This window comes from Streptomyces hyderabadensis (assembly GCF_020404845.1).
Lineage (GTDB): Bacteria > Actinomycetota > Actinomycetes > Streptomycetales > Streptomycetaceae > Streptomyces > Streptomyces hyderabadensis.
In genome coordinates, this window is record NZ_JAIOJZ010000051.1 from 1 (window position 1) to 55,663 (window position 55,663).

At 73.2% G+C, this 55,663-nt stretch carries 49 protein-coding genes; 28 read left to right on the top strand and 21 right to left on the bottom strand.

The window, feature by feature from the left end:
• Nucleotides 1-257, bottom strand: a 257-nt coding sequence (locus K7854_RS29790) for a Type 1 glutamine amidotransferase-like domain-containing protein (RefSeq protein WP_226029662.1), incomplete at its 3' end; no start/stop codon positions are given.
• 34 nt (nt 258-291) lie between these two features.
• Nucleotides 292-1,134 carry an IclR family transcriptional regulator gene (locus tag K7854_RS29795; protein ID WP_226029663.1) on the bottom strand — a complete coding sequence of 281 codons (843 nt, stop codon included), beginning with the start codon at nt 1,132-1,134 and terminating at the stop codon, nt 292-294.
• A 144-nt stretch (nt 1,135-1,278) separates the two neighbouring features.
• Between K7854_RS29795 and K7854_RS29800 the strand changes: the two genes are divergently transcribed.
• The 10 genes from K7854_RS29800 (at nt 1,279) to K7854_RS29845 (ending at nt 10,746) form a co-directional block, all read left to right on the top strand.
• Nucleotides 1,279-2,232 (top strand): DUF1177 domain-containing protein, encoded by a 954-nt coding sequence (locus K7854_RS29800; RefSeq protein WP_226029664.1) that lies wholly within the window; start codon nt 1,279-1,281, stop codon nt 2,230-2,232.
• 2 nt (nt 2,233-2,234) lie between these two features.
• Nucleotides 2,235-3,629: a cytosine permease gene (locus tag K7854_RS29805; RefSeq protein WP_226029665.1), complete on the top strand. Its 1,395-nt coding sequence runs from the start codon at nt 2,235-2,237 to the stop codon at nt 3,627-3,629.
• On the top strand, nt 3,626-4,954 hold the full coding sequence (locus K7854_RS29810) for a M20/M25/M40 family metallo-hydrolase (RefSeq protein ID WP_226029666.1): 1,329 nt from the start codon (nt 3,626-3,628) through the stop codon (nt 4,952-4,954). The genes K7854_RS29805 and K7854_RS29810 overlap by 4 nt, the downstream gene beginning before the upstream one ends.
• 105 nt (nt 4,955-5,059) lie before the next feature.
• Nucleotides 5,060-5,224, top strand: a complete 165-nt coding sequence (gene rpmG, locus K7854_RS29815) for a 50S ribosomal protein L33 (RefSeq protein WP_007389579.1) — start codon at nt 5,060-5,062, stop codon at nt 5,222-5,224.
• A 29-nt stretch (nt 5,225-5,253) separates the two neighbouring features.
• Nucleotides 5,254-5,376, top strand: coding sequence for a type B 50S ribosomal protein L36 (ykgO, locus tag K7854_RS29820; protein WP_003978293.1), 123 nt, complete (start codon nt 5,254-5,256; stop codon nt 5,374-5,376).
• Nucleotides 5,377-5,492: 116 nt separating this feature from the next.
• A complete protein-coding gene (locus tag K7854_RS29825; RefSeq protein WP_226029667.1) occupies nt 5,493-6,566 on the top strand; it encodes a polyprenyl synthetase family protein in 1,074 nt (357 codons plus the stop codon).
• Between the two features lie 126 nt (nt 6,567-6,692).
• Complete coding sequence (locus K7854_RS29830) at nt 6,693-6,977, top strand: polyprenyl synthetase (RefSeq protein ID WP_226029668.1); 285 nt, start codon at nt 6,693-6,695, stop codon at nt 6,975-6,977.
• On the top strand, nt 6,970-8,028 hold the full coding sequence (locus K7854_RS29835; RefSeq protein WP_226029669.1) for a polyprenyl synthetase family protein: 1,059 nt from the start codon (nt 6,970-6,972) through the stop codon (nt 8,026-8,028). Before K7854_RS29830 ends, K7854_RS29835 begins: the two co-directional genes overlap by 8 nt.
• A gap of 13 nt (nt 8,029-8,041) precedes the next feature.
• On the top strand, nt 8,042-9,202 hold the full coding sequence (locus tag K7854_RS29840) for an oxygenase MpaB family protein (RefSeq protein ID WP_226029670.1): 1,161 nt from the start codon (nt 8,042-8,044) through the stop codon (nt 9,200-9,202).
• A gap of 110 nt (nt 9,203-9,312) precedes the next feature.
• Nucleotides 9,313-10,746 (top strand): WGR domain-containing protein, encoded by a 1,434-nt coding sequence (locus K7854_RS29845; RefSeq protein WP_226029671.1) that lies wholly within the window; start codon nt 9,313-9,315, stop codon nt 10,744-10,746.
• 15 nt (nt 10,747-10,761) lie between these two features.
• Here the strand turns inward: K7854_RS29845 and K7854_RS29850 are convergent, their stop codons facing one another.
• Both K7854_RS29850 and K7854_RS29855 read right to left on the bottom strand, forming a co-directional pair.
• Nucleotides 10,762-11,184, bottom strand: a complete 423-nt coding sequence (locus K7854_RS29850) for a DUF350 domain-containing protein (protein WP_226029672.1) — start codon at nt 11,182-11,184, stop codon at nt 10,762-10,764.
• 61 nt (nt 11,185-11,245) lie between these two features.
• Nucleotides 11,246-12,370, bottom strand: coding sequence for a DUF475 domain-containing protein (locus K7854_RS29855; RefSeq protein WP_226029673.1), 1,125 nt, complete (start codon nt 12,368-12,370; stop codon nt 11,246-11,248).
• Between the two features lie 132 nt (nt 12,371-12,502).
• Here K7854_RS29855 and K7854_RS29860 point away from each other — a divergent pair, with 132 nt between their 5' ends.
• The 4 genes from K7854_RS29860 (at nt 12,503) to K7854_RS29875 (ending at nt 16,636) form a co-directional block, all read left to right on the top strand.
• A complete protein-coding gene (locus tag K7854_RS29860) occupies nt 12,503-12,958 on the top strand; it encodes a Fur family transcriptional regulator (protein ID WP_226029674.1) in 456 nt (151 codons plus the stop codon).
• 24 nt (nt 12,959-12,982) lie between these two features.
• Complete coding sequence (katG, locus tag K7854_RS29865; RefSeq protein ID WP_226029675.1) at nt 12,983-15,205, top strand: catalase/peroxidase HPI; 2,223 nt, start codon at nt 12,983-12,985, stop codon at nt 15,203-15,205.
• Nucleotides 15,206-15,297: 92 nt separating this feature from the next.
• Nucleotides 15,298-16,299 carry an aminoglycoside phosphotransferase family protein gene (locus K7854_RS29870; RefSeq protein ID WP_226029703.1) on the top strand — a complete coding sequence of 334 codons (1,002 nt, stop codon included), beginning with the start codon at nt 15,298-15,300 and terminating at the stop codon, nt 16,297-16,299.
• Between the two features lie 70 nt (nt 16,300-16,369).
• Nucleotides 16,370-16,636, top strand: coding sequence for a hypothetical protein (locus K7854_RS29875; RefSeq protein ID WP_102927352.1), 267 nt, complete (start codon nt 16,370-16,372; stop codon nt 16,634-16,636).
• Here K7854_RS29875 and K7854_RS29880 read toward each other — a convergent pair.
• Nucleotides 16,579-17,607 carry a helix-turn-helix domain-containing protein gene (locus K7854_RS29880; protein WP_226029676.1) on the bottom strand — a complete coding sequence of 343 codons (1,029 nt, stop codon included), beginning with the start codon at nt 17,605-17,607 and terminating at the stop codon, nt 16,579-16,581. The genes K7854_RS29875 and K7854_RS29880 overlap by 58 nt on opposite strands.
• 93 nt (nt 17,608-17,700) lie before the next feature.
• Between K7854_RS29880 and K7854_RS29885 the strand changes: the two genes are divergently transcribed.
• The 3 genes from K7854_RS29885 to K7854_RS29895 all read left to right on the top strand — a co-directional run bounded on the left by K7854_RS29885 (nt 17,701) and on the right by K7854_RS29895 (nt 22,573).
• Nucleotides 17,701-19,236: an alpha/beta hydrolase gene (locus K7854_RS29885; protein WP_226029677.1), complete on the top strand. Its 1,536-nt coding sequence runs from the start codon at nt 17,701-17,703 to the stop codon at nt 19,234-19,236.
• A gap of 129 nt (nt 19,237-19,365) precedes the next feature.
• Nucleotides 19,366-20,964: a sulfite oxidase gene (locus K7854_RS29890; protein ID WP_226029678.1), complete on the top strand. Its 1,599-nt coding sequence runs from the start codon at nt 19,366-19,368 to the stop codon at nt 20,962-20,964.
• A gap of 205 nt (nt 20,965-21,169) precedes the next feature.
• Nucleotides 21,170-22,573 carry a cellulase family glycosylhydrolase gene (locus K7854_RS29895; protein WP_226029679.1) on the top strand — a complete coding sequence of 468 codons (1,404 nt, stop codon included), beginning with the start codon at nt 21,170-21,172 and terminating at the stop codon, nt 22,571-22,573.
• A 27-nt stretch (nt 22,574-22,600) separates the two neighbouring features.
• Here the strand turns inward: K7854_RS29895 and K7854_RS29900 are convergent, their stop codons facing one another.
• Complete coding sequence (locus K7854_RS29900; RefSeq protein ID WP_108932931.1) at nt 22,601-22,822, bottom strand: hypothetical protein; 222 nt, start codon at nt 22,820-22,822, stop codon at nt 22,601-22,603.
• On the opposite strand from K7854_RS29900, the gene K7854_RS37590 reads away from it, so the two are divergent.
• From K7854_RS37590 to K7854_RS29915, 3 genes are read left to right on the top strand one after another with little or no spacing between them, the layout of a single operon-like run.
• Nucleotides 22,815-23,159, top strand: coding sequence for a hypothetical protein (locus tag K7854_RS37590; RefSeq protein ID WP_264087906.1), 345 nt, complete (start codon nt 22,815-22,817; stop codon nt 23,157-23,159). The genes K7854_RS29900 and K7854_RS37590 overlap by 8 nt on opposite strands.
• 53 nt (nt 23,160-23,212) lie before the next feature.
• On the top strand, nt 23,213-23,902 hold the full coding sequence (locus tag K7854_RS29910; protein WP_226029680.1) for a response regulator transcription factor: 690 nt from the start codon (nt 23,213-23,215) through the stop codon (nt 23,900-23,902).
• Nucleotides 23,899-25,227, top strand: coding sequence for a sensor histidine kinase (locus K7854_RS29915; RefSeq protein WP_226029681.1), 1,329 nt, complete (start codon nt 23,899-23,901; stop codon nt 25,225-25,227). Before K7854_RS29910 ends, K7854_RS29915 begins: the two co-directional genes overlap by 4 nt.
• Before the next feature lie 75 nt (nt 25,228-25,302).
• Here K7854_RS29915 and K7854_RS29920 read toward each other — a convergent pair whose 3' ends face one another.
• Entirely contained in the window at nt 25,303-26,184 is an 882-nt protein-coding gene (locus K7854_RS29920) for a CAP domain-containing protein (protein ID WP_226029682.1), read from the bottom strand.
• Between the two features lie 476 nt (nt 26,185-26,660).
• Between K7854_RS29920 and K7854_RS29925 the strand changes: the two genes are divergently transcribed.
• The 4 genes from K7854_RS29925 (at nt 26,661) to K7854_RS29940 (ending at nt 32,727) form a co-directional block, all read left to right on the top strand.
• Nucleotides 26,661-26,939 carry an acyl carrier protein gene (locus tag K7854_RS29925; protein WP_226029683.1) on the top strand — a complete coding sequence of 93 codons (279 nt, stop codon included), beginning with the start codon at nt 26,661-26,663 and terminating at the stop codon, nt 26,937-26,939.
• Nucleotides 26,936-28,225 carry a beta-ketoacyl-[acyl-carrier-protein] synthase family protein gene (locus K7854_RS29930; protein ID WP_226029684.1) on the top strand — a complete coding sequence of 430 codons (1,290 nt, stop codon included), beginning with the start codon at nt 26,936-26,938 and terminating at the stop codon, nt 28,223-28,225. The genes K7854_RS29925 and K7854_RS29930 overlap by 4 nt, the downstream gene beginning before the upstream one ends.
• Entirely contained in the window at nt 28,222-29,223 is a 1,002-nt protein-coding gene (locus K7854_RS29935; protein WP_226029685.1) for an ACP S-malonyltransferase, read from the top strand. Before K7854_RS29930 ends, K7854_RS29935 begins: the two co-directional genes overlap by 4 nt.
• A 129-nt stretch (nt 29,224-29,352) precedes the next feature.
• Nucleotides 29,353-32,727, top strand: coding sequence for a pyruvate carboxylase (locus K7854_RS29940; RefSeq protein WP_226029704.1), 3,375 nt, complete (start codon nt 29,353-29,355; stop codon nt 32,725-32,727).
• A 77-nt stretch (nt 32,728-32,804) separates the two neighbouring features.
• Here K7854_RS29940 and K7854_RS29945 read toward each other — a convergent pair whose 3' ends face one another.
• The 9 genes from K7854_RS29945 to K7854_RS29985 form a co-directional block, all read right to left on the bottom strand.
• Nucleotides 32,805-35,351 carry a discoidin domain-containing protein gene (locus K7854_RS29945; RefSeq protein WP_226029686.1) on the bottom strand — a complete coding sequence of 849 codons (2,547 nt, stop codon included), beginning with the start codon at nt 35,349-35,351 and terminating at the stop codon, nt 32,805-32,807.
• 123 nt (nt 35,352-35,474) lie between these two features.
• Entirely contained in the window at nt 35,475-37,007 is a 1,533-nt protein-coding gene (locus tag K7854_RS29950; RefSeq protein ID WP_226029687.1) for a CYTH and CHAD domain-containing protein, read from the bottom strand.
• A gap of 36 nt (nt 37,008-37,043) precedes the next feature.
• A complete protein-coding gene (locus K7854_RS29955; protein ID WP_226029688.1) occupies nt 37,044-38,168 on the bottom strand; it encodes a M23 family metallopeptidase in 1,125 nt (374 codons plus the stop codon).
• 128 nt (nt 38,169-38,296) lie between these two features.
• On the bottom strand, nt 38,297-40,963 hold the full coding sequence (locus K7854_RS29960) for a SpoIIE family protein phosphatase (RefSeq protein ID WP_226029689.1): 2,667 nt from the start codon (nt 40,961-40,963) through the stop codon (nt 38,297-38,299).
• Nucleotides 40,964-41,236: 273 nt separating this feature from the next.
• Nucleotides 41,237-42,562 (bottom strand): alpha-glucosidase/alpha-galactosidase, encoded by a 1,326-nt coding sequence (locus tag K7854_RS29965; protein WP_226029690.1) that lies wholly within the window; start codon nt 42,560-42,562, stop codon nt 41,237-41,239.
• Nucleotides 42,563-42,609: 47 nt separating this feature from the next.
• Nucleotides 42,610-43,509 carry a carbohydrate ABC transporter permease gene (locus tag K7854_RS29970; RefSeq protein WP_226029691.1) on the bottom strand — a complete coding sequence of 300 codons (900 nt, stop codon included), beginning with the start codon at nt 43,507-43,509 and terminating at the stop codon, nt 42,610-42,612.
• Nucleotides 43,506-44,456 (bottom strand): carbohydrate ABC transporter permease, encoded by a 951-nt coding sequence (locus K7854_RS29975; RefSeq protein WP_226029692.1) that lies wholly within the window; start codon nt 44,454-44,456, stop codon nt 43,506-43,508. The genes K7854_RS29970 and K7854_RS29975 overlap by 4 nt, the downstream gene beginning before the upstream one ends.
• Nucleotides 44,457-44,470: 14 nt before the next feature.
• Nucleotides 44,471-45,799: an ABC transporter substrate-binding protein gene (locus tag K7854_RS29980; protein WP_226029693.1), complete on the bottom strand. Its 1,329-nt coding sequence runs from the start codon at nt 45,797-45,799 to the stop codon at nt 44,471-44,473.
• A gap of 37 nt (nt 45,800-45,836) precedes the next feature.
• Complete coding sequence (locus K7854_RS29985; RefSeq protein ID WP_226029694.1) at nt 45,837-46,664, bottom strand: endo alpha-1,4 polygalactosaminidase; 828 nt, start codon at nt 46,662-46,664, stop codon at nt 45,837-45,839.
• 373 nt (nt 46,665-47,037) lie between these two features.
• Between K7854_RS29985 and K7854_RS29990 the strand changes: the two genes are divergently transcribed.
• A complete protein-coding gene (locus K7854_RS29990) occupies nt 47,038-47,259 on the top strand; it encodes a hypothetical protein (protein WP_226029695.1) in 222 nt (73 codons plus the stop codon).
• A gap of 16 nt (nt 47,260-47,275) precedes the next feature.
• Here the strand turns inward: K7854_RS29990 and K7854_RS29995 are convergent, their stop codons facing one another.
• The gene (locus tag K7854_RS29995) at nt 47,276-48,706 is read right to left on the bottom strand and encodes a cellulose binding domain-containing protein (RefSeq protein WP_226029696.1); all 1,431 of its coding nucleotides are present in this window, start codon (nt 48,704-48,706) and stop codon (nt 47,276-47,278) included.
• Between the two features lie 438 nt (nt 48,707-49,144).
• Between K7854_RS29995 and K7854_RS30000 the strand changes: the two genes are divergently transcribed.
• Together K7854_RS30000 and K7854_RS30005 are read left to right on the top strand one after the other, a co-directional pair.
• Nucleotides 49,145-49,990: a GntR family transcriptional regulator gene (locus K7854_RS30000; protein ID WP_226029697.1), complete on the top strand. Its 846-nt coding sequence runs from the start codon at nt 49,145-49,147 to the stop codon at nt 49,988-49,990.
• Nucleotides 49,991-50,158: 168 nt separating this feature from the next.
• Entirely contained in the window at nt 50,159-51,583 is a 1,425-nt protein-coding gene (locus K7854_RS30005; RefSeq protein WP_226029698.1) for a Gfo/Idh/MocA family protein, read from the top strand.
• A 35-nt stretch (nt 51,584-51,618) separates the two neighbouring features.
• On the opposite strand, the gene K7854_RS30010 is transcribed toward K7854_RS30005, so the two are convergent.
• Complete coding sequence (locus K7854_RS30010) at nt 51,619-52,371, bottom strand: hypothetical protein (protein ID WP_226029699.1); 753 nt, start codon at nt 52,369-52,371, stop codon at nt 51,619-51,621.
• 330 nt (nt 52,372-52,701) lie between these two features.
• On the opposite strand from K7854_RS30010, the gene K7854_RS30015 reads away from it, so the two are divergent.
• The gene (locus K7854_RS30015; RefSeq protein WP_061440616.1) at nt 52,702-52,905 is read left to right on the top strand and encodes a cold-shock protein; all 204 of its coding nucleotides are present in this window, start codon (nt 52,702-52,704) and stop codon (nt 52,903-52,905) included.
• A gap of 100 nt (nt 52,906-53,005) precedes the next feature.
• Here the strand turns inward: K7854_RS30015 and K7854_RS30020 are convergent, their stop codons facing one another.
• The 3 genes from K7854_RS30020 to K7854_RS30030 form a co-directional block, all read right to left on the bottom strand.
• A complete protein-coding gene (locus tag K7854_RS30020; protein ID WP_226029700.1) occupies nt 53,006-53,821 on the bottom strand; it encodes an SAM-dependent methyltransferase in 816 nt (271 codons plus the stop codon).
• Nucleotides 53,822-53,922: 101 nt separating this feature from the next.
• The gene (locus K7854_RS30025; RefSeq protein WP_226029701.1) at nt 53,923-54,504 is read right to left on the bottom strand and encodes a TetR/AcrR family transcriptional regulator; all 582 of its coding nucleotides are present in this window, start codon (nt 54,502-54,504) and stop codon (nt 53,923-53,925) included.
• A gap of 76 nt (nt 54,505-54,580) precedes the next feature.
• The coding region (locus K7854_RS30030) for a YncE family protein (RefSeq protein ID WP_226029702.1) at nt 54,581-55,663 on the bottom strand (1,083 nt) is incomplete at its 5' end.

Genomic DNA, 55,663 nt, shown 5'->3' on the forward strand with positions numbered 1-55,663 from the left:
GTGATCCCGACCATGCCGCGCAGTTCCTCGCCCAGCCGGGCGAGCGGATCGCCGCCCTCGTGCACGCCCCGCACCTCGATCCCGGCACCGGTGAGCGCGCCGCGCACCCGGGCCGTGTAGGCGTCGTGGTCGGCGAGCGCGTACGGGACGAAGGCCAGCCGGGCCCCGGCGGGCAGAAAGCCGGTCACGGTGTCGAGGGCGTGTTCCAGGTAGCCGCGGCCGTGCTGGGTGGAGTTGGACAGGAGCAGGAGGTTCACGGGGTCGGTCCTCGCAGACGGGTGGATCGGTGGGTCAGGCGGTGGGGGACGTACGGGGGGCGCGCGGGCGCCGGTGGTGCTGGGGCGGGTGGGTCAGACGCTGCTCCAGCAGCCGGGCGGCGCGGCGCAGCACGTCGAGGCGGTCCTCGGGCCCCTCGGGGAAGCGCTCCTTGGCGGCACCGAGACTGAGGCTGCCGTAGGGCTCCGAGCCGAGGAACACCGGCATGGCGACCGTGCCGATGCCGGCGTCGTACTCGCCGACCGTCCAGGCGTAGCCCTGCGCGCGGACGGTACGGAACTCGCGCTCCAGCTGGTCCGGGTCGGTGACCGTGCGCTCGGTGAAGCGGGCCATCGGGCGTCCGCGGAAGAGCCGGTGGCGCTGCTCGTCGGGCAGGAAGGCGTAGAACGACTTGCTGGTGGCGCCGGCGTGCGCCGGGTACAGCTCGCCGACCAGCGGGTAGTAGCGCAGCGGCCCCTCCTCGCCCTCGACGGCCGCGACACAGCGCATGTGGAAGCTGTCGGGCAGGCAGAAGAGCACCGTGTCGCCGGTGGCCGCCCGCAGCTCCTGGAGGACCGGTTCGGCGAGCAGCTCCAGGGAGCCCGAGCGCTCCCACAGGCGGCCCAGGCGCAGGGCGGCCGGGCCGATCCGGTAGCGGCGGGTCGCGGGGTCGGAGACCAGGAAGCCGCGGCCCGCGAGGGTGGACAGCAGACGCTGGGCGACCGAGGTGTCCCAGCCGAACTCGGCGGCGATCTCGGTGACGCCCCAGTCCGGGCGGGTGCGCTCGAACGCCAGCAGCACCAGCAGGGCGCGGTCGACGGTCTGCAGCGCCCCGGCCGGCGTCCTGCGGTCCACGGGCTCAACGGGGCGACCGGCCATCACGGCTCCTCTCAGTCACAACTCACCAGCGCATCTCACCATGCAGACCCGTATTGCAGATAACGGGAAACAGTTGCGGACAACGCTAGTCCATCCCGAACCTGCTGTGAGCACCGCCCCCGGTGCGGATCAGGAGAACTGCCCATGTTGAAGTACGTCCTGGACCTCGTGGATCTGCTCGACGATCCCGACGTCGACGGCAAGCGCGTCGCCGCCCACCTCGACTCCGTGGCCGGGCCCGAGGGCTGCGGCGCCGAGGTCACCACCGTCACCGGCGAGCGCGGCTCGACGGACTTCGTGCTCGTGCGCATCCCGGGCCGGGCCGGTCGCACCAGGGGCGGATCGGCGCGCACCCTCGGCGTGGTGGGGCGCCTCGGCGGCGTCGGGGCGCGCCCGGAGGCCGTCGGCCTGGTCTCCGACGCGGACGGCGCGGTCGCGGCGCTCGCCACCGCCGCCAAGCTGCTCGACATGCGGCGCCGGGGCGACGTGCTCGACGGCGACGTGATCGTGGCCACCCACATCTGCCCGAACGCCCCGACCGCACCGCACGACCCGGTGCCCTTCATGGACTCGCCCGTCGACATCGCGACCATGAACCGGCACGAGGTCACCGGCGAGATGGAGGCGGTGCTCTCGATCGACACCACCAAGGGCAACCGGATCATCAACCACAAGGGCCTCGCCCTGTCACCCACCGTCAAGGAGGGCTGGGTGCTCAAGGTGAGCGAGCGGCTCGGCGAGCTGCTCGCCGTGGTGACCGGTGAGCCGTTGGTCACGTACCCGGTGACCACCCAGGACATCACCCCGTACGGTAACGGTGTACATCACATCAATTCGATCCTGCAGCCGGCCACGGCGACCGCCGCACCGGTGGTCGGCCTCGCGATCACCTCCGCGGCCGCGGTGCCCGGCTGTCAGACGGGTGCGAGCCACGAGACCGACATCGCGGCCGCCGCCCGGTTCGCCGTCGAGACCGCGAAGGCCTACGGCGGCGGACAGCTCGACTTCCACGACGACCAGGAGTTCGACGCCCTCGTGTCCCGCTACGGCTCGCTGACCCGGCTGCAGACCCTCGGCCGCGAACCCGGGGGGTCGTGATCATGACCACGGACAAGAGCACCGCCGCGGAATCGGCGCAAGCGGCGACGGGAGCCGTGGGCAGCGACGACTACGCCCTCTCCCGCGTCCCGCGCGACAAGCGGCTCGGCTTCTGGACCATGCTGCTGCAGTGGCTCGCGCAGTCCGGCTCCATCTCGCAGTTCACCCTCGGCGCCACCATCGGCGTCGGCATGACCTTCGGCGACGCGTTCCTCGCGTTCACCCTCGGCGCGGTGATCCTGGAAGTCGTGATCTTCGCGATCGGCCTCGCGGGCATGCGCGAGGGCCTGGCGACCCCGCTGCTCACCCGCTGGGCGGGCTTCGGCCGCAACGGCTCCGCGCTGGTCAGCCTGGTCATCTCGGTCAGCCTCGTCGGCTGGTTCGGCGTACAGAACACGATCTTCGGCGACAGCGTGTCCGCGCTCGTCGGCGGCCCGTCCTGGCTGTGGTGCACGGCCGCCGGCGTCGGCATCACGGTGCTGGTCATCTTCGGCTTCAAGTACATGGCCGTCTTCGCGAAGATCGTCACCCCGCTGTTCTTCGCCATGGTCGCCTGGTCGGTCACCGACGCACTGAGCGACCACTCGTTCTCCGAGCTGATCCACTCCCCGGCACCCGGCGAGAGCATCCCGCTGGCCGTCGCCGCGACCGCCATCGCGGGCGGCTTCATGACCGGCGCGATCGTCTCCCCGGAGATGACCCGCTACAACCGCAAGGGCAGCCACGTCTTCCTGCAGAGCGCCTCGTCGATGATCCTCTCCGAGTACATCGTCGGCCTGACCGGCGTCCTGCTCGGCCACCTGGTCGGCAGCGGCCAGGTCTCCCAGATCGTGCTCTCCACCTCCGGCGTCTTCGGCGTCCTGGTGGTCCTGATGTCCACCGCGAAGATCAACGACTGGAACCTGTACGGCTCCTCGCTCGGCGTCGTCAACTTCTTCCAGGTCGTCTTCGGCAAGCGCGTGCACCGCGGCGCGGTCACCATCGTCCTGGGCATCGCGGGCACCCTGCTCTCCGCCGTCGGCATGATGACCCACTTCACCGACTTCCTGTCCGTGCTGGGCGTCGCCATCCCACCGGTGGGCGGCATCATCGTCGCCGAGTACTGGGTGGTGCGCCGCATGCGGGCACCCCTGGACGCCACCCGCGACGCCGAGACCCTGCCCGCCACCTCGCCGACCTGGGTGCCCATGTCCCTGGTGATCTGGGCCGTCGCCTTCTGCGTCGGCAAGTTCTACGACGGCGGCATCCCCGCCCTGAACTCCCTGCTGACCGCCTTCGTCCTCTACTGCGTCCTCGGCCTCGCCGGCTGGATCAAGACCTACGGCACCACGGCCCTGGACGACAGCACCGAACCCGCCCCGGCCGCCACCGGCACGGCCACCGTAGGAGCACCGTGAGCACCACCGTCCCCGCCCTCGTCCCGGCCTCCGAAGAGGCGCAGCGGGACGTGATCGACCTCTGCGCGGAGCTGATCCGCTTCGACACCTCCAACCCCACCAGCGACGAGCGGGCCTGCGCCGACTGGGTCGTGGCCCGCCTCGCCGAGGCCGGCATCGCCGCCGAGCTGGTGGAGAGCGCCCCGGGCCGCGCCAACGTCGTCGCCCGCATCCCCGGCGCCGACCCCTCCCGGGGCGCGCTGCTGGTCCACGGACACCTGGACGTCGTACCGGCCGACGCGGCCGAGTGGCAGGTGCCGCCGTTCTCCGGCGAGATCCGCGACGGGTACCTGTGGGGCCGCGGCGCCATCGACATGAAGGACACGGTGGCCGTGATGCTCGCCACCGCCCGCCACTTCGCCCGCACCGGCACCCGCCCCGCCCGCGAGATCGTCCTCGCCTTCCTCGCCGACGAGGAGGCGGGCGGCAAGTTCGGTGCCCACTGGCTGGTGGAGCACCGGCCCGAGCTGTTCGCCGGCGTCACCGAGGCCATCGGCGAGGGCGGCGGCTTCAGCTACGCCCTGGACGACACCCGGCGCCTCTACCCGATCGAGAACGCCCAGCGCGGCATGGCGTGGATGGAGCTGACGGCGTCGGGCCGCGCCGGGCACGGCTCCTCCCCGAACGACGAGAACGCCGTCACCGACCTCGCCGAGTCCCTCACCCGCATCGGCCGCCACACCTTCCCGGTCCGGCTGATCGAACCGGTGCGGGCCCTGCTCACCGAGGCCGCCCGCCTCCAGGGCGTGGACCTGGACCTCGACGCGGACGACCTGGACGCGGAACTGGCCAAGCTCGGGCACGTCGCCGACTTCATGCAGGTCGTGCTGCGCAACTCGGCCAACCCCACCATGTTCACGGCCGGCTACCAGACCAACGTCATCCCCGGAAAGGCCACCGCCCGCGTGGACGGCCGCTTCCTGCCGGGCCACGAGCAGGAGCTGATCGACACCATCGACGCCCTGCTCCTGCCCTCGGTGTCCCGCGAGTGGGTCAACCACGACATCGCCATGGAGACCTCCTTCGACGGCCCGCTCGTCGACGCCATGTGCGCCGCGGTCCGCGCCGAGGACCCCGACGGCCACCCCGTGCCGTACTGCAACCCCGGCGGCACCGACGCCAAGGCCTTCACCAAGCTGGACATCCGCTGCTTCGGCTTCAAGGGGCTCAAGCTGCCGCACGACCTGGACTACGGCCGGCTCTTCCACGGCGTGGACGAGCGGGTGCCGCTGGAGGGGCTGCGCTTCGGCGTACGGGTGATGACCCGGCTGTGGCAGGACTGCTGACCCGCCCGGCCGGCGGGGAATGCCCCGGCGGCCGCCCGCGTTGTGCTGCGTGACTGACATGCGCGGGACAGAACGGCAGCCCGCGCCGCGGTCGGAAGGAGCACCATGGCACGCAGCACCGCACGCCCGGTCGTCAGGCTGAAGTCGTCCGCCGGGACCGGCGTCACCTACGTCACCCGCAAGAACCGCCTCAACGACCCCGACCGCCTCGTCCTGCGCAAGTACGACCCGGTGGCCGGCGAGCACGTGCCGTTCCGCGAGGAACGCTGAACGGCACCCAGGAGCAGGAGGAGACAGTCGTGAAGGTCCGCAATTCCCTGCGCGCCCTCAAGGCCAGGCCCGGCGCCCAGGTGGTGCGCCGCCGTGGCGTGACCTATGTGATCAACAAGAAGGACCCGCGCTTCAAGGCCCGCCAGGGCTGAACAGCCGCGCGCTCGACGGCCCGGCCCCCGTTGTCGGCAGGGGGGCCGGGCCGAGGCTTCCGGCCTCCTGACACACTGCTGGGCGCCACCCGCCCAGCCACCAGGAGGACTTCGTCATGACCGAGCAGCCGCTGGACCGTGCCGCCCGGACCGAGCGCCGGTTCAACGCGCTCTTCGCGGAGTACTTCGACACGCTGGGCACGACCCTCGACGCCCCGTCCTTCAGCCGCTTCACCCCGGACTGCGTCGGGCTGCTGCGCGACCTGTCGCTGCGCGGCGGCAAGCGGATGCGGGTCGTGCTGCTGCACGAGGCCGCGCGGCTGGTGACCGCCGAGCCGGTCGACGGGCTGGACGCCGCGGCGCTGAGCGTCGAACTCCTGCAGACCCACGGCCTGGTGCACGACGACCTCATCGACGACAGCGCCACGCGCCGGGGCGGTCCCACCACGTACTACGCCTACCGGGAACGCTTCCCCGAGCACCCGCGGGCGGCGCTCGGCCTCACCGTGCTCGCGGGCGACCTCGCGCTGGCCCTCTCGCTGCGCGTGCTCCTGGAGGCCCCGCTTCCCGGCGAGGTGCGCCAGGCCATGGTCGAGGTGCAGACCCGGGCCGCGGCCGACACGTTCGTGGGCCAGATCATCGACCTGGAACGGGACTTCACCACCACCGCCCTGGACGACGACGCCCTGCACGCCGTCGCCGACCACAAGTCCGCCCGGTACTCCGTCCTGGCCCCCCTGCGCCTCGGACTCCTGGCCGCCGGTGCACAACCCATCGCCCACGAAGCGGAGTTGAGCGCCTACGCCCGTCTGCTCGGTATCTGCGGACAGATGCGCGACGACTACCTGGACCTGTTCGGCGACGCGGAGGCGATGGGAAAGCCGACCGGCACCGACATCCGGGAGGGCCGGCGCACGTACACCGTGGCCCGCCTGCTGTCCGCCGTGAGCGGCGCCGAGCGGGACTACGTGAACGGGGCCCTGGGCGACCCAGGCTGCACGCCGGAGACCGTCGCCGAGATCCGCGCCATCGGCGAGCGCGCCGGTGTCGCCGACCGGATGCGTGCCGACATGCGGCAGTACGCCGAGCGTGCCCGGCTGGTGGCGGCGGGCTGGCGACCCCGGTGGCGCGAGGACGCCGTCGCCTTCTTCGAGCTGCTGCCGCGGTGGAGCGTCGAGCGGACCGCCTGACACCTGTTCCCCACATCGCTCAAAGGGGTATTCGGGATCTTCCGCCCGCCGCGCCCGGTCATGCTCTGATCGGACGCGCCGTCGACCAGGCACGTCCGTGACCACGTGACCCCCTGGGGGAGAAGCATGACTGGTGCGACACGACGGCAGCCGGACGGGGGCGACCGGGCCGTGCTGCTGGTCGCCGGGCTGGCCGAGCTGGCGGTGAGCACGATCGGCTCGGCGGTGGGCGGACTGCGCGGGCTCCTCGGCCGTTCGGACACCGCCGACCTGGTGCGGGAGGCGGAAGCGGACCTCCGGGCGCGCGGCAGGCTGGCCCTGGACCGCTGCGCGCACGTACCGCCCGCCCACCTGGAAGTGCTCGCCCAGCACGTGAAGGCGCGCCGGGCCGCGGCCGACGGTGATGTCTGACCTCTGGGACCCGGCCGCCTTCAGGGACCGCGTCGACGGTGTCCTGCGGGACTTCCTGGCCGAGCAGGCCGGCCTGCTCGTCGCCGTCGACGAAGCCCTCGCACCCGTGGCCGAGCAGGTGCGCAGCTCGGCCGGGCACGGCAAACGACTGCGGGCGGCCTTCTGCTACTGGGGCTGGCGGGCCGCCGGGCAGCCCGAGAGCGACGCACTCCTGCGGGCGGCGGCCGCCATGGAACTGGTGCACGCCGCCGCGGTCGTCCACGACGACCTCATCGACGACAGCGCCCTGCGCCACGGCCTGCCCACCGTCCACGTGGCCCTGGAAGCCGTACTCGCCCGGCACGGCCGTACCGGGGCACGGAGGGCGGCGCGCTCCCTGGCCATGCTGGTGGGCGACCACCTGATGGTCCTCGCGGGCCGCATGTTCACCGACAGCGGCCTGCCGGCCGCCTACCTCGCCCGCGCCCGGGACCTGTGGGCCGCGCTCGCCCGTGAACTCGTGGCCGGCGAGTGCCTGGAGATCCTGCACACCGGCGGGCCGCCCGACACCGAGACCTCCCTGAAGGTCGTCCGCTACAAGACCGCCAAGTACACCGTCGAGCACCCCCTGCTCATCGGCGGCCTGCTCGCCGGCGCCGCCCCCGCACTGTGCGACACCTACCGGGCCTACGGGCTGCCGCTCGGCGAGGCCTTCCAACTCCGCGACGACCTGCTCGGACTCTTCGGCGACCAGGAACGCACCGGGAAGGCGGCCCTGGACGACCTGCGCGCCGGCCGGCCCACCGCACTGCTGGCCGAGACCTGGAAGGCCGCCGACACGTCCCAGCGGGAGCGGCTGCGGCACCTGCTGGGCCGCGACGACCTGGACGCGACCGACCTGCGCGACGTGCGCCGGCTCATGCTGCGGCTGAAGGCGCCCCAGCGGGTGGAGCAGATGATCGCGACCCGCGTGGAGAGGGCCACCCGGGCCCTGGACACCGCCGGGACGCCACCGCACGCGCGCCGGGCGCTGCGCGAACTCGCCCTGCGGGCCACCGACCGCACGTACTGACGAGGAGACCGGGATGACCCCCACCGAGACGTCGATGGACGCCCTGCGCCGCAGCGGTGACGAACTGGCCGACGCGGTCGTCGCCACCCTGTTCGAGCGCGGCGAGGTCGGCAAGTTCAACGCCCTGATGCGGCACGTCTCCACCACCGGCCAGGAACTCCCGGACGGCCTCCCCGGCGTCGCACGGGAGTACCTCCGGGTGACCGGCACCCCGCCGGACTGGGTGGACTGGGACGAGATGGAGCGGGCCCGCCTGTTCTTCATCGACAACAACGTGCACATCTCGACCGCGCTGTCGTTCGCCTCCATGCCCGCCTGCTACGTCGTGCCGCACGTGGCCCGGCTGCTGTCGGCGACCCACGGCCTGAACTACCCCTCCAAACGGATGGCGGAGACCGGCCAGTTCACCGTCTACCTCATGCGGCCCGACGCGTTCGAGGCCGACGGCCGCTTCCTCCCGGCCGCCCAGAAGGTACGCCTGCTGCACGCCGCCATCCGGCACCATCTGAAGCGGGAGGACCGCTGGGACACCGACACCCTCGGCGTACCGATCTGCCAGGAGGACATGATCGGCGGGCAGATGTTCTTCTCCCTGCTCGTCCTGGACAGCCTGCACCGACTCGGCATCCACATGTCCGCCGAGGGCGCGGAAGCCTACTACTACGCCTGGCGCGTCGTCGGTGCCATCCTGGGCGTCGACCAGGCGGCCGTCCCCAGGACGCTCGACGAGGCACGCGGTTTCCTCGACCTGTACATGCTCCGCCACATGGGCCCCTCCGAGGAGGGCGCCCACCTCACCCGGCAACTGATCGACCTGTACGAGGAAGTCGTCCCCGGAACCCTCTTCGACCCGGTCGTCTCCGCGCTGATCCGCCACCTCGTCGGCGACACCTGCGCCGACTGGCTGGAGGTGCCCCGCTCCGCCTGGGACACCGTGGTCAAGGCCGCCCCGCACCTGCTCGGCGTCCTGGAGACGATCGAGGACCGCTCACCCCTGGGCGCCTGGGCCCTGGACCGGCTCGGCCACCTCACCACGGCCCTCGAACTCTCCTCCCTCACCCGAGGGCGCGTCATGCACTACGCCATCCCCGAGCAGCTGAGGAAGGAGTACGGCGTCTCCGGCGCCGCCGCCCGCGCCGGCCGCTGGACCCCGCCGCCCGCGACCGTGTCCTGAGCCACCGGACTCCCGTCCGCCGCCGGGCCGGATTGTCAGTGGGACCTCATACGGTGTGGTCAGTGGAGTCCGCGGAACACGCCGCGGGACCGACCGGGGAGAGGTCTGCCATGTCGAGGACGTACCTGGAGCTGTCGCAGGACGACGGGAGCGCGCACAAGTTCTACGAAGTCACCGTCCAGGGACAGTCCGTGACGGTGCGCTACGGCCGGATCGGAGCCGCCGGACAGACCCAGACGTCCACCTTCCCCACCGCGCAGAAGGCCGAGGCCGCGGCCGCCAAGAAGATAGGCGAGAAGGTGCGCAAGGGCTACGAGCCCGCCGTGCCGGGACAGCGCGCGCCCCGCGCGGTCACCCGCAGGCAGGTGGCCTCCGCGCCGTCCACCGCCCGCGCCGTCGCCCCGGTCCTGTGGCGGTTCCGCACCGGCTCCGCGGCGTTCGGCATCCACATCGACGAGGACAAGTGCTGGGTGGGCAACCAGGCGGGCGATGTCTACACCCTCGCCCACGGCGGTGAGGTCCTGGCCCGCTACCAACTGCCGGACGGCGTCAAGTGCCTGGTCGCCGACGACTTCTGGATCTACGCCGGCTGCGACGACGGCCGGGTCTACGACCTGTCGTCCAAACTGCCCTTCGCCGCCTACGACATCGCCGCCGACGTGGACATCTTCTGGCTCGACATCCACGAGGGCGTGCTGAACGTCGCGGACCGCGCCGGACGGCTCACGGTGATCGACCACGAGGACGAGCACCAGTGGTCGCGCGGCGGACGCGGCGAGCACGCCTGGATGGTGCGCGCCGACGACCGCGCCGTCTACCACGGACACACCCGGGGCGTGACCGCCCACTCCCCGGACGGCGGCGCCGAGTTGTGGCACACCCCCACCCAGGGGGCGGTGCTCTTCGGCTGGCAGGAGACCGACGCGGTCTACGCGGGCACCGCGCGGCACACCGTCCAGCGGCTGTCCAAGGCCACCGGCGCCATCGAGGCCACGTACCACTGCGACAGCCCGGTGTACTCGTGCGCCACCTCTCCCGGCGGCCGGTTCGTCTTCGCCGGGGACTCCGCCTCCTCGGTGTACTGCTTCGACCGGGACGGCACCCGGCTGTGGAAGCTGGGCACGGGCGGTGGCTCCGCCCTGTCCATGCAGTACCGCGACGAGCGGCTGTTCCTCGTCACCACCGACGGTTCCCTGGTGTGCGTGGACGCCGGCGAGGCGGCGGTCACGGCCGCGCAGCAGGGCTCGGTGCCCGTCGCCCGCGACGTGAAGCTCGCCGCCACCCTGCCGACGTACGCGCCCGCCACCGCCGCCACCGCGGTGACGACCGTGACCGCGGCGCCCGCGGGCTCCGTCGTCGTCGAATGCGTCCAGGAGAACGGCCGCACCCGGATCCACGTGGTGTCGGAAGGGTACGACCGGTCGTGGAACGTCCAGTTCCCGCGGGCGATCCGGGAGCCGGGCGCGCGCTACGTGGTGGACTCGCTGCACGCCGCGTCGGGCGGCTTCTACCGGGTGCGCGGCGACATCAGGCGCCTGCGCTGACGGTGCCGGGCGGCGTCAGGCGATCGAGGCCGCGATGACGGCGGAGACCGCCAGGTTGCAGGACGCCGTCACCCACACGGCCGGGTGCGGCTCCGGCTCGACCAGCGTCGCGCCCAGCCGCCCCGGGGTGATCAGGTCGACCACCAGGAAAGCCACCGCCATCATCACCAGGCCCAGCACTCCGAACACGGCCGTGGACACCAGGCCCTTGCCGAAGTCCTCGTACGTCGTCCATATGGAGGTGAAGACGATGCCGCCGATGCCGAGCAGCGCGGAGCTGAGCACCAGGGCGGCGTTGCGGTTGCGCTGCTCCCAGATCTGCCGGCCGAGCTTTCCGGGTGTCAGCACGTCCACGAGGACGATGCCGAGGACCAGGAGGACCAGACCCAGGCCGCCGTAGGCGGCGGCCCGGCCGAGTCCGTTGACGATGTCGCTCATGGCGTTGCCGGCTCCGTAGCGTGAGGGATCACGAGTGATCGTGGTCAAGGCGACGCAAAATCTAGCGCACCGGCGGGGCCGCTCGATCGGCGGTCCGCAGCGCGCGGTTGCGGCGCACGGAGGACCAGAAGGACGCGCCGATCAGCACGACGCCGACGAGGCCGGTGACGATCTCGTTGATCTCGTACTCGATGGTGACCAGCAGGATCAGCGACAGGGCGCCGATGGCGTAGTGGGCGCCGTGCTCCAGGTAGACGTAGTCGTCGAGGGTGCCCTGGCGGACCAGGTAGACCGTGAGCGACCGGACGTACATGGCGCCGATGCCGAGGCCCAGGGCCATCAGCACGATGTCGTTGGTGATGGCGAAGGCGCCGATGACACCGTCGAAGGAGAAGGACGCGTCCAGGACCTCCAGGTAGAGGAACATGAAGAACGCCGCCTTGCCCGCCAGCTTGACGGCCGACCCGGACGCCCCGCCCGTCCGCCGCGCGTCCTGCTCCGCCTCCTGTTCCCGCTCCTCCTCGTCCTCCAGGCGCTGCTCGAAGAAGCCGGACAGACCGCCGACCACCAGGTAGGTGATCAGACCGCCGATGCCCGCCAGCAGGACCGTCTCCGCCTTGTCCGCGTGGGTGCCGCCGTGCTGGTGGGCGTGGGCGCCGAAGGTGGTCGCGGAGATGAGCAGCACGATCAGGGCGATGCAGACCGACAGCATGTCGATCCTGCCGAGCCTGGCCAGCGGACGCTCCAGCCACCCCAGCCACTTGATCTCCCGGTCCTCGAACACGAAGTCCAGGAAGATCATCATCAGGAACATGCCGCCGAAGGCCGCGATCGACGGATGGGCGTCCGTCACCAGCTCCTGGTAGCGGTCCTTGTCGGTGAGCGCGAGGTGCACCGCGCTCCAGGGACTCAGCCGGGCGCTGACCGCCACGATCACCACCGGGAAGACCAGCCGCATCCCGAACACCGCGATCACGATGCCGACGGTGAGGAAGATCTTCTGCCAGAAGGCGCTCATCTTCTTCAGGATCCCGGCGTTGATCACCGCGTTGTCGAAGGAGAGCGAGACCTCCAGGACGGACAGGATCGCCACGATGCCGAGGGCGGTCCAGCCGTCGTAGAGCACGCCCGCGGCCAGGCCGAGGGCCGTGACGGCGAAGGCCCAGCGGAACGTCTTCACAAGCACCGGCCACTCATTCCTGTCGTCGCGCCGTACGGGGTGGCATCCCATGCCAGTGCCCGCCACGCACGTTGTTTACCACGCTGGAGTCGTTCGTTTCCTTGAGTGGTTCGTGTCCCAGGGAGTAGGTTCGCCGCCATGACGGCATCCCGGAACTCCCGGAATCCGGCCACCGCCGACGAACTGCGCACGGCGGGCCTGCGGGTGACCGCCGCCCGCGTAGCGCTGCTCGAGACCGTTCGGGCGGGGGACCACCTCGACGCCGAGGCCCTCACCTCGGGGGTGCGCCGACGCGTGGGCCACGTCTCCCTCCAGGCCGTGTACGACGCCCTGCACGCCCTCACCGCGGCCGGGCTCGTGCGCCGTATCGAACCGCCCGGCGGCGCGGCGCGGTTCGAGGGACGGGTCGGTGACAACCACCACCACGTCCTGTGCCGGTCCTGCGGTGCCCTCGCCGACGTCGACTGCGCCGTCGGCGACGCGCCGTGCCTGACCGCCTCCGACGACCGCGGCTTCGTGATAGACGAGGCCGAGGTCATCTACCGGGGCCTGTGCCCCGACTGCTCCACCCCCGGCAGTTCCCCAGCACCCTGATCCGCCCCGTCCGGAAGGATTCCCATGTCCGAGAACCACGACGCCATCGTGACCGACGCGAAGGCCGAGGAGACGGGCGGCTGCCCGGTCGCCCACGGACGCGCCCCGCACCCCACGCAGGGCGGCGGGAACCGTCAGTGGTGGCCGGAGCGGCTCAACCTGAAGATCCTCGCCAAGAACCCCGCCGTCGCCAACCCGCTGGGTGAGGAGTTCGACTACGCCGAGGCTTTCAACGCCCTCGACCTGGCCGCCGTGAAACGCGACATCGCCGAGGTGCTCACCACCTCGCAGGACTGGTGGCCCGCCGACTTCGGCAACTACGGCCCGCTGATGATCCGGATGGCCTGGCACAGCGCCGGCACCTACCGCATCAGCGACGGCCGAGGCGGCGCCGGTGCCGGTCAGCAGCGCTTCGCCCCGCTCAACAGCTGGCCGGACAACGGCAACCTCGACAAGGCCCGCCGCCTGCTGTGGCCGGTCAAGAAGAAGTACGGCCAGAACCTCTCCTGGGCCGACCTGCTGGTCCTCACCGGCAACGTCGCCCTGGAGACGATGGGCCTGGAGACCTTCGGCTTCGCCGGGGGCCGCGCCGACGTCTGGGAGGCCGAGGAGGACGTCTACTGGGGCCCCGAGACCACCTGGCTCGACGACCGCCGCTACACCGGCGACCGCGAGCTGGAGAACCCGCTCGGCGCCGTCCAGATGGGCCTGATCTACGTCAACCCGGAGGGCCCCAACGGCAACCCGGACCCGATCGCCGCCGCCCGCGACATCCGCGAGACGTTCCGCCGCATGGCGATGAACGACGAGGAGACCGTCGCGCTGATCGCCGGCGGACACACCTTCGGCAAGACCCACGGCGCCGGCCCGGCCGACGCGGTCGGCGACGACCCCGAGGCCGCCCCCATGGAGCAGATGGGTCTCGGCTGGAAGAACGCCCACGGCACCGGCAAGGGCGGCGACGCGATCACCTCCGGCCTGGAGGTCACCTGGACCAGCACACCCACCCAGTGGGGCAACGGCTTCTTCAAGAACCTCTTCGAGTACGAGTACGAGCTGGAGCAGAGCCCCGCCGGAGCCAACCAGTGGGTGGCCAAGGACGCCCCGGAGATCATCCCCGACGCGCACGACCCGGCGAAGAAGCACCGCCCCCGGATGCTCACCACCGACCTGTCGCTGCGCCTCGACCCGGTCTACGGGCCGATCTCGCGCCGGTTCTACGAGAACCCGGAGGAGTTCGCGGACGCCTTCGCCCGCGCCTGGTTCAAGCTGACCCACCGTGACATGGGCCCGAAGTCCCTGTACCTCGGCCCGGAGGTCCCCGAGGAGACCCTGCTCTGGCAGGACCCGCTGCCCGAGCCCGAGGGCGAGACGATCGACGCCGAGGACATCGCGACCCTCAAGACCAAGCTCCTGGAATCCGGCCTGTCGGTGTCGCAGCTGGTCACCACCGCCTGGGCCTCCGCGTCCACCTTCCGCGGCAGCGACAAGCGCGGCGGTGCCAACGGCGCCCGCATCCGCCTGGAGCCCCAGCGCGGCTGGGAGGTCAACGAGCCCGACGAGCTGGCGCAGGTGCTGCGCGTCCTGGAAGGCGTCCAGCAGGAGTTCAACTCCGGCTCCGGTGCCAAGAAGGTCTCCCTGGCCGACCTGATCGTCCTCGGCGGCTCGGCCGCGGTCGAGAAGGCCGCCAAGGAAGCCGGCTTCCAGGTGGAGGTCCCCTTCGCCGCGGGCCGCGTGGACGCGACGGAGGAGCACACCGACGCCGAGTCGTTCGAGGCGCTGGAGCCGACCGCCGACGGCTTCCGCAACTACCTCGGCAAGGGCAACCGGCTGCCGGCCGAGTACCTGCTCCTCGACCGGGCGAACCTGCTCACCCTGAGCGCGCCCGAGATGACCGTCCTGGTCGGCGGCCTGCGCGTGCTGGGCGCGGGCCACCAGCAGTCCCAGCTCGGCGTGTTCACCCGGACGCCCGGCTCGCTCACCAACGACTTCTTCGTCAACCTGCTCGACCTGGGCACCACGTGGACGTCGACGTCGGAGGACCAGACCACCTTCGAGGGGCGCGACGCGGCCACGGGCGAGGTCAAGTGGGCCGGCAGCCGCGCCGACCTGGTGTTCGGCTCCAACTCCGAGCTGCGCGCGCTCGCCGAGGTCTACGCGAGCGACGACGCCAAGGAGAAGTTCGTGCACGACTTCGTCGCCGCCTGGGTCAAGGTCATGAACCTCGACCGCTTCGACCTGGCCTGATCCACCCACCCGTCCCGGGGGCCCGCTCCAGGGCTCCCGGGAGCGGGGGAAACCCGGTGGCCGGGCGCGGCGCAGGGTGCTGGGATGGCGTGATGCTCAGTGACGCGCCGGAGACCGTGGACCGGGGCCGGTACCCGGACACCGTCACCCCCTGGGAGGACCCGGCCTGGCGCACCGAGGCTGTCGGCTGGATCGAGGCCCGGCTGGCCGCCCGCGGCCTGCGGCTGACGGGACGGTGGCGGGTGCGGCTGCGGCCCTGGTCCGTCCTGCTGCGGCTGTGCGTCGCGGGAGGCGACGCCGTCTGGTTCAAGGCGAACCCGCCGGCCAGTGCCTTCGAGGGCGCGCTGACCGCGGCACTGGCCCGCTGGGTCCCCGGGCACGTACTGGAGCCGCTGGCGGTGGACCCCGGCCGGGGCTGGACGCTGCTGCCCGACGGGGGGCCGCTGTTCCGGGAGGTCCTGGCGCGGGAGACGGTCACTCCCGGCGCGTGGGAGGACCTCCTGCGCCAGTACGCGGTCATGCAGCACGCCCTGACCCCGCGCGCGGGCGAGATCGCACGCCTGGGCGTGCCCGCCGTGCCCACCGGCGCGCTGCCCGGCGCCCTCGACCGGCTCGACGAGACGCCGCTGCCGCCCCGGGACCGGACCGCGCTGCGGGACCTGCGCCCCCGCCTGCTGGACTGGTGCGCGGAACTCGCGGACCTGGGCGTCCCCGACTCCCTCGACCACGCCGACCTGCACGACGGCCAGCTCTTCCATCCCGGGCCGGGCAGGTTCACCTTCTTCGACTGGGGCGACGCCGTCGTCGCCCATCCCTTCGCCAGCCTTGCCGTACCCGCCCGCCGGGCAGCCGAGCACCACGGCAGACGGATACTGCCGCGCCTGCGCGACGCCTACCTCGAACCCTGGACGGGCGCCGGCCGCACGCCCGCACGGCTGCGGCGCGCGGTGCGCCTCGCCTGGCGGCTCAGCGCCGTGAACCGAGCCGCCGCCTACGGAAGAATCTTCCCCACCGCGGCCGGCGACGCCGCTGCCGCGACGGCCGCGGCGGGCGCACACTGCCTGCTCGAACTGCTGGACGAACCCCCCTTGTGACAGCGTCTGGTTCCCACGGCTGCTCGCCGCGCGGGGGCCGTTGTCAGTGCCGGATGCGAGGCTTCACCCCATGGATGAGGTGGAGTTCATGCGCGGCAGGGTCTACGGCGCCGACCACGACAACCCCGGACCGCGCGCCGGACGCGTCTACGCGCACCTGGTGGGCGGCCCGCTGGACGGCCTGCTGCTGGACGTCACGGACCTCACGGAGCAGGAGCGCGGCCGCGCGGTCGCACTGGCGACGGAGATAGGCCGCTACGGCCCGGGCGGCCGCTCCGCCTACGCCCCGAGGCCGGGCGACGCCCGCCGCTTCGACTGGCGGGGCGACGTGCCCTGATCCGGCACCGCCCCGGTCTGGGCGGTCAGCGCCGCCAGCAGCCAGTCGTGCGCGGTGCCGGGGGTCGGCTCCGGGCGCCCGCCCGGCGGGGTGTTCACCTCGGCCACCAGCTCCCAGTAGCCGTCCAGACGGGGATCCGCGGCGAGCTGCCCGGCCAGCCGGTGACGGAAGCCGGGGGTGTCCCGCACCCCGTACGCGCTCGTGTACGCGGCGACGAAGCCGTCCAGCGCCTCACCCGGGTGCGGCTGCCGGCCCCGGCGCAGCTGCGCCCCGGCCAGCTCGTACGCCTCCGCGAGCCCCGCGTACAGCACGGCGGCCCCGCGCGCCCCGGCGGCCCGGTGCGCCTCCGGCTGGGGCTGCGCGGTGCCCGGACACGGGGCGAGGGTGAGGGCGTTGAGACGGGCGAAGGCCAGGACCTGGGCCGGGGCTGGGTCGTCGGGCGGCTGCGGCACCGCCACGTCCAGGAAGGCCCCGGCCGACCGGGCCGGCATCCGGGCCGGCAGCCACCCGCGCCAGAAGCGGACCAGGGGCGCCGTGCTGGGCGGGACGGACACGGCACCGATCAACCGCAGCCGGTCGGCCTGCTCACCGGGCGGCGACTCCTGCACCAGCCGCAGCGCGGCCTCCCGCCAGCGCAGGGCCCGCAGCTCCGAGCCGACCTCGCGCAGCCGGCCCGCCACCGCGGCCTCCAGCACCCCGCCCGCCGCGCTCCCGCCGGCCGGCCCGCCCTGCGCGTGCCGCTCGTCGAGCACCCGCCGCACCTCGGGGACGCCCAGACCCAGGGCACGCAGCGAACGGATCAGCCGCAGTCGGTCGAGCGCCTCCGGACCGTACCGCCGGTGTCCGCCCGCGCTGCGGGACGCCTCCGGCAGCAGGCCCCGGTCCGAGTAGAAGCGGACCGTCTTGACGGTGACACCCGCGCCCTCGGCCAGCTCGCCGATGCCGCACAGACCGTCGTTCGACGTGAACACTTGAACCTCCCTCAGGGGGAGTTCCTACCGTACCGGCGACGGCGGCCCGGTGATCGGCCCGGGCCGCACCGTGGACGGAGGAGAGAGAAGACCATGACCGCGTTCATCCTGGTGCCGGGCATGTTCACCGGCACGCACATCTGGCAGGACACCGCCGCGCGCCTGACCGCGGCGGGCGCCGAGGTGCACACGGTCGCCCTCACCGGGCTCGACGGACCGCGCGCGGCCACCGACCCCGCCGTGGACCTGGAGACCCACATCGCGGACGTACTCGCGGTGGTCGACTCGGTGGGCGCGGCCGAGGACCGGCGGATCGTGCTGGTCGGCCACGACTACGGCATCCACCCGGCGGTGGGTGCCGCCGACCGGCGGGCGGAGCGCATCGGGCGGATCGTCCACCTGGACTCCGGCCTGCCGAGGGACGGCGTCCCGGCCCTGGCCGCGGTGCCCGACCAGACCCTGCGCGACCGCCTCGCCGGAGCCACCGGAAACGCGGACGAGGCCCGAGGTGTGCTGCCGCCCCCGGCGCTCGACGAGTGGCCGCGCTGGGGCAGCACCGCGGGGGTCCCCGACGCCGCGCTGGACCGGCTCACCGCCCTCGCCGCGCCGCAGCCCCTGGGCACCCTGCTCCAGCCGCTGCGGCTGACCGGCGCGGCCGGCGCGGTGCCCACCACCGGCGTGCTGTGCACCGGCAACGGCACGAGCATCGAGCTGATCCAGATGCTGGTGCGGCTCGGTGATCCCGCGCTGCGCCCCCTGACCGACCCCCGGGTGACCTTCTTCGAACTCCCCACCGGCCACTGGCCGATGCTGTCCTGCCCCGGGGAGCTGACGGACGTGCTGCTGCGGGCCGCTGCGGGCGAGGGCCACCGGCTGGAACCGGCCGATGACGACGCTGGTCCCGGTCACATGCGGCCTTTCCTGATGGACGTGCCCGACGTCCCGAGGGAGCGGCACGGGAACGTCGACCTCTACCTGCCCGACGCCGAGGAGCCGCGGCCGGCGGTGGTGCTCGTGCACGGCGGCCCGGTCCCCGCGGACGCCCGGCCGACCCCGCGGGACTGGCCCGGCCTGACGGGGTACGCGCGCTGCCTGGCCGGGGACGGAGCCGTGGGCGTCCTCCTCGACCACCGCCTGCACGACCTCGGCGACTACGAGCGGGCCGCCGCGGACGTGGCCGCCGCCGTGGAGATGGTGCGGGCCGATCCGCGGGTGGACGGGGACCGGATCGCGCTGTGGTTCTTCTCCGGCGGCGGCCTGATCGCCGCCGACTGGCTGGACGCGCCCCCGGCCTGGCTGCGCTGCCTGGCGGCCACCTACCCCGTCCTGGCGCCCCTGCCGAACTGGGGGATGTCCGAGACCCGCCTGCGACCGGCGCGGGCCGTGGCGAACGCGGGCGACCTGCCCGTGGTCCTCACCCGGGTGGGACTGGAGATGCCGGAGCTGGCCGCCACCGTCGAGGAGTTCCTGGCCGCGGCCAAGGACTGCGGGGCGGACGTCGAGGTGATCGACGTGCCGCACGGCCACCACGGCTTCGAGACCATCGACGTGACCGACGAGTCGCGCACGGCGGTGCGTCACGCGCTGCGCACGGTGCTGGGCCATGCCTTCGGCACCGGGGCGCGGTGACGGCGGGCGGCGGGCCCCCATCCGTCCGCCGCCCGGTGTGCCGCCCCATCCGCCGCCCGTGCGCCGGCCCATCCGTCCGCCGTCCGTGCGCCGACCAATCCATCCACCGCCCGGCGCCGGATTACCGTCGTGAGCGACCACGACGAGAACCCGCGCGAACCGTCGGCCAGGAGCTGGCCCCGCCTCGGACTGGGGGCACTCAGCGGTCTGCTCGCGGGCGGCGCCGCCCTCGCCGTCGCCGAGCTGGTGGCGGCGGCGGTGCGCCCGCAGGCCGGCCCGGTCGTCGCGGTCGGCGGGGCCGCCGTCGACCGCACGCCGAGCGCGGTGAAGGACTGGGCGATCCGTACCTTCGGCGCCGACGACAAGCTGGTGCTCCAACTCGGCATCCTCGCCGTGCTCACCCTGTTCGCGGCGGCCCTCGGCGCGCTCGCCGTCCGGCATCGGCGCACCGGCGCCGCGGCGGTCCTCGTCTTCGGCGTCGTCGGCGCCGCGGCGGCCCTCGGCAGGCCCGACTCCACCGGTGTCACGGACGCCCTCCCGTCCGTCCTGGGGGCGGTCGCCGGCGCGGCACTCCTGTACGTCCTCGTCGGTCTCCTCCCGGCGCCGCGCCGCGAGCTGCCGGGGGAGCGGGGCGAGGGCTGGGACCGGCGCCGGTTCGTGCTCGCGGCGACCGCCGCCGCCGCGGCCTCCGCCGGGGCCGGCGTCCTGGGCCGGGCCCTGAGCGCCGCGGGCGGGCGGGAAGCGGTCGCCTCCCGGGATCAGGTCGTCCTTCCGGCGCCCGGCTCACCGGCCCCGGCGGTGCCCCGGCGGGCACAGGTCCGGGTGCGGGGGGTCAGCCCCTTCGTCACCCCCAACAGCGATTTCTACCGGGTCGACACCGCACTGGTGGTCCCCAAGGTGGACGCCACGGCCTGGCGGCTGCGCGTGCACGGCGCGGGGGTCGCGCGGGAGAGGACGCTGACCTTCGACGACCTGCTCCGGCGGGAGCTGATCGAGCGGGACATCACCCTCACCTGCGTGTCCAACGAGGTCGGCGGCCCGTACGTCGGCAACGCCCGCTGGACCGGCGTCCGGCTCGCCGACCTGCTTCGGGAGTGCGGCGTCCGGCCGCCGTCGCGGGGCGGCCCGGCGGACCAGCTGGTGGCCCGCTCCGTGGACGGCATGACCCTCGGCACGCCCGTCGAGGACGTCATGGACGGCCGCGACGCGATGCTCGCCCTCGGCATGAACGGCGAGCCCCTGCCCTTCGACCACGGATTCCCCGTCCGCATGCTCGTGCCCGGCCTCTACGGCTACGTCTCGGCCTGCAAGTGGATCGAGGAGATCGAGCTGACCACGTTCGACGCCTACGACGCGTACTGGGTCAGGCGGGACTGGGCCCGTGAGGCGCCGGTCAAGACCCAGTCCCGGATCGACACGCCGAAGCCGTTCGCCCGGCCGGAGGCGGGCACGGTGATGGTCGCCGGAGTCGCCTGGGCCCAGCACCGCGGCATCGACAAGGTCGAGATCCGGGTCGACGACGGCCCATGGCAGGAGGCCGTCCTGGCCGCCGAGGCCTCGCGCGACACCTGGCGACAGTGGTCGTACGCCTGGCAGGCCACCGAGGGCGGCCACACCCTCACCGTGCGGGCCACCGACCGGACCGGCGAGGTGCAGACGGAGAGGCGCACCCGGACCGTGCCGGACGGCGCGAGCGGGTGGCACTCGGTCGTGGTGACGGTGGACTGACGACCGGACCGGCCTCCTCCCCTCCGGTCCCGTCTGGTCCCGTCTCCGAAGGACAAGGGTCTGGACAAGCGTGTGGGCAAGCGTTTTCTGCTCTCGGTCTTGACGTGTACGCGACGTAGTTAGTTCCATGTTGTCCCATGGCTGTGGGAGCGCTCCCACAGTCATGCAGGTCCCATGCCCGCACTACTCAGTCCTGGGAGTCGCCGTGCGTACAGCAAGACGTAGGACCCCGGCACCGAAGACCCTCGCGGCCCGCCTGGCGGCCGGTCTCGCCGCGCTGATCGGGCTGGTCGTCGTCGGTGCCCTCGGCCCGGGAGCCGCCGTGGCCCAGTCGCCCGCGGGCCGGGCGGCGGGAGACCGGCCGGCCGGTACGCAGGCGACCGGCCTGCACATCGGCGAGGGCCGGCTGCTGGAGGGCAACGGCAACGACTTCGTCATGCGCGGGGTCAACCACGCCCACACCTGGTACCCCGGCGAGACGCAGTCGCTCGCGGACATCAAGGCGCTGGGCGCCAACAGCGTCCGGGTCGTCCTCTCCGACGGGCACCGCTGGAGCGAGAACGGCCCCGCGGACGTCGCCGCCATCATCGAGCAGTGCAAGGCCAACCGGCTGATCTGCGTCCTGGAGGTGCACGACACCACCGGCTACGGCGAGGACGCCGCGGCCGGCACCCTCGACCACGCCGCCGACTACTGGATCGGCCTCAAGGACGTGCTGGCCGGCCAGGAGGACTACGTCGTCGTCAACATCGGCAACGAGCCCTGGGGCAACACCGACCCGGCGGGCTGGACCGAGCCGACCGTCGCGGCCGTCGAGAAGCTGCGCGCCGCCGGACTCCGGCACACGCTCATGGTGGACGCGCCCAACTGGGGCCAGGACTGGCAGGGCGTGATGCGCGCCGACGCGCAGGCCGTCCACGACGCCGACCCCACCGGCAACCTGATCTTCTCCATCCACATGTACAGCGTCTTCGACACCGCCCAGGAGATCACCGACTACCTGAACGCCTTCGTCGCCGCGAAGCTGCCCATCGTCATCGGCGAGTTCGGCGGCCCGGCCGACCAGTACGGCGACCCCGACGAGGACACCATGATGGCCGCCGCCGAACAGCTCGGCCTCGGCTATCTGGCCTGGTCCTGGAGCGGCAACACCGACCCGGTCCTCGACCTGGCGCTCGACTTCGACCCGGGCAGGCTCAGCGACTGGGGCGAACGGATCTTCCACGGCGTCAACGGCATCGCCGAGACCTCGAAGGAGGCCACCGTCTACGGCGGCGGCACCCCGGGCGGTGCCTGCTCCGTCGGCTACCGCGTGGTGGGCGAGTGGCCCGGCGGCTTCCAGGGCGAGATCACCGTCCGCAACACCGGGAGCGCCGCCCTCGGCCCCTGGACGCTCGCCTTCGCCTTCCCGGACGGCCAGACCGTCACGAACATGTGGGGCGGCACCGCCACCCAGAACGCGGGCGCGGTGAGCGTCGCCCCGGCCTCCTACACCGCCACCATCCCGCCCGGCGGCACGGTCGTCCTCGGCTTCACCGCGCACAAGGGCGGCACCAACACCGCCCCGACCGCGTTCAGCCTGAACGGGGCCGCCTGCGCCGCCACGTGACCGGGAGGAGGGCGCGGGTGAGGAACGTCACCACGACACCTCGCGGACGTCGGCCCGGCTCTGCGGCTGCGTCGTCGCGGTGATCTCCGAGCGGTGGCGGCTCGCCGCGAAGGTCACCTTCAGGGTCTGCGGCGCGCTCTGCTCCGTACTCACCGTGAAGCCCTGGTTCGGCACCGCCGAGATCAGGCACACCCCGCCGCCGCCGAACCGCACGGTCGCCTTGCCGCCCTCGGAGGGCACCGTGTACACGCCCGCACCGCCCTCCTCGCAGCCCGGGCCGCCGCCGCCCGCGGGAGTCCGCGAGGCCGTGGTGCGGGCGCTCGGCGTCGGGGTGGGGGTCGGCGCCGGCTCGGGCGGCGCCTGGCTGGTGTGGGACGGCGTCGGGCTGGGCGCGCGGCTGGTCGGCGACGGGCTGGGCGTGGCCGTCACCGTCTTGGAGACCGTCGGGCGGGGCGGGGCCGGGAGCTCCTTCGGTGCCGTCTGCGCGACCGGCGCGGTCGGCCGGGTCGACCCCACCACGAAGTGGATCGTGATGATGACAGCCGTGACACTGGCCGCCGTGCAGGACAGCCAGATGATCAGGTAGCGCAGGAGGCGGGACACGACACCATAGTGACGGACCGGCTAACGTGCCTGCCCATGGCCTCCGTACTTGTCGTCGAGGACGACCCCGTGATCCGGGCCGCGCTGATCGAGGTCCTCACCGGGCACGGCTACGCGGTGAAGACCGCACACCAGGGTTTCGAGGCGCTGCGCGACATCACCCAGAGCCCGCCGGACATCGTCGTGCTCGACCTCGGCCTGCCCGACCTCGACGGACTCGACGTGCTGCGGATGATCCGGGGCATATCCCGCGTCCCGGTGCTGGTCGCCACCGCCCGGGACGACGAGACCGAGATCATCCGGCTGCTCAACGCCGGGGCCGACGACTACCTGGTCAAGCCCTTCTCCGGCGGCCAGCTCGCGGCCCGGCTCGCCGCCGTGCTGCGCCGCTCCGCGCCCGCCGACCTCCGGGCCGCGCGGCCGCCGGTCCTGCAGGTCGCCGACCTGCGCATCGACCCCACGGCGCGCACCGCCCATCTCGCCGGCCGCGAACTGGCCCTCACCCGCCGCGAGTTCGACCTGCTCGCCTATCTGGCCGCCAACGCCGACCAGGTCGTCTCGCGACAGCGGATCCTCGCCGAGGTGTGGCAGCAGCCGTACGTGGAGGACCAGACGGTGGACGTCCACCTGTCCGCGCTGCGCCGCAAAATGGGTGAGAAGGCGCGCAAGCCCCGCTACCTCCACACCGTGCGCGGCATCGGCATCAAGCTGGTCAGCGCGCCATGAGACGTGCCCTCGCCGGGATCGCCCTGGCCGTCACCTCCATGGTGGCGCTGTCGTTCCTCGTCCCGCTCGCCCTCCTCGTGCGCGAACAGGCCCGCGACCGGGTCACCACCGCCGCCGAGCAGCGCGCCGCGGCGCTCTCACCGGTCCTCGCCCTCACCACCCGGCGCGCCGACGTCCAGCAGGCCGTGGCGGAACTCGGCTCCGCCGACCAGCTGGCCGTGCGGCTGCCCGACGGCGGCTTCGTCGGCACCCCGCACGCGCCCGAGGAGGCGCTGGACCGGGCCGTACGAGGGCGCGAGACGCTCGCCGTGGACACCTCGGACGGCTGGGCCTACCTCCAGCCCGTCGTCCTGCGGGGCGAGCGGGTCGCGGTCGTGGAGGCCTACGTGCCCGCCGCGGACCTCACCCGGGGCGTCGCGGCCTCCTGGGGCGTGATGGCCCTGCTCGCCGTCGGACTGGTGGGCGGCTCGGTGCTGGTCGCCGACCGGCTCGGCGCCCGGGTGGTGCGCTCCTCCCGGGGCCTCAAGCGCGCCTCCCTCGCCCTCGGCTCCGGCGACCTCGGCGTACGGGTGGAGCCGGACGGCCCGCCCGAGCTGCAGGAGGCCGGGGCGGCGTTCAACACCATGGCCGACCGGGTCGTCGACCTGCTCGCCGTCGAACGCGAGCTGGTCGCCGACCTCTCGCACCGGCTGCGCACCCCGCTGACCGCCCTCTACCTGGAGGCCGACCGGATGGGCGCGACACCGAGCGCGCAGCGCGTCACCGAGGCGGCGGGGCAGCTGGAGCGCGAGCTGGACTCGATCATCGCGGCGGCGCGTACGCCACTGGCGGCGGCGCAGCTGACCGGAACCGGGCCGGGTACGGCGAAACCGTGCGACGTCGCCGAGGTGGTCGCCATGCGCCTGGACTTCTGGTCGGTCCTCGCCGCCCAGCAGGAGCGGCCGTTCGAGCGCTCCCTCACCCCGCGTCCGACCCCCGTGGCCTTCCCCGAGGACGACCTCGCCGCCGTCGTCGACGCCCTGATCGGCAATGTCTTCCGGCACACCCCGCAGGGCACTCGCTTCGTCGTCCGGGTGGAGCGCCGGGACCGGCACGTGCATCTCACGGTCGACGACGCCGGGCCGGGTGTCGCCGATCCGGAGGCGGCCCTCACCCGCGGTGTCAGCGTCGGCGGTTCCACCGGGCTCGGCCTGGACATCGTGGCCCGGGCGGCCCGCGCGGCCGACGGCGAACTGACGATCACCCGCGCGCCGCTCGGGGGCGCACGGGTGACGGTGTCGTTCGCACTCGCCGACGGGAGTGCGGCCGGCGGCGCGGGACGGTGACGGGCGTTTCCGGGCGGCGGTGACGGGTGCTTCGGGGCGGCCGTGACGGGCGTTTCCGGGCTGCCGTGACCGGTGTCAGCGGCCGGTACCGAAGTCCTGGGTCCACCAGGGGCCGCCGTCGCCGAAGTGGACGCCGACGCCCAGCTCCTTGAAGGAGCAGTTGAGTATGTTCGCCCGGTGGCCGGGGCTGTTCATCCAGGAGTCCATCACCGCGGCGGCGTCCGCCTGGCCCCGGGCTATGTTCTCGCCCAGCGTCGACCACTGGTATCCGGCGGCCTCGACCCGGCTCGCCATGGTGGAGCCGTCGGGGCCCGTGTGGGACATCACCCCGCTGCTCGCCATCACGTCGCTGTAGTCGTCCGCGGCCCGGGTGAGCTTGTCGTTCGCGGTGACCGGCGAGCAGCCCGCAGAGGCCCGTTCCTGGTTCACCAGCGCGAGCACCTGGGCTTCGGCGCCGCCCGTCGCTCCCGAGCCGGATCCGGAGCCCGAGCCGGATCCGGAGGCCGAGCCGCCGGCCGACCCGGAGCCGCTGCCACCGGAGCCGCTGCTGCCGGATCCGTCACCGCCGCTCTTCGTGGTGGCCCTGACGGGGGCCTTCGAGGCCGGTGCGGGAGCCTTGGCGGTGCCGGTCGCCGGGCTTGCCGTCTTCTTCGGCTTCTTCGTCGGCTTCGTGCTCGGGCTCGGCGAGGCGCTCGCCGTGGCGCTCGGGCTCGCCGACGTGGACGCGAGCGGTGCCGCACCGCCTGCCACGTCCTCGGCGTTCGGCGCCCGGTCGGCGGCGTTCGCGGTGACCCGGTCCGAGGCGCCGCCGTCGTCGCCGCCGGTGACGGCCAGCGTGATCCCGACGCCCGCCGTCACGGTGACGGCGCCGAGTGCCAGCGCGGTACCGCGGGTCCTGAGCCCGCCGCGGGGGCGGGCGTGGGAGCGGGACGGGCGAGCGGCTCGGCGGGAACCCATACGCAGGACACCTCGGCTTGTCGGTGGGCTGACGGAGCCCCGTACCCGGTGGACGCGACCGCGCGCCCACCGGGACTGTGGGGGGTGTTCGAGAGCCTAGGACCCCACCGGCGTGGAAACGCCCGTTCGAAGGTCATCTTCAGAAAGCCTTAAAAGAGCCACCAAAGTCCGTTGAGGAAGCGCGGCCCCGCCGCACCGGGTCCCGCCCGCCCCCTTACGCACGCGCCGCTCCCCACCCTCGGTCCGCCCCGGGGCGCTTCAGGGTGAAGGGTGGACACGGGTGCTCACAGGAGCCCGTCCCGTGCCCCCGATGCTCCGCCGTCCCCCTGTGCCCGGCGCTTGCCGTGCCGGATCGGCGGACAGTCTGTCGGCGTGAACCGGCAGGTCGCCGGACACCGCCGGCGCGCCCGGGAGGACCGGGTCCTCCCGCCCACCGCCTCCGGGCGCGCCGTGCACGGACCAAGGAGGTACCGGACATGCCGTCCACCGCCGACGAAGGAAAGCTGCTCGACGAAGTGCGGGACCTGCTGGCCGCCACGGTCGAGGACCTCACCGTGGAGGAGATCCAGCCGGACTCCTCGCTCCAGGACGACCTGGGGGTCGACTCGCTGGCCCGGCTGGAACTGGTCGCCGCGATCGAGGACCGCTGGCAGATCGAGGTGCCCCAGGAGCAGGCGGACCGGCTCACGACGGTGCGGGAGATCGCCGCCCATCTCGCCGAGGCCGTCGTCGCCCCCGCGGGCAGCACCGCGTGAGCCCACGACACGCGGCCGCCCGGGGCCGCGCGGAGGAGCGGTCCGCCGTGGTCACGGGGCTGGGACTGACCACCGCCCTGGGCGGCGACGTCCCGACCACCTGGCGGGCCCTGCTGGGCGGCGTGTGCGGCGTCGAGCGCGTCGACTTCGCGGAGCCGGAGGGGCCCGCGCAGGTCTATCTCGCGGCCCCGGCGGCGGTCGACCCCCGGACGGTCCTGTCGTCCGCCAAGGCGGCGCACTGCGACCGCGCGGCGCAGTTCGCCCTCGTCGCCGCCCGCGAGGCCGTGCGCGACGCCGGTTTCGCCGACGTGCCGGCGCTCGCCGCGGAGGGCACGCGGGTGGCCGTGGTGGTCGGGGTGGGGCTGGGCGGCGTCACCAGCACCCTGGAGCAGAACCGCCGCCTGCTGACGCAGGGTCCGGGACGGGTGAGCCCGCGCACCATCCCGGTCATGCTGCCCAACCACCCGGCCGCAGAGGTGGGGCTGATGGTGGGCGCGAAGGCCGGCGTGCACGCCCCCGTCAGTGCCTGCGCCGCCGGGGCCGAGGCCCTCGCGCAGGCCCTCGGCATGATCCGGGACGGCCGCGCGGACCTCGTGGTCGCGGGCGGCGCCGAGGCGGCGCTGCATCCGCTGGCGCTGGCCGGGTTCGAGCGGTTGAAGGCCCTCTCCCGGCGCCACCACGACCCCAAGGGCGCCTCCAGACCCTTCGACGCCGACCGGGACGGCTTCGTGATGGGGGAGGGCGCCGGCATGCTCGTCGTCGAGAGCGCCGCGCACGCCGCCGCCCGCGGCGCCCGCGTCCACGGCCGGCTGACCGGGGCGGGCATCACCAACGACAGCCACCACGTGGCCCAGCCCGCGCCCGGCGGCACGGGCTGTGCGGCCGCCGTCGACACCGCGCTGCGCGACGCGGGGCTCGCTCCGGAGCAGGTCCAGCACATCAACGCGCACGCGACCTCGACACCGCTCGGCGACCTCGGTGAGGCGCAGGCGCTGCGCAGCGTCTTCGCCAAGGGACTGGACGACGTGGCGGTCAGTGCCACCAAGGCCGCCTTCGGGCACACCCTCGGTGCCGCCGGAGCCATCGAGGCCGTCCTCACCGTCCTCGCCCTGAGGGAGCGAACGGCACCGCCCGCGTGCAGTCTCGAACGGGTCGACCCCGAGATCGGCCTGAACGTCGTCGGCCGCGACCCGGCGGCACTGCCCGCCGGGCCCCTCGCGGCCGTCAGCACGAGCATGGGCTTCGGCGGGCACAACGTCGCGCTCGCCTTCGCCGACGCCTCATGAGGAACGACCACCCGGCCCCCGCCGGCGGCACACCACGCACCGTGCTGATGTGCCCCGGCCAGGGGGCCTACCTCCCCGGCGCCCTGCGCCACCTGAGCGAGGTCCCGTCCGTCCGGCGGGTGCTGGGGACGGTGGACGCCCACAGCACCGCGCTCGGCGGCACCCGGACGGCCGTCGGCCGCCTCCTCACCGACGCCGCGGCACCTGACCCCGACCGCCTCGTGCGCACCGACCCGCTCGCCTTCGACCTGGCCACCTACGCCGCCGTGGTCGCCTCCGCCACCGTCCTGCTCGACCTCGCGTCGACCCCGGTCCACGCGGTGCTCGGCCACAGCGTGGGCGACCTGGCGGCGCTCACCGTGACCGGGGTCATCACCCTCGAACAGGGCGTCCGGCTGCTCCACGTCCGCGACCGGCTGCTGCGCGACGCGGCGCTGCCGGCGGCGGGCCTGCTGGCCACCGACCTGACCGCCGAACTGGCGGCCGACCTGCTGCGCGACCAGGACCTGCCGCAGGTACGGATCGCCGCCCGCAACGCCCCCGGCCAGACGGTCCTGGCCGGGCCCGAGGACCAGTTGGCGGCCCTCGGGCGCACCGCTCGGGCACTCGGCCGTCGCGCCACTGTGCTGACCAGCCGCACCGCCTACCACCACCCCCTGCTCACCGAGGTCCACCGGGCCTTCCGCCGCCTCCTGCGCGCGCAGCCCGTCGCCCCGCCCACGCTGCCCGTGTACACGGCCACCGAGCCGGGGCCCGCCCGCACCCCGGCCCAGCTGCGCACGATCGCGGCCGCCCACCTCTGCGAGCCGCTCGCCTTCCACCGGAGTCTGGGCGCGCTGCGCCTGGCGGGTTTCACCACCTACCTCGACAGCGGCCCCCGGGCGCTGCTGAGCACCCTGGCCAGAGCCGGACTGCCCGGCTGCACCACCGCCGCCCCCTCCCGCACCCCGGCCGGCGTCGACCACATCCGCCGGCGCCTGACCGCCGCCCTGCGGTGACCGATGCCCTTGACCCGACGGCGGCGGCGCGGGTTCATGAGGGAGCCGGGAGTGGCCCGGCTCACATGGCGTACCGAGGGCGGCGCCGACACCATGGTCTCGTCACCCGGCAGGCTGAAGGGATCAAGAATGTTCCGCAAGGTGCTGGTCGCCAACCGCGGTGAGATCGCGATCCGGGCGTTCCGTGCGGGCTACGAGCTCGGCGCGCGTACCGTCGCCGTCTTCCCGCACGAGGACCGCAACTCGCTGCACCGGCTGAAGGCCGACGAGGCCTACGAGATCGGGGAGCAGGGGCATCCGGTGCGCGCGTACCTCTCCGTGGCGGAGATCGTCCGCGCCGCCCGCCGCGCCGGGGCCGACGCCGTCTACCCGGGGTACGGGTTCCTGTCCGAGAACCCCGAACTGGCCCGCGCCTGCGAGGAGGCCGGGATCACCTTCGTCGGGCCCAGCGCCCAGATCCTGGAGCTGACCGGCAACAAGGCCCGTGCCGTGGCCGCCGCCCGCGAGGCCGGCGTACCGGTGCTCGGCTCCTCCGCGCCCTCCACCGACGTGGACGAACTCGTGCGCGCCGCCGACGAGGTCGGCTTCCCGGTGTTCGTCAAGGCGGTCGCGGGCGGCGGCGGGCGCGGCATGCGCCGGGTCGAGGAACCCGCCCAGCTGCGCGAGGCCATCGAGGCCGCCTCCCGCGAGGCCGCGTCCGCCTTCGGCGACCCCACCGTCTTCCTGGAGAAGGCGGTCGTCGAACCCCGCCACATCGAGGTCCAGATCCTCGCCGACGGCGAGGGAAACGTCATCCACCTCTTCGAGCGGGACTGCTCGGTGCAGCGCCGCCACCAGAAGGTCATCGAGCTGGCGCCCGCACCCAACCTCGACCCGGCCCTGCGGGAGCGGATCTGCGCCGACGCCGTGAACTTCGCCCGGCAGATCGGCTACCGCAACGCGGGCACCGTGGAGTTCCTCGTCGACCGCGACGGCAACCACGTCTTCATCGAGATGAACCCCCGCATCCAGGTCGAGCACACCGTCACCGAGGAGGTCACCGACGTCGACCTCGTCCAGTCCCAGCTGCGCATCGCCGCCGGTGAGACGCTGGCCGACCTCGGACTCGCCCAGGAGAACATCACCCTGCGCGGCGCCGCCCTGCAGTGCCGCATCACCACCGAGGACCCGGCCAACGGCTTCCGTCCGGACACCGGCCGGATCAGCGCGTACCGCTCGCCCGGCGGCTCGGGCATCCGGCTCGACGGCGGCACCACCCACGCCGGTACGGAGATCAGCGCGCACTTCGACTCGATGCTGGTCAAACTCTCCTGCCGGGGACGGGACTTCACCACCGCGGTGAACCGCGCCCGGCGCGCGGTCGCCGAGTTCCGCATCCGCGGCGTCGCCACCAACATCCCGTTCCTCCAGGCGGTCCTGGACGACCCCGACTTCCAGGCCGGCCGGGTCACCACCTCGTTCATCGAGCAGCGCCCGCACCTGCTCACCGCCCGGCACTCCGCCGACCGCGGCACCAAGCTGCTGACCTACCTCGCCGACGTCACGGTGAACAAGCCGCACGGCGAGCGCCCCGAGCTGATCGACCCGCTGACCAAGCTGCCGACGGCGCCCACCGGCGAACCCCCGTCCGGCTCACGCCAGTTGCTCGCCCGACTGGGCCCCGAGGGCTTCGCCCGCCGGCTGCGCGAGTCGTCCACCATCGGCGTCACCGACACCACCTTCCGCGACGCCCACCAGTCGCTGCTCGCCACCCGGGTGCGCACCAGGGACATGCTCGCCGTGGCGCCCGTCGTCGCCCGCACCCTGCCCCAGCTGCTGTCCCTGGAGTGCTGGGGCGGCGCCACCTACGACGTCGCCCTGCGCTTCCTCGCCGAGGACCCCTGGGAGCGGCTGGCCGCGCTGCGCGAGGCGGTGCCCAACATCTGCCTCCAGATGCTGCTGCGCGGCCGCAACACCGTGGGCTACACCCCGTACCCCACCGAGGTGACCGACGCCTTCGTGCAGGAGGCCGCCGCCACCGGCATCGACATCTTCCGGATCTTCGACGCCCTCAACGACGTCGAGCAGATGCGGCCCGCCATCGAGGCCGTACGGCAGACCGGCACCGCCGTCGCCGAGGTCGCGCTGTGCTACACCGCCGACCTGTCCGACCCCGCCGAGCGGCTCTACACCCTCGACTACTACCTGCGGCTCGCCGAACAGATCGTGAACGCCGGCGCGCACGTGCTGGCGGTCAAGGACATGGCCGGTCTGCTGCGCGCCCCGGCCGCCGCGACGCTGGTGACCGCGCTGCGCCGGGAGTTCGACCTGCCGGTGCACCTGCACACCCACGACACCACCGGCGGCCAGCTCGCCACCTACCTGGCCGCGATCCAGGCCGGTGCCGACGCCGTCGACGGAGCCGTGGCGTCCATGGCCGGGACCACCTCGCAGCCGTCCCTGTCGGCGATCGTGGCCGCCACCGACCACACCGAGCGGCCCACCGGCCTCGGCCTCCAGGCCGTCGGCGACCTGGAGCCCTACTGGGAGAGCGTCCGCAAGGTCTACGCCCCCTTCGAGGCGGGCCTGGCCTCCCCGACCGGCCGCGTCTACCACCACGAGATCCCCGGCGGCCAGCTCTCCAACCTGCGCACCCAGGCCGTCGCGCTCGGCCTCGGCGACCGCTTCGAGGACATCGAGGCCATGTACGCCGCCGCCGACCGGATGCTGGGCCGTCTGGTGAAGGTCACCCCGTCCTCCAAGGTGGTCGGCGACCTGGCCCTGCACCTGGTGGGCGCCGGTGTCGCCCCGGCGGACTTCGAGGCCGAACCCGACCGGTTCGACATCCCGGACTCCGTGGTCGGCTTCCTCCGCGGCGAGCTGGGCACCCCGCCCGGCGGCTGGCCCGAGCCGTTCCGCAGCAAGGCGCTGCGCGGCCGCGCCGAGGCCAAGCCGCCCGCCGAGCTGTCCGAGGACGACCGCGACGGCCTCGGCAAGGACCGCCGGGCGACACTCAACCGGCTGCTGTTCCCGGGACCGGCGCGCGAGTTCGACACGCACCGGGCGTCCTTCGGCGACACCAGCGTGCTCGACAGCAAGGACTTCTTCTACGGGCTGCGCCCGGGCAAGGAGTACACGGTCGACCTCGACCCGGGCGTGCGGCTGCTCATCGAACTGCAGGCGGTCGGCGACGCCGACGAGCGCGGCATGCGCACCGTGATGGCCACCCTGAACGGACAGCTCCGCCCGATCCAGGTCCGCGACCGCTCGGCGGCCACCGACGTCCCGGTGACGGAGAAGGCCGACCGGGCGGACCCCGGCCATGTCGCGGCGCCGTTCGCCGGTGTGGTGACCCTCGCCGTCGCCGAGGGCGACACGGTGAAGGCCGGTGCCACGGTGGCCACCATCGAGGCGATGAAGATGGAGGCGTCCATCACCGCGCCGAAGTCCGGCACGGTGAGCAGGCTCGCCATCAACCGCATCCAGCAGGTGGAAGGCGGCGACCTCCTGGTGCAACTCGCCTGAGGAAGCAGGTACTTCGCCCTTGGGTGACGCGCCCCGCACCGCCGCGGGGCGCGTCGTTCCCGCAAGGCGGGGAACCGTCAGGGGAACTGGACGACCTTGGACGGCACCGTGTCCGTCCCCGACGTGGCCGCGCCGGTGTCGTTGACGACATGGCGGTACTGGCCCATGCCGCCGAGCGAGATCACCTGGAGGTTGCGCAGCCTGATGCCCGGCTTGACCGGCACCTGGAACCCGTGGTGCTGGACGATCGTCGGGTCGGACGTGTAGTTGCAGTAACTGCCCAGCGCCACCGCCTCGTGCTCGTTCACCGAGTCGGCGACCTTGTAGGCCGCGTAGCCCACGATGCCGTCGTGGGTGATGGCCGCCTCGTTCGGGGCGTCGTAGGCCTTCTCGTTCTGGAAGAAGACGGTCCGGCCGCGCTCCCCGCTCCAGTAGACGTCGTACTTGTTGAAGTGCTCGACGAACAGCCCGGTGGCGAGTACGTCGTCCCCGTTGACCCGCAGGCCGTAGTCGGCGCGGTTGGTCTCCCAGCCGACGCCCTCGCCGTGGTCGGCCCGCCAGATCCAGGTGTGGTCGATGAGCACGTCGTCGCTCTCGACCACCACGGAGTCGGTGGCCCGGCCGGGACCCGCGCCGCCGACGCGGATGAACACGTCCTGCATGGTGGTGGGGTTGGCGGAGTGGTCGGCGTTCCCGCCCGGCGTTCCGATCCGCAGCAGCGTGTCCGAGTTCACCGGGCCGGCGTCGATGAGGAAGCCCGCGAGCCGCACGCCGTCGACGTCGGCCACGTGCATGGCGTCGACCCCGCCGTCCGGAATGATCGTGGCCAGGCCGAGGCCCAGCACGACGGTGTTCGCCCGGTCGACCTCGATGGTCTGGTCGATGTGGTAAACGCCGGGCGTGAACAGCAGGTTGAGGCCCTGGTCGAGCGCGGCGTTGATGGTCGCCGCCGTCGCGCCGGGCTTCACGACGTAGAACTGGCTGAGCGGCAGCGAGGTGCCGCCGGCGTTGGCCGGCCAGGAGACACCACGCGCGTTGGTCCGCTTGGCCGGCACCCGCACCTTGTACTCGGCGCCGTCCAGGTAGAGGAAGGGCTTCTCGCGCGAGACCGGCGTGGTGTCGAGCGTGGTGTACGGACCGGTCTCGAAGTTGCCCGCGGGAGCGCCCTCGACGCCGGTGAAGGTCATGTTCCAGACGCCGTTGGTCCAGCCGCCGACCGAGCTGTCCCGGGTGTACCACTGCTGCTGGGAGTAGGGGCCGACGGTGCCGTCGATCTTGGAGTCGGCGATGTAGCCGCCGGAGGCCCAGCCGTAGCCGTTGGGCGCGAGGTTGAGCCCGCCCTGGACGTGGATCCGGCGGAACGGGGCCGCCTGGGCGACGGCCCACCGGTCGGTGCCGTTGACCGGCCTGATGGCGAGGTTCTCGGCCGAACGCCAGAAGTTCTGCGTGGCGTTGCCGTTGAACCAGCCCGCGTCCACGGTGATGTCACCGTTGATCTGCGTGTCGTCCGGGTTGAGGCCCAGACCGGAGACGGAGGTGTAGAAGCCCAGTTGGGCGTTGATGCCGTTGTAGGTGCCCGGCTTCAGCAGGAACTGGTAGCGGCCGCTGCCGAACTGGCTGGACTCCTGCTGGGCGAAGACCTGGTCGAACCTCTGCTGGAGGTTCGGCGTGGCGGGGTCCACGACGATGACGTTCGGCCCCAGGTCGCCACCGCCCTGGACCGGGGGAGTGCCGGTGGTGCCGGTGTGCACGGCGACCTCCCACAGCGAGTAGCCGTAGCCGGTGGCGCGGGCCGTGCCGTACACGCGGACGTAGCGGCCCGAACCGCTGACGTCGTAGGAGGACTTGCCCCCGGTGGCGTCCGTGACGCTCTTCAGCGTCTGCCAGTTCTGTCCGTCGGAGGAGGCCTCGATCCGGAAGTCCTTGGCGTAGGCGGCCTCCCAGTTCAGGTCCACCTTGCACAGGTCCCGTACGGCGCCGAGGTCGACCCGCACCCACTGCGGGTCGGAGGCCTGGCTGGACCAGCGGGTGCCGGCGTCGCCGTCGAAGGCCGCGGCGGCGGGTGTCCCGGCGTTCTCCACGGAGGAGGCGGAGGCGGGCCTGCCCTGCGCGGCGTCGGCGGTGTCGCAGGAGCCGCCCGGCGCGGTGCCGCCGGTGGTGCCGAAGACCTGGAACTCCCACAGGGAGTAGCCCCACGGGGTGGCCCGGTGGACGCCCTGCATGCGGACGTAGCGGCCCTGGCCCGAGACGTCGAGCGTGTCGGTGCCGCCATCGCCGCCGGTGACCGTCTGCACGTCGGTCCAGGTGCTCCCGTCGGGGGAGAGCTGGATCTTGTAGTCCTTGCCGTAGGCCGCCTCCCAGTCGAGTACCACGCGGGTGACGGAGGCGGTGGCGCCGAGGTCGACCTGGAGCCACTGGTCGTCGCTCGCGGCCGAGGACCACCGGGTGGCCCGGTCGCCGTCGACGGCGTTGCCGGACGGCGTCGCGGCGTTCTCGGCCGACGACGCCGTGGCCGTACGGCCCTGGGAGAGGGGGGTGTCGGCCACGGTGGCCGACATCGGGGCGGGAAGGGTGACGAGCGCCGCCGTGGCGACGAGCGCGACACCCAAGGATCTGAGTCTCATGCGGGCGCTTTCTGAGGATGCGGACAGGACCGGCCAACCGCTGGGCACAGCGGCTTAGTTCAAGGTGTGATTTAAGTGGTGAGCCTTTGATCCGGCAAGACTCGGCGCAAGACTTGTCGTCGTTCAGTGGGCGAGCGGGGCGCGCAGCGCGGGATCCGACGCCGCCCGCCACACCCCCGGCAGGGCCCGCTGCCGGGCTTCGGCACCCGCCCGCTCCCGGCCGTGCAGCACCCCCCACGTGAACGCCGACTCGCCCGCCCCGTGGGCGGTCACCGCCAGCTCCCGCAGGGTGTCCTGGGCGACCACCGCGTCCTGGTGCTCGCCGAGCAACTGCTGCAGCGCCCGGGCGTGTCTGCCGAGCCGGGCGACGGGCTTGCCGAGCGCGGGACGTGCGACCTCGGCCGCGTAGCGGAGCTTCTTGGCCGCCTTGCGCGCCTCGTGCAGCTCGGTCTGACGCGTCCGCCCGGCCGGAAGCGCGAGCGCCCGCTCCATCCGCCCGGCGAGGCGGTCGTACTCCGCCAGCACCGCCCGGGCCATCGTCCGGGCCGGCTTCCCGCCCGCCTTGGCGCGCAGCGGCGGGCTCTCGACCAGGGCGTCCAGCGCGTCCAGGAGCCGCAGGTAGCGCGCGGCGCCCAGGGCCGCGCGCGTCCGGGACCGCACGTCGACGCCCCGGGACGCCTCCCACGCCCGCAGCCGGGCGGCGACGGGGCCGAGCACCAGGTCGTCGGGGAGGGTGTCCAGCGCGCCGCCGATGCGGTCCCGCAGCACCTCCTGGTCCCGCGCGGCCCCCAGCTCGCCCGCCAGCCACCGCAGTTCCGCCCCCACGGGACCGGTGACCCGCCGGTCCAGCACCGACCGGTACGAGCGCAGACAGGCACGCAGCCGCCGGCAGGTGACCCGCATCTGGTGCACCGCGTCGGGCCGTTCCCGGCGCACCGCCGGATCCAGGGCCACCAGGATGCCCACCTGCTCACGCAGGTAGGCGAGCACATACGCGCCGGCGGACCCGGCGACCACCCCGGCGGACGGCCGCCGCACGGCCGCGTCGCCCACGCCGGTGTCGCGCAGCGCCCGGGCGAGCTTGGACGGGCTGTCGGCGCGCACCGTCCCCTTCTTGCGGAGCCGCTTCTCCACCGCGTCCAGCAGCCCGGCGGGGACCCCGTCGGCGAGTTCGACCTCCAGCTCGCCCCACTCGGCACGGCCGCCGCCCGACGCCGTCGCGTCCGCACGCACCTCGTCGAGGCTCAGCTCGGCGAGCACCCCGCCCCCGGCGTCGCGCAACTGCCGCACCTGCCGGGTGGACCGGATCCGCACCACCGGACGCAGCCGGGCGCCCCGGGTGCGGGACAGCACCAGCTCGCGCAGCGCCTCGGGCACGTCGTCCGACAGCGGGGCCCACACCTCCTCCCGGGTGTCCGGGCCGGCCGGCAGCTTCAGATGCCAGCCCGCGTCGGGACCGCCCGTGCGGCGGCGCAGCGTGACCGAGGACCCGGCCAGCCGCAGATCCTCGGTGTCGTGGTACACCGCGTCGAGTTCCTCGTCCCCGGCCGAGGTGACCGAGGCGACCGGGCCGACGCCGGTGAGGTCGGGCAGCCCGGCGAGGCCACCGGAGGGCGGCCGGTACTTCCGCTCTGTCTCGCGCTTCGACTGGGTCATGCTGAGGTCTTCGACACGATCCGCCGGATCAAACCCCTACGCGGTCAGCCAGGGGGCCGGATCGGTGTAGTACCCGTCGAGGATGACCTCGAAATGCAGATGGGGGCCGGTGGACAGGCCGGTCGAGCCGACCCGTCCGATCGGGGCACCGGCGTCCACCGACTGCCCCACGGCCACGTCCAGGGACGAGAGGTGACTGTAGGTCGTCTCCACCCGCTTGCCCTGGATGGTCCCGTGGTCGATCACGATGCGGTTGCCGTACGCGCTGGTGAGCGCGGCGAACACGACCCGGCCCCGGCGCGCCGCCACCACCTGCGCGCCCTGCGGGGCGGCGAAGTCCACACCGGTGTGCAGCTTGGTCACCCCGGTCAGCGGGTGCTGCCGCGACCCGAAGGGCGAGGTGACGGTGAGCGGGCTGACCGGCGCGGTCAGCAGGGCGCCGGCGGGCCCGCCCGGGCCGGCCGAGTCCTCCCGGTCGAGTGCCTCGTAACGCGGCAGCAGGGCCTGGACCTCGTCGAGGTACGTCTGCGCCTGCGCGGGGACCCGTCCCGCCTCGGTCACGGCGTCCGGGCCCGTGGCGTACGCGGCGAGGGTCAGCTCCACGAGGTCGCCGTTGATCCGGCCCTCGGTGCGCAGTTCGGTCACCTGCTTCGCCAGCGAACAGTCCCGCCGGCCCAGCGCCATGATCGCGTCCGCCGGATCGCGGGGCGAGGACTTCCCGTTGCCGTCGTCGTCCTTGCCCCAGGTCCGCCACTCGTCGTCGGTGAAGGCGGCGATGCCCTTCTGCCCGGAGAGTTCGTCCGAGTCGTCGCTCCAGCCGGAGAGCTGGTCGATCTGCGCGGCGAGCACGGACGGCTCCAGGACGGTGCAGGCCGAGGCCGCCTTGCGCAGCCACGGGACGTAGGAGGGGTCGATGTCGACCCCGGCGGACGGCTTGGCGTCGGAGTCGTCGGGCCACGGATTCGGCAGCCCGCCCAGCGCGAGGAAGGCGGCCACGCCGGTGACGGTCACCAGGGCAGGCAGCACCAGCAGGGTGACGGGTCCCAGCCCGCGGCGCTTGCGCCGGGGGCCGCGCTCCGGTCGTTTCGGCCGCTCCGGTTCCGGTGGCGGGCCGTCCGTGCCGTCGGCCGTCCGCGCCACGGTCAGCCGCTCGTCGTTCATCTGGCCGCTCGCCGGGACGTGATGCTCACGAGGGGACGCTATCGACGCCCTCCGCGCACGTCAGGAGCCGCGGAGGCAGAAGGGGGTGCCCGAACGGGCAGGGCCTGCGGCGCCCGGCGCTCCGGTCGTCACCCGCCGGAGGGCCCGTGCCGCCCGGACGACGGCGGCGTGGGGCGGACGGCGAGGACCGCGATGTCGTCCCCGCTGTCCGCGCCCAGGCCGATCAACAGCTCGTCGCAGAACGTCTCCAGGGGCTCGCGCGCCAGGTCGGCGGCGTGGCGGCGCAGCCGGTCCAGGGCGTCGTCCAGGGGCTCGTCGCGGCGCTCGACGAGACCGTCGGTGTACAGCAGCAGGGTCGAGTGGGCGGGCAGCGCGTCCTGGGCCGTGGCACGGGCCGCGTCGGGGTCCATGCCGAGCAGCAGACCGGCACCGCCGTCGAGATAGCGGGTCCGGCCCTCCCGGGTGACCAGCAGCGGCGGCAGATGGCCGGCGGAGGAGTGCGTCAGCTCCCAGGGTCCCTCTGCGGGCCCCTTGACCAGGCCGTAGACGCAGGTGCCGGTCGCTTCCCGGTGGAGGCTGTGATTGGCCAGGTCCAGCCGGCGCAGCACCTCCGCGGGCGGTTCCTCGCGGTCCACCGCGATGCCGCGGAGCATGCTGCGCAACTGGCTCATCGCGATGGCCGCGTCGAGGTCGTGCCCCGTGACGTCGCCGATGACCAGCGCGGTGTTCCCGCCGGGCAGGACGAAGCTGTCGTACCAGTCCCCGCCGACCTGCGCGGTGGTCGAGGAGGCGGCGTAACGGGCGGCCAGCCGCAGACCCTCGACCTCCGGCAGCACCGGCAGCAGCGAACGCTGGAGCCGTTCGGCGATGGAGCGGGTGTCCTGGTACAGACGGGCGTTGTCCACCCCCAGCGCCAGGCTGTGGACCAGGTCCTCGACCAGCGTCAGGTCCTCTTCCGCGAACGGCCGCCCGCCGGACGCCCGGGCCAGGGTGAGGGCACCGAAGATCTTGCCGCGGGCCCGCAGCGGAGCGACGACGGCGCTGCCCGCCCCCAGCTCCCGGAACAGGTCGGCGTACGCCCGGTCCAGCGCGCTCCCGGACCGGCCCGGCCGCGGTGCGTCGGTCAGCAGCAGCGGCCCGGCGCCGCGCAGCACCCGGGCCAGCGGGCCCCGCGATTCCTCGGAGACCTCCGAGAGCGTCCCCTCGTACGCCCCCGGGCGCAGGACGCGGAGATCCCGGTGGACCACACAGACCCGGTCCACCTCGGCGTCCGTGGTGAACAGGTCCACCACGCACCAGTCGGCCAGTCGCCGGGTCAGCAGCCGGCCGGCGCGCTGCAGTCCCTCGTCGAGGTCCAGGGTGTTGTTGAGCTGGGCCGCGAGGTCGGCCAGGAGAGTGAGCCGGTCCAGCGCGGTCATGCCGCCGCCGGCACCGGACGTCCTGGCACCGGCCTCGGGAACGGCCCGTGACCGGCCCCCGTCCGGCTCCCCGACCGCCGCCTCCCGGATCCTGCCGGGGGTCCGCGGACCGCCGAGGAAGGTGGTCGCCCGCGGCACCAGCTGGGCGACGAAGACGGTGCGGCCGTCGGCCGTCTCCTGCGTCTGGATGTACAGCCGCACGGGCACCAGGCTGCCGTCCCGGTGCAGCGCCGGCAGCGGCACGGAGCGTCCCACGATGCGGGTGCGGCCGGTCAGCAGCATCGAGGAGAACGCGGCGGTGTGCCGCCCGCGCAGATGTTCGGGGATCAGGGTCGTCAGGCGGTGCCCGACCAGGTCGTCCGGGGCCCAGCCCAGCAGGTCCGCCGCGGCCCCGTTGACCGCCACGATCCGGTTGCCCTCGTCGGCGGCGACGGTCGGCATCCTGCTCGCCCGCACCTGGCCGACGTCCCACGGGACGAGCTCGGCGGAGCTGACCTCCGGCTCCCTGGGGACCACGGTCCACGCGGTGGGCCGGCCACCGGTCAGCTGCCCGGTGATCTCGTCGAAGAGCCAGTCCTGGAAGGCATGGCCGCGGGGCAGGTCCGGCAGCGTGAGCAGCCGCTCCTCCCGCGCCCGCGCCTCGGCCAGGTCGAGTACCCGGCGCAGCGCCCGGACCGCGGGCAGGGCCTCGGCCGACAGCGGCACCAGCAGGGTCTCCAGACCGGACTCGGGGACCGGTTCCGCCAGCACGCTCGTCACACCGGCGCTGATCATGTTGTTGACGTCGTTGGCCGCCGCCAAGTCCTCGGGCGGCACCCCGAGGGGGTCCCCCGCGAACGCGGCCAGCGTCAGCTCGCGCAGCACCAGGTGCCGGTGCTGGCGGCACGCCGACTCCAGGGCGGTCGGCACGTCGAGGAGCGCCACCGTCCGTTCGGGGGGCCGCGCCGGCACCGCGGTCTCCCACCCGGCCGACGGCGGCGGCGGGCCGTCGTGCCACAGCTCGAACCACACCGTCTTGCCCGTGTCGCCGACGTCGACGCCGAACCGGGAGGCCAGCTGCTCCACCAGCGCCAGTCCCTGCCCCGTCCCGGCGTACGGCGAGCAGCGCTGCGGTACCGGTCCGCGACTCGGCCGCCGGTCCCCGACCCGTACCCGGACCCGGCCGTCCAGGCGGGCCACGCTCACCTCGATCTCGGTGCGCGCGTGCAGCACCGCGTTGGTGACCAGCTCACTGGCCAGCAGCTGGGCCGTCCCCACCAGGTCCCGTGGGGCACCTTCCAGCGCGCCGCGCACGAACCGACGGGCCGCCGCCACGCTCACCGGCCCGTCGGGAAAACGCCGTGACACCGCCGGCGGCGGCGGATCGGGGTAACCCATGACCTCAGTGTGGGCCCCGCACGGCCCGTCCCGCAGCGTGCGCCGTCCCGGCGCGCCCCGCGCCCGGCGGCGCCGCTGTCCGCCGGTCGGGTGAAGCCCGCCCGGTGCGGGCCCGGGAGAGCGGTCGGCCGTGGCGGCCGGGTGCGGGAGGTACGACGGCCGGGGGAGCGCCGGGTCTGGCAGGCGGACGATTACTCCGATAGCTTGCGGGGTGCGGCCCCGCGTTCTCCCCCGTACGCGGGGCCGCACCAGGTCGGTCGCGCGGCGGTCGGCTCAGGGGGCGAGCGCGCCCCGCAGCCCGGGCTGCAGCCGGTCCCCGTGCGCACGGACCATGTCGTCGCACAGCTGCCAGATCTCCTCGACCCTGAGGGTCGCCGCCGTCGCCGGGTCGGCCATCGCCGCGTGCCGGATGTGCCGCGGGTCGTCCTCCGTCGCCGCCCGCACCACCAGGTCGGTGGTGCTGAGGTAGGCCCGGTTGAGGGCCGCCAGCTGCGGGGGCAGCGAACCGATGCGGGTGGGCTGGAGGCCGGCGGAGTCGACCAGGCACGGCACCTCGACGGTGCCCCGGGCGGGCAGGTTCTCGATCAGACCGTGGTTCGGCACGTTGCCGTAGACCGTGCGCGGCGTGCCGGTCACCATGCTGTGGATGATCTGCGGCGCGTACTCCATGGTCCCCTCGACCGTCAGCGGCGCCCCGCAGGCCAGCGCGTCGCGGGTCCGCTCGTACTCGGCCACGTTCTCGTCGACGATGCCGAGGTAGGCACCGACGGGCAGCCGCAGCCGGTCGATCTCGCTGTCGTGGTGCAGGTACCAGGGGACGTACTCGCTGGAGTGCTCGCTGGTCTCCGTCGGGTAGTGGCCGAGGCGTCGGTACATGTCCATCCGGACCCGGCGGCGCAACTGCGGGTCCTCGGCGATCAGGGCGTCCAGGCGCGGGTGGAGGTCGGCGCCCTCGTGCTCCAGGCGCAGCACCCACGCCTGGTGGTTGACGCCGGCGGCCTGGTAGGTGACCTCCTCGTAGGGGACCTTCAGCAGCTCGCACAGGCCCTGGATCGTCCAGTACACGGAGTGACACAGCCCCACCACCCGCGTCAGGCCGGTCGCCTCGGCGAGGTACTGGACGTTCATCGCCATGGGGTTGGTGTAGTTGAGCAGCCAGGCGTCCGGGCAGACCTCGGCGATGTCCTCGCCGAGCGCCTTGAGCAGCGGGAAGGTGCGCAGGGCGCGGAAGATGCCGCCGACACCGAGGGTGTCGCCGATGGTCTGGCGCAGTCCGTAGCGTGCCGGGACCTCGAAGTCGGTGCGGGTCGCCTCGCCCATGCCGACCTGGACGATGTTGATGACGAAGTCGGCGCCTTCCAGGGCCTCGCGGCGGTCGGCGTGTGCGGTGACGCGGGGCCGGGCACCGCGTTCGGCGGCGATGTACTCGGCGGCGGCCCGCGCGGTGGCCAGGCGCTCCGCGTCGATGTCGTGCAGCGCGATGTGCGCGGACTTCAGCTCGTCGAAGGCGAAGAGGTCGGCGAGCAGACCCTGGGTGAAGACGACGCTGCCGGCTCCGACGAAGACGATCTTGGGTGCGGTCGGGTGGGCGGTGCTCATGCGGGGTTCTTTCCGTTGCGGGTGGCGGCGGACGGAGGGCGGTTCGGTCAGCCCTTGAGTCCGCTGGAGGTGATCGACTGGATGAAGGTCTTCTGCGCGCCGAGGAAGGCGAGCAGGACCGGGAGCACGGTGATGACGTTGCCCGCCATCACGGCCGCCCACTGGGTGTGGTGCTGCCCCTGGAACGTGGTCAGCCCGAGTTGCAGCGTGTACTGCGTGTCGTGGTTGATGGCGATCAGCGGCCAGGTCAGGTCGTTCCACGTGGTGAGGAAGGTCAGGACGGCCACCGTGGCCAGCGCCGGACGGGACAGCGGCAGCACGATCCGCCACAGCACCCGCAGCCGGGAGCAGCCGTCGATCCAGGCGGCCTCCTCCAGCTCCCTGGGCAGCGAGAGGAAGAACTGCCGCAGCAGGAACACCGCGAACGGCGTGACCAGCGACGGCACGATCAGCGCGCCCAGGGTGTCGATGAGGCCGAGCTTCTTCATCACCAGGAACGTCGGGATCATGGTCAGCTGGAACGGCACCGCCATCGTCGCCAGCATCAGCCCCATCAGCACCCGGGAGCCCGCGAACCGCATCCGGGCGAAGGCGTACCCGGCCAGCGAGCCGAAGACGAGGTTGGCGGCGACCGTGACGGCGGAGACGATCAGCGAGTTGAGGAACCAGCGGGGGAACATCGCGTTGCCCAGCACGTAGCGGTAGCCGCCGAGGTCGATGCCGGACGGCCACAGGGCCGGCGGGAAGCGATTGATCTCCGCGTTGCTCATCACCGAGCTGAGCACCAGCCAGACCAGCGGCACGGCGAAGACGAGGGCGAGCGGCGCGAGCAGCAGGTGCCAGGGGCTGAACGGGAGCCGCGGGCGGCGCCGTTCGCCTGCGGCGGACGCCTTGGCGACGTCGTGGGCGCCGGCGGTGGTGCCGGGCCGGGCGGAGGTCGCCGTCATGAGCGGGCCCCTTCGAGACGGTGGCGTCCCCGACGCCGGACGATGCGGACGGCCCCGGCGACCAGGCCGAGGGCGACGGCCAGGACGTAGGCGGCCGAGGCCCCGTATCCGGCGGTGGCGTTCTTGAAGGCCTGCTCCCAGATGAAGTAGACGATCACCGTGGTCGAGCCGAGCGGACCGCCCTTGGTGGTGACGTACACCAGGTCGAAGACCTGGAGGGACTGGATCGCCTGCCACAGCACCAGGAAGACGGTGACCGGGGTGAGCGTGGGCAGTGTGACGTGGCGCAGCAGGTGCCGGCGGCCGGCGCCGTCCAGGCGGGCCGCCTCGATCAGGGACTGCGGTACGTCCTGGAGGGCGGCGAGGTACACCACGACGCAGAAGCCGGTGCCGCTCCACAGGGTGATCGCCACCAGTACCAGCAGCGCCTGGGAGGGATCGGACAGAAAGCCCTGCGAAGAGACGCCGAGGCGGTGCAGCACCGAGTTGGCGGCGCCGAACTCCGGGTCCAGGATGAACGAGAACAGCACGCCCTGCGCGGTCGCCGACAGTACGAACGGCACGAAGATCAGGGTGCGGTAGAGGCCGACGAGGCGGATGCGCCGGTTCAGCACCAGGGCGAGGAGCAGGCCGAACAGCAGGCTCAGCGGCACGTAGAGAACCGTGTAGAGCAGGGTGTTGCGGACCGCCTGGCTGAAGTTGGGGTCCTGGGCCAGGGCGCGGTAGTTGTCCAGGCCCACCCAGCGGCTGGGCGTCACCAGGTCGCTGGCCTGGAAGGACAGCAGCAGCGACCAGATCACCGGGACGATGCTCAGGCCGAGGACGATCAGGACCGCCGGTGAGACGAACGCCCAGGCGGTGCCGGTTTCGCGGCGGCGCCTGCGGCGCAGGGGCCGTGGGTCCGGCGGCGGGCCCTCGACGGTGATGGGGCGGGGGAGGCGCGGCATGGCGGTGTGGCTCCTCAACGCGGGATGAGCAGGGCGGCGTTGGCTTCGTCGGCGCAGGCACGCAGCGCCTTCTCGGGGGTGCTGCGCCCCAGGAGCACGGCGACGATCGCCTGCCCGAGCGCCTGCGAGACCTCCGGGTACGCCGGGTGGACGGGGCGCACCCGCGCCGTCTCCAACGCCGTGGTGAACACGTTCAGGCCCTCGGTGCGGGCGACCTTGTCCTGCCAGGCGGGCAGGGCCTCGGTGCGGCGGCTGAGCGGGAGGCTGCCGGCCTCGATGTCCCAGCGCACGTCCTGCTCGGGCCGGGCCAGCCAGGTCAGGAAGGTCCGGGCGGCCTTCGAGCGGGCCTCGCCGTTGTCGAACACCGTCCAGGTGTCCGGACCCGAGATGGTGACCGGACGCCCGCTGAAGGAGGGCAGGGGAACCACGTGGTAGTCGATCCCGGCGGTCTCGATGTCGGGCAGCTGCCACGGGCCGGTGACCACCATGCCCATGCGGCCGGACTGGAAGACCTGGTACATCTGCTCGCTGCCGGGCTTGGGATCGACGTACACGCTCTTGTCCCGGGCCAGGTCGGCCACCACCTGGAGCGCCCGGGCGCCGGTGTCGGCGAAGCCGATGCCCTTGCCGCCGTCGTCGACGACGTCGCCGCCCAGGTCCCAGATCAGCGGCCACAGCCGCCACACGGTGTCCTCGTCGCCCGTGCCCGGCCAGCCGGTGCCGAACCGGCCGCGGCCCGACTCGGTGAGCGCACGGGCCGTGGCGACGAAGTCCTGCCAGGTCCAGCCGGCCTCCGGCAGGGGCAGACCGGCCTCGCGGAACAGCTTCTTGTTGCAGACCACGGCGAGCGAGTCGAGCACCGCGGGGGCGGCCCTGACCCTGCCGTTGAGCGTGACGGCGTCCCTGGAGGCCGCCCAGTAGTTCTTCCACGGCACCGGCCCCGACCCGGCCGTCTCGGTGAGGTCCACGACCTGCGGGCTGCGGGCCACCCGGGCCAGGTCCGACCCGAAGATGTAGGCGATGTCCGGGTAGGAGCCGGCGGCGAGGGCGGCCGTCACCTTCTGCAGCATCACGTCGGCCAGCACGCCCCCGCCCAGCTTCACCCTGATCTTCGGGTGCGACCGCTCGAAGTCGGCGACCAGGCCCTCCAGGGCCTTCTTCGCCGTGTCCGCCTGGCCGTGCCACATCTCGACGGTGACCGTGCCGTCGGCCGCGACGCCGTCGTCCGTACCGGCCCCGCAGCCGGTCACCGCGGTGCCCGCGACCACCGCGAGCGCGGCACCCCCGCCGGCCCGCAGCACACCCCTGCGCGAGGGGCGCGCGGCACGTCGGACCGCATCCATCTGTACCTCCAAGGACTGCACTGGCCGTCGGGCGGTGTCAGCAGGTCTCACGGACGTAGCCGCTGCTGCCCTTCGGCGACACGTCCCGGTCGCGCCGGACGATGCTCAGTTCGTCGCCGAAACCCGCGCACGCCTTCGACAGGCCCTTGGCGGTGTACTCGACGACGATCACCCGGTCGCCGAACTCGGCCGTGTAGTCGCCGCACTCGTCCCACTCGCCGCACTCCTCGGCGACCGCGAAGTCCAGCCCGTTCGCCTCGCGGTTCGGGGCCAGTTCGACGGTGTTCTTCTGCCCGATCGCCAGCCCGTCGGAGTGCGCGCGCTCGGCCAGCAGCTTGATCAGGCCCTGCGCGTCGGCGGCGTCCAGCAGGTCGCCCGCCCGGGTGTAGCTGTCGTAGTTGTCCGGCTCCACGGCCTGGAAGCCCTTGTCCGCGCACCCGTCGATCCAGGTGCCGACCTTCTCGGCGATGCGCTCGCGCTTGCCGGCGGTGCGGATGTCGAGGAAGGCCTCGCCCCAGTCGGTGTCGTAGACGACGTCGCCGTTCGCGTCGCGCAGCAGCAGGTCGTCGTCCCAGTCCTGTTCGGCACCGGGCTGGGCCTGGAAGGCGTTGACGTAGCAGATGTTGTACAGGCCGGGCGCGGGGGACGCCGTGTGGTCGCGGCTGACCACCGTCACGCCGGCCGGCGGGGTGTAGGCGCCGCCGATCTGGTAGTCGAAGCCCGCGTGGGCGGGGGGCGGGGCGTAGTCGGCCGCCTCGGCCGGGGTGCTGCCCGGGACGAGTGCGGCGGCGGTGACGAGGACGGCGGTGGCACCGATGCCGGCCAGCACCGGCTTCCTGGAGGTGTGCACCTGCGTACGGCTCATGGTTCGAGCTCCGGAGGGTGGTGGGCACGTCCCCGCCTCGGAGGGCGCGTGGCCGTCCTGGCGACTCAGTCCGGGCTCCTGGCGCGAAGCCAGCTACCGGCTGGGCGTACCTCTGCCGCCGATCACACGACATCGGCGTTGACCGGGAGTAAATCGACCGGATCCGCACCCTGTCAAGAGTTCGAAACGAGAGAGCCGGTGCACGAAGATGATCGAAAGCAGCTCGTACGGTGCAGAATCAATCATGGTGCGTCGCTTCCCGGGTACCGGGGAACGATGGATGCGGGCCGGACGGGAGCCGTGATCACGACGCTCCCGCCGGGCTGGTAACGTCGCGTGGTCGCGGCGGGCGGCGCGAGAGAGGTGTCGGTGCGTGGGAGAGCGGCAGGACCGTGACTGGGTGGCGATGACGCCGGGCGACTTCGACCGGGACGCCCCGCTGGTCCTCAACGTGGGCACCGGCCCCGCCACCGTCCCGGCCGAGCCCGACGAGTACGGCACCGCCCCGCTGTTCGGCGAGACGGCACCCGCACCCAGCACCCGGCCGCGCACCCGGCGGGGACGGCCCGCGCCCGGTCAGGAGCGGCTGTTCTGACCGTCCCCGCCAGGGGTCACGAGGCGGGCACCTCGTCCAGGAAGCCGGTCCCGGCCGCGCGGTACCCGGCGACCTTCGCGGCCACCTCGGCCGGGGTGAGCACCTGGTCCTTGACGTGCAGGACGTAGTCGACCTGCTGGTCGTAGGCGCGCGGGACCGTCGAGGTCTGGCCGTTCAGGTCGATCAGCCACTGGTTGAAGTTGATCGACATCGGACGCTCCGGCAGGTACTGCGCGCCGTGCGTGCCGAACGGCTGACCGTCCACGTAGTAGGCGATGGCGTCGTCGTCGATGGTCACCACCAGGTCGTGCCAGCCGGCGTAGCTGCTGCGCTGCTCGGAGTGCTGGTTGACGGCCTGCCAGGGATCGGGGTTGTAAGTCTCCCAGGAGGTCGTGTAGAGGATGTTGGACGGTTCGCCCCACCCGCCGTTCGGCAGGTACTCGAAGTCGTACTCGGCGTAGTCGTCGGCCATCGGCGCCTTGAGGTCGTTGATGGTGAAGAAGGTCTGCACCAGGTGGTCCCCGTCGGGCCCGGACTTCGGGGCGTCGGAGAACTTCACGCGCGCGGCATAGGTCCCGTTGCGGAACTTCATGGACTTGGTCAGGACCTCGGTCTGCGTGGTGGTCGCCCCGGTGCCCGCCGTGGAGGTCTCCAGGTTCATCACCGAGTTGCCGCCGGCCGAGACGAAGGTGACCTTCGACGGGTCCCAGGCGGCGCCCGGGACGCCGGGCCCGCCGGAGTTGGAGCGCACGCTCCAGCCGTGCGCCGAGAGCGCGGGGTCGGTGTGCGAGCCGTAGTCGAAGTCGTCGAACAGGGTCTGACCGCCGCCGGGCGGATCGGTGGGGTCGGTCGGATCGGTCGGGTCGGTGGGGTCGTTGCCCTCGGGAGCCGTTCCCCAGACCGTGGCGCCGGCCAGTTGCGCGGTGACCTTGTCCCAGTCGCCGTACGAGGTCCGGGCGCCGTCGAAGGAGTAGTCGTCGCTCTGCCGCAGCGGCTGCCAGTCGCTCCGGTGGAAGCGCAGTTGCAGGTCGCCGGTGTCCGCACCGGGCGCCAGGGCGCCGGCCGCCGCGGTGAAGCCCACCTCCAGGTAGCGGTCGGCCGACGCCGTCGGGTTGCTCAGGGTGCCGAACGTGCCGGTGACGCCCGCGCAGCCGCGCACCGCCCAGGAGCAGGCGAAACGGTAGGAGGCGTTCGGGGAGTCCGCCTTGAAGTAGTAGCGGATCCTCACCTGGCTCAGCTGCACGGTGGACGAGCCGGTGTTGCGGACCTTGAACCAGGGTTCCGTCTGGTCCGCCGTGGCCCCGCTCGCGCTGGTGCGGTACTGGACGGTGAGTCCGTCGGCCGCGGGGGCGGCCTGGGCCGGGAGCGCGGTCAGGGCACCGCCGCCCAGGACGACGGCCACGGCGAGCGCCAGGCGGGCGCGGCCTGCGGTGGGTCGGTTTCTCATGCGGGATCCTTTCGGCACGGCTCCCGCCGGGGCGGGAGCGTCGGGGGGTGGTGCGGGGTGTGGGGGAGTGTCACGGGGAGACCGGCCGGCGGGCCGGCGTGCGGCACGTCCAGGGCGTCCAGGCGGGCGCGGTGTGGGCCCGGGGCTCGCGGAGCGCGCGCAGTCGAAGCAGGCGGCGCGGTGGTCGGCGTGCACGCGAACGGTGGTTCACGGTTCACCTCTGGGAGAACTGGAGGGGACCACACACCCGGACCTGACCAGTAGGGGCGCGGGAGCTTACCAGTCGGCGTTGGTCGAAGGTGGCATGGACCAATGGAGGCGTCAACCCCCCACGTAGGCAAGGAATTTGAGTCGCCAGGGAGTGGGGAGGTGGCTGGTTCATGTCCGAGGTGGACAGGTAAGCTGGCTGACCAGCAGACCAGTTGACGGGAGTGCCGCATGGAGATCGACGCCGCCGCTTCCGGTGCGGTGCTCAAGCGGGAGCGCGTCCGCGACGCCATCCTGGAACTCATCGAGGACCGGCGGCCGGGGGACGCCATTCCCTCGGAGCGGACCCTGTGCGCCGAACTCGGCGTGTCCCGGCCCACGTTGCGTGCCGCCGTCGACGAACTGGTGGTCGCCGGACTGCTGGTGCGCGAGCACGGTCGCGGCATGTTCGTCGCCGCCGAGAAGATCACCCAGGAACTGGTCTCCGACCGCCGCGCCTTGAGCCTCCCGCAGGCCGCCGGCACCTGGACCAGCAGGCTCCTGGAGGTCCGCACCCTGCCCGCGGGCGCCCGGGTGGGCCGCAGGCTGCGCATGTCGCCGGCGGCACAGATCCACTACGTGGCACGTCTGCGGCTGGTCGACGGCTCGCCCATGGCCATCGAGTACCTGCACGTGCCGGCCGACCTCGTCGCGGACCTGACCAGTGCGGAACTGGAGCAGGGCGACCTTTACGAGCACCTGGGCGAGCGGCACGGCGTCCGGGTCAGCGAGGCCGTGCAGTCGATCGAACCCACCGTGGTCACCCGCGCCGAGGCCGACCTGCTCGACGTACCCGAACTCTCCCCGGCGCTGCTCTTCGAGCGCCTGACCACCGACACCCGGGGCCGGCCCGTCGAGTACGTGCACTCCCTCTACCGGGGCGACCGCTACCGGATCGTCTCCCGGCTCACCCTGGGCCCGCGTGACCAGGCGCCGCCGTCGGACGAGGGGCACCATCCGGGCATCCCGCCGGGGGACTTCACCACCAAGGACCCCGTCACGCTCTCCACCCGCGGGGTGGTGCAGGACGGGATGTAGCGGCGCCTCAGGCACGCGGAACTGCGCGGAAATGCTCGTAACGGCTTTGTATCGAGCACGTATTGACATGTCTCGGCTGACGCCGCAGAGTCATGCCCCGACCGTGCTCGACAACGCCCGACCGTGCCCCGCCCGTGCTGCCCCACGCCCACGAGGAGTGTTGCCGTCATGTCCCAGCCCCCTGCCCTCTCGCGCCGTCTGCTCCTCGGCTCGGCCGCCGCCACCGGCGCACTCGCCGCCGGGATCGGGGCCGCCGCCCCGTCCGCGTCGGCGGCGGACGCGCCCTCGCCCCGCCGCAGGCCCGGCCAGAAGTCGATGATCGGCGTGCCCTTCGCCGCCCACGGAACCGTCCGCGTCGCCGTCATCGGCCTCGGCAACCGGGGCGGCGGCATGATCACCGGCTGGGCGGCCGTGCCCGGCTGCACCGTGACCGCCGTCTGCGACATCCGCGCCGACCGGGCCGAGCGGGCCGCCGCCCGCCTGGAGAGCAAGGGCCACCCGCGCCCCGCCGAATACGGGGGCTCCGCCGACGCCTACGCCCGGATGCTGCGCCGCGACGACATCGACCTGGTGTACGTCGCCACGCCCTGGGAGTTCCACTACGAGCACGGCCGGGCCGCGCTCCTCAGCGGCAGGCACGCCGTCGTGGAACTGCCCATCGCGACGGAACTGCGCCAGCTGTGGGACCTCGTCGACACCTCCGAGCGCACCCGCAGGCACATGCTCCTGTCCGAGAACTGCAACTACGGCCGCAACGAACTGGCCATGCTCAAGGCGGCGCACGACGGCCTGTTCGGCGACCTCACCAACGGCCACGGCGGCTACCTGCACGACCTGCGCGAACTCCTCTTCTCGGACACCTACTACACCGACTCCTGGCGGCGGCTGTGGCACACCCGCAGCACCGCCTCCTTCTACCCGATGCACGGTCTCGCCCCGATCGCCGCGGCCATGGACGTCAACCGCGGCGACCGCATGACCACCCTGCGCGCCACCGCGACCGCCCCGAAGGGGCTGGCCGACTACCGGGCCCGCTTCGTCCCGCGCGACCACCCCTCCTGGAAGGAGACCTACATCAACGGTGACCTGGTCACCTGCATGATCGAGACCGCGCGGGGCAGGACGATCCGGGCGGAGCACGACGTGAGTTCGCCCCGCCCCTACAGCCGGATCAACACCCTCGCCGGCAGCCGCGGCATCGTCGAGGACTACGCCGGTCCGGCCCCGACCGGCGCCCGCATCTACGTCGAGCCGGACCACAGCGGCCACACCTGGCGCGACTTCGAGGGCTACCGCAAGGAGTACGACCACTGGCTGTGGCAGAAGGTCGGCGACGACGCCGCGAACAACGGCGGCCACGGCGGCATGGACTACGTCCTGCAGTGGCGCACCGTCCAGCTGATGCGCGCGGGTCTGGTGCCGGACATCGACGTCTACGACTCGGCCGCCTGGTGCTCGCCCGTCCCGCTCAGCGTCACCTCGCTGGCCAGGGGCGGCCGCCCCGTCGAGATCCCGGACTTCACCCGGGGCGCGTGGCGGGAGCGCAGGCCGGGACTGGACTCGACGCCCACCGACATGCCGCCCGTGGGCTGAGCACGGCGCGCGGGGCGTGTCGAGACCCCGGCGCCCTACCGCGTCAGTACCTCCTCCGGGCCCATGACGACCACCGGTCCCTTCGCCGGGTCCAGCGCGGTGAGCAGCGCGCGCATGTGCTCCTCGCTCAGCGACACGCAGGCGTTGGTCGGCCCGTCGTGGTCCACGTGGATCCAGACCCCGCCCCCCTTGTCCTCACCCAGGGGGCGGGTCTTGTCCAGCGGGGTGGTGCCGGGCACCCGGTTGTAGTCGATGGCGACCACGTAGTCGAACGAACCCTCCAGGGGCTCGCCCAGGTGCCCGGTGCCCGAAACGGAGAACTCCGGGTCCTCGTCGTAGGGGAGCAGGGTGCCCGGATCGGGCAGCCGGCCGCCGGCGTCGCTGAGGCCGAAGACTCCGATGGGCGTGTGCAGGTCGCCCGCCTCGTGGTCGTCGGTCCAGCCGCGCAGACCGTTGTGCGCGGGCCAGGGACCGGCGACCGCGCGCCAGCCCTCGGCCGGGTACTGCTCGTAGAGCACCACCTGGGCCCGGGAGGAGCTCCCGGTCTCGCCGGTGACCACCAGGGCCTGCCGGGTGCCGTCCGGGAGACGCTCCCGCATGACGGGCCCGACCCCGGGCAGCGGGCGGGGGAAGGAGCGCGGGGGAGCGGGGCGCGGGGCCGCGGAACTCCCGGGTGCGTGCGCGTCCTGCGAGGAGGCGCCCGCGTGCTCCCGGGCGCAGCCGGTGGCCAGCACGCCGGTGCACATGACAGTGCCGATCACCAGGGCCAGCGCTTTGCTGACGGTCATATCGATCTCCGACTCCGTGGGTGGACTCTTCATAGCTAGACCACTTCAGGAACCGGGTTGTGCGCAGGCCTCGCCGTCTCCCCCGGATGGCGCAGCGGCGACCCGCGCGGCGGCGGCCGACGGCTCAGGTCGGCAACATGCTTCCCGCTCGGACCCCTTACTCACTGGTGGGGCTCGGACATGCCGTGTAGCGTCAGCAGCAGATGTCGTGGTTCGCCCAGACCGCCCGCGCACCAGTGCGGGCGGTTTGCTGTGCAATGCCGGAGGACCAGGACGACCACCTCCGGGTTCGCGCGGTGCGGATCCGATCACGGCTGAAAGGCAAAAGGCATGGCCAGCGGAACCGTCAAGTGGTTCAACTCCGAAAAGGGCTTCGGCTTCATCGCGCAGGACGGCGGCGGCCCCGACGTCTTCGCGCACTACTCCAACATCAACGCGACGGGCTACCGCGAGCTGCAGGAAGGCCAGGCCGTCACCTTCGACATCACCCAGGGCCAGAAGGGCCCGCAGGCGGAGAACATCAACCCCGCCTGACCGGGAGACCGCCGAACAGGGCGGGGCTCCGGGGAACACTCGTTTCCCGGGGCCCCGCCCTGCGGCACGTCGTCCTCCCGGCCCGGCGCGGGTCAGGACGTCACGGCTTGCGGGCGAGTCCGCCGTGTTCGCCGATCAGCTCGGGGGCGTCGGCGCCCTCCTCCGGACGCCACCGGGTCACCGGGACCACGCCGGGCTCCACCAGCTCCAGACCGTCGAAGAACGACGTGATCTGCTCGACGGTGCGCAGGACGTACGGCGCCGCGCCGCTCTCGTTGTAGGCGTCCTGAGCCCGGTCGAACTCCGGGTCGATGCCCCGCGAGCCGTCGTTGACCGAGAGGTAGCTGCCGGACGGCAGAGCCGCCATCAGCCGGGTGACGACGGAACGCGCCCGGTCGTAGTCGGGGATGTGGCCCAGGATGTTGCTGAGGATCAGGGCGACGGGCTTGTCGAAGTCCAGTGTCTCGGCGGCCGCCGCGAGGACGGTGTCGGGGTCGAGCACGTCGGAGTCGATGTACGCGGTCGCGCCCTCGGGGGCCGAGTACAGCAGCGCACGGGCGTGGGCGAGGACCATGGGGTCGTTGTCGACGTAGACGATCCGGGTCTCGGGCGCGATCCGCTGGGCCACCTCATGGGTGTTGTCGGCGGTCGGCAGACCGGTTCCGATGTCGAGGAACTGCCGGATGCCCGCCTCGGCGACCAGATGGGTGATGTTGCGGCGCAGGAACGCGCGGCTGCTGCGGGCGATGGTGACGATGCCGGGGAAGACGGCGGTGTACGCGTCCCCGGCCTGCTCGTCGACCGGGTAGTTGTCCTTCCCGCCCAGCCAGTAGTTCCAGATCCGGGCCGAGTGCGGCACCGAGGTGTCGATGTTCTGCTGCGCGGCGTGGCCGGGAGTCGTCGAGGGGTCGCTCATGGGTACGGTCCGTCTTTCAGCCGAGGCGTGGGTGCTTGACCACAACCTACGTGGCAACGGGGCCTTTCCGTACCCCGGTTGGCCGACGGAGCCGGGCGGGACTAACCGGCGCCCACCGCGCCGCGCGCGGACAGGGTGCGGAGCACGTCGAAGCACTCGGCGAGCAGCGGCCGCAGCGGTCGCCCCTGCCCCTCGTCCATCCAGCGCCCGAAGGCGACCTTGAGCACGCCGACCGCCGACTCGGCGGTCAGCAGCGCCGTCAGTTCGCCCACACCGCGCTCGCGCAGCGCGTCGGCGAGCGCGGCGGACAGCGACGCGAGCTTGATCAGTTCCCGCTCCCGCAGCTCGGTGTTGGCGTCGATGACGCCCTGCCGTTGGCGGACCAGGTCGCCGCGCTCCTCGAAGACGCCCGCCGCGGTGTCGAGGGCGGCGGTCACCGCCTCCAGCGGCGTCGCCGTCGCGGGCGCCGCCGCCACGGCGCCCACGCACAGCTCCTCCAGCCGTCCGGAGCCGCCGAAGAGCACCTCCCGCTTGTCGGCGAAGTGCCGGAAGAACGTCCGCTCCGTCAGCCCCGCACGCTGGGCGATGTCGGCCACCGGGGTCTGTTCGTAGCCGCGTTCCACATACAGCTCCAGTGCCGCCTGCTCCAGGCGGCCGCGCGCGTTCGGCTCCCATCGACCCATGCCGCGAGTCTACGTGAGGACAGCCACTGTCATGAGCACGGGAGCGAGCCCCGGGAGACCAGGCGGCCCCGGTGGCTCACCCGCCGCCCGGCTCCGGGCCGCCGAGGACCGCGACGGCCAGGGGCCGCTCGCCCACCGGGAGCCGGGTCACCCGGCCGGAGCCGAGGTCGACGACGCTCAGGCCGTTCCAGTAGCCGTCGCGGGTGAAGCCGCCGGAGACGTAGGCGGTGCCGCCGTCGGCGGAGAGCGTGACGGTCTCGTGCGGGCCGTCCAGCGGGACGACCCGTTCGCCGCCGCCGGGAGCGCGCACGGTCAGGGACGGGCCGTCGTCCTCGGACGGGTCGATCGGGCCGGTGCCCACCACGTAGAGCGTGCCGTCGAGACCCGCCGTGATGCCGTGCTGGTGGGTGTTGGCGGTCATGTCCTCGATCCGGACCCGGCCGGTGGCGGGGTCGACCACCGCGAGCCGCTCGCCCTCGAAGGGCAGCAGCAGCGCGCCGTCGGCGGGGCGCACGGCGGTGTAGTGCGGCTTGAGCCAGGAGCCGAGCCCGCCCTCGGTGCCGTACGGGGCGACCTCGATGCGGCGCGCCGTCCAGTCGCGGGTGTCGACGACGCTCACGTCGAAAGAGTCGTGGTTGGTCGCGTAGACCTGCCGCCCGTCGCGCGAGACGTCGACGTCGAAGGGCCGGCGACCGGCCGGCACGACCCGCGTGACCTGCCGTCGACCGGTGTCGACGACCTCCAGCGTGCCGTCGCCGCCGGGGACGTTGACCCCGACGTAGACGCGGCTGCCGTCCGGGGACAGGGCGATGCCCATGCCGCCGCCCCGGTACTCGCCGCTCGTCACCGGGCCCGTGTCCGTCCGGTAGGGGATCAGGGCGGTGCGCTCGCGGGTGCGGGTGTCCACGACGGCCACGCCCTCCGCGGTCGCCACCCAGGCCGTGCCGTCCTCGCCCAGGGCGATCCCGTACGGCGCCGCCCCCACCCGCACCGAGCCCAGGTCGGCCGCCCGGCCCCGTCCGGCGGGGTCGACGAAGGTGACGGTGTCCGCGCCGAAGTCCGTGACCAGCAGGGTGCCTTCCGGCGTGCGTGCCGGGGCGCCGCCGGCGTCGGGCGTGCGCGGGGCCGTGGTGGCGGGCGGGGCGGACACCGGGGGCGC

Coding starts and splice junctions, on each gene's coding strand:
- K7854_RS29795 (WP_226029663.1), bottom strand. CDS start 1,134: ATGGCCGGTCGCCCCGTTGAGCCCGTGGACCGCAGGACGCCGGCCGGG.
- K7854_RS29800 (WP_226029664.1), top strand. CDS start 1,279: ATGTTGAAGTACGTCCTGGACCTCGTGGATCTGCTCGACGATCCCGAC.
- K7854_RS29805 (WP_226029665.1), top strand. CDS start 2,235: ATGACCACGGACAAGAGCACCGCCGCGGAATCGGCGCAAGCGGCGACG.
- rpmG (WP_007389579.1), top strand. CDS start 5,060: ATGGCACGCAGCACCGCACGCCCGGTCGTCAGGCTGAAGTCGTCCGCC.
- K7854_RS29825 (WP_226029667.1), top strand. CDS start 5,493: ATGACCGAGCAGCCGCTGGACCGTGCCGCCCGGACCGAGCGCCGGTTC.
- K7854_RS29830 (WP_226029668.1), top strand. CDS start 6,693: ATGACTGGTGCGACACGACGGCAGCCGGACGGGGGCGACCGGGCCGTG.
- K7854_RS29835 (WP_226029669.1), top strand. CDS start 6,970: ATGTCTGACCTCTGGGACCCGGCCGCCTTCAGGGACCGCGTCGACGGT.
- K7854_RS29840 (WP_226029670.1), top strand. CDS start 8,042: ATGACCCCCACCGAGACGTCGATGGACGCCCTGCGCCGCAGCGGTGAC.
- K7854_RS29845 (WP_226029671.1), top strand. CDS start 9,313: ATGTCGAGGACGTACCTGGAGCTGTCGCAGGACGACGGGAGCGCGCAC.
- K7854_RS29850 (WP_226029672.1), bottom strand. CDS start 11,184: ATGAGCGACATCGTCAACGGACTCGGCCGGGCCGCCGCCTACGGCGGC.
- K7854_RS29860 (WP_226029674.1), top strand. CDS start 12,503: ATGACGGCATCCCGGAACTCCCGGAATCCGGCCACCGCCGACGAACTG.
- katG (WP_226029675.1), top strand. CDS start 12,983: ATGTCCGAGAACCACGACGCCATCGTGACCGACGCGAAGGCCGAGGAG.
- K7854_RS29870 (WP_226029703.1), top strand. CDS start 15,298: ATGCTCAGTGACGCGCCGGAGACCGTGGACCGGGGCCGGTACCCGGAC.
- K7854_RS29875 (WP_102927352.1), top strand. CDS start 16,370: ATGGATGAGGTGGAGTTCATGCGCGGCAGGGTCTACGGCGCCGACCAC.
- K7854_RS29885 (WP_226029677.1), top strand. CDS start 17,701: ATGACCGCGTTCATCCTGGTGCCGGGCATGTTCACCGGCACGCACATC.
- K7854_RS29910 (WP_226029680.1), top strand. CDS start 23,213: ATGGCCTCCGTACTTGTCGTCGAGGACGACCCCGTGATCCGGGCCGCG.
- K7854_RS29915 (WP_226029681.1), top strand. CDS start 23,899: ATGAGACGTGCCCTCGCCGGGATCGCCCTGGCCGTCACCTCCATGGTG.
- K7854_RS29920 (WP_226029682.1), bottom strand. CDS start 26,184: ATGGGTTCCCGCCGAGCCGCTCGCCCGTCCCGCTCCCACGCCCGCCCC.
- K7854_RS29925 (WP_226029683.1), top strand. CDS start 26,661: ATGCCGTCCACCGCCGACGAAGGAAAGCTGCTCGACGAAGTGCGGGAC.
- K7854_RS29935 (WP_226029685.1), top strand. CDS start 28,222: ATGAGGAACGACCACCCGGCCCCCGCCGGCGGCACACCACGCACCGTG.
- K7854_RS29940 (WP_226029704.1), top strand. CDS start 29,353: ATGTTCCGCAAGGTGCTGGTCGCCAACCGCGGTGAGATCGCGATCCGG.
- K7854_RS29945 (WP_226029686.1), bottom strand. CDS start 35,351: ATGAGACTCAGATCCTTGGGTGTCGCGCTCGTCGCCACGGCGGCGCTC.
- K7854_RS29950 (WP_226029687.1), bottom strand. CDS start 37,007: ATGACCCAGTCGAAGCGCGAGACAGAGCGGAAGTACCGGCCGCCCTCC.
- K7854_RS29955 (WP_226029688.1), bottom strand. CDS start 38,168: ATGAACGACGAGCGGCTGACCGTGGCGCGGACGGCCGACGGCACGGAC.
- K7854_RS29960 (WP_226029689.1), bottom strand. CDS start 40,963: ATGGGTTACCCCGATCCGCCGCCGCCGGCGGTGTCACGGCGTTTTCCC.
- K7854_RS29965 (WP_226029690.1), bottom strand. CDS start 42,562: ATGAGCACCGCCCACCCGACCGCACCCAAGATCGTCTTCGTCGGAGCC.
- K7854_RS29970 (WP_226029691.1), bottom strand. CDS start 43,509: ATGACGGCGACCTCCGCCCGGCCCGGCACCACCGCCGGCGCCCACGAC.
- K7854_RS29975 (WP_226029692.1), bottom strand. CDS start 44,456: ATGCCGCGCCTCCCCCGCCCCATCACCGTCGAGGGCCCGCCGCCGGAC.
- K7854_RS29980 (WP_226029693.1), bottom strand. CDS start 45,799: ATGGATGCGGTCCGACGTGCCGCGCGCCCCTCGCGCAGGGGTGTGCTG.
- K7854_RS29985 (WP_226029694.1), bottom strand. CDS start 46,664: ATGAGCCGTACGCAGGTGCACACCTCCAGGAAGCCGGTGCTGGCCGGC.
- K7854_RS29995 (WP_226029696.1), bottom strand. CDS start 48,706: ATGAGAAACCGACCCACCGCAGGCCGCGCCCGCCTGGCGCTCGCCGTG.
- K7854_RS30000 (WP_226029697.1), top strand. CDS start 49,145: ATGGAGATCGACGCCGCCGCTTCCGGTGCGGTGCTCAAGCGGGAGCGC.
- K7854_RS30005 (WP_226029698.1), top strand. CDS start 50,159: ATGTCCCAGCCCCCTGCCCTCTCGCGCCGTCTGCTCCTCGGCTCGGCC.
- K7854_RS30010 (WP_226029699.1), bottom strand. CDS start 52,371: ATGACCGTCAGCAAAGCGCTGGCCCTGGTGATCGGCACTGTCATGTGC.
- K7854_RS30015 (WP_061440616.1), top strand. CDS start 52,702: ATGGCCAGCGGAACCGTCAAGTGGTTCAACTCCGAAAAGGGCTTCGGC.
- K7854_RS30020 (WP_226029700.1), bottom strand. CDS start 53,821: ATGAGCGACCCCTCGACGACTCCCGGCCACGCCGCGCAGCAGAACATC.
- K7854_RS30025 (WP_226029701.1), bottom strand. CDS start 54,504: ATGGGTCGATGGGAGCCGAACGCGCGCGGCCGCCTGGAGCAGGCGGCA.